We start from the raw sequence: 57,671 nt of genomic DNA on the forward strand, positions 1-57,671 counted from the left end.
ATGTACTTAAAGCACTTTTAAAAGATGAAGAAAATGTACAAAATTTACTTTCTTTTATGAAGGAAAATGAAATGCATATTGATAACATTCGCATTAGGGATGTTCACGTTGCTGCGGATCATTCTTTATTTGAAGTTGATATACGATTTTCTGCTTTATTTAAGACAGATACCATATCAATTTACCGCACTTTGCACACACTACCATATGTACAAAAAATCGAGCTCGAAAGCTTAGGTTAATGGAGGAAAATAATGGGAGGAATATTCAAATTATTAAAAGGTGGAAATAAACCATCACTCATCGCAGCATTGGTGAACTTATTTTTAGGAATTATCAAAGGCGCAGCCTATTTCTTCACAGGAAATGTTGCAATGTTTGCCGAAATGATGCATTCACTTGGTGATGCTGCTAACCAATTCTTCGTTTTTGTTGGATCAGCATTGTCGAAAAAGGCACCAACTGAAAGATTTCCAAATGGCTTTGGTCGAGTAGTCAACTTAGTCTGTTTAGGAGCCGTATTAATCGTTGGTATCTTATCTTATGAAACAGTTAAGGAAGGTTGGCACCACTTTAGACATCCTTCAGAAGAATCTGGAGGAGTACTAATTGCATTAGGGGTTTTACTAATTGGATTTATTTTAGAAACTTTTGTACTTCACAAAGCTGCAAAAGAAGTACTACATGAAGCTGGTAAAGAAAAAGCGGGCATTATGGCGATTCCAAATTCGATTGCCCATTTAAATCGCGCTAAACCAGCGACAAAGCTTGTATGGATGGAAGATTTAGTCGCTACGAGTGGTAACCTTCTAGCCTTCCTTGCCATTGTTATAGCCTATTTCACAGGTTTTAATGCACTTGAAGGTTTAGTCTCGATGCTTATCGGATTTATGATGTTCTATGTAGTAGGTCGAGTATTTCTTGATAATGCCCGTGGAGCAATTGGCGAAACAGATGAGGAAATGCATGTGCATATCGGGAATTTGGTTATGGAGGATCCTCACGTAACAGACATCAGAAGATTGGAAGTAGTGAAGGAAGGCGAATTTTTACACGTTGAGCTAGTTGCCGAAACAGATCCAAATCAATCACTAGCCTATTTAGATGACGTTCGAGATCACTTAATCGAACTCATTATGAGCCAAAAAAATGTAACCAAAGTGACTCTTTCCTTCGATGAAGAAGACGGCAAGACCGAGTGGAAACACCATTTAAAAGAAAATAAAATTCTTAATGATGAAGTGAATAAATCATAACTTTAAAAACCCTTGTGTATGCACAACACAAGGGTTCCTTTTAGTTATTATTAAAGAGACATTTCTAAAATTGTTCTTACATCTTCCGCTTGCAATGTTTTAAATCTTCCAAAAGGACCATTAACCATTGATTTTTCAACAAGAACATCTAATTTTGAATGATCGATATCATAGTCTGCTAATCGACTTGGAGCCCCAATGGATGACCAAAACTCCCTTAAGCGTTCGATTCCTTCTAAAGCAACTTCTTCTGTAGTTTTACCTTCCGGATTTACGTTAAATACACGAATTGCTAGTCCTGCGAATCGGCCAGGGTTTACAGATAAATTGTGCTTCATCCAATTCGGGAAGATAATAGCTAATCCTCCACCATGAGGGATATCATAAACAGCCGAAACTGAGTGTTCAATATTATGAGTCGCCCAATCACCACGTGAACCAATTGAAAGGAATCCATTTAAACCAACTGTCCCCGCTAGTAAAATCGTTTCGCGCAGCTCATAATTTTCTAAGTCATTAATCAAATTCGGCGCAGCATTGATAACCGTGCGTAATACTCCCTCACACATCTCATCTGTGATTGGCGTATTAGTTGCATCGTGGAAGTATTGCTCGAATACATGAGACATGATATCTACCATTCCATAAACAGTATGGTTTTTTGGAACAGTGAATGTATAAGTTGGATCTAAAATAGAGAATTTAGGAAATACAAGCGGATGTCCCCATCCATATTTCTCTTGCGTTTCGTCATTTGAAATAACAGAACCTGAATTCATTTCTGACCCTGTTGCCGCTAAAGTTAGGATTGTACCGAAAGGCAGAGCATCTACAACACTTGTTTTCTTAATCACAATATTCCAAGCATCTTCATCCACTTTTGCACCCGCCGCAATTAGTTTAGAGCAGTCGATTACCGAACCACCACCAATTGCCAATACAAAATCAATAGATTCTTTTTTACAAATTTCAATTCCTTTACGTGCTGTTTCTACGCGAGGATTGGGTTCTACACCACTTATTTCAAAAACATTCATGTTTAATTCTTTTAAAAGCGACATCGCCTCATCATAAAGACCGTTTTTCTTTATACTCCCTCCACCATATACAACTAAAATATTACGTCCATATTGAGGTAGCTCTTGTTTTAATTGGTCAATTTGACCTTTACCAAAGTGCAGACGAACCGGATTGTGAAACGTAAAATTATTCAAAAAGATGACTCCCCTTTATATAAGAAAATAAAAAAGCTATGCAAAGAATGTTCTTCACACAGCTCATTTTAGCAGATAAAAAATTATAATTCCTTTTATCTGCCCGGTTTGTCTTCAAGACAATAATCTAAACGGATTATACCCAACCACGGAAGCGAGAGGCTTCAGCAGTACGACGTACACCCACCATATATGCGGCTAAACGCATGTTAATGTTGCGTGTCGTCGCAGTAGTATATACATTTTCAAATGCATCTACCATTTTTCTATATAATTTTTCACGTACTTCTTCAGCAGTCCAATAATACCCTTGATTGTTTTGTACCCACTCGAAGTAAGAAACTGTTACCCCTCCAGCTGAAGCTAATACGTCAGGTACAAGTAAAATACCACGATCAGTTAAGATTTTAGTTGCTTCAGCTGTTGTAGGACCGTTTGCAGCTTCGACTACGATACTCGCTTTAATATCATATGCATTTTCTGCAGTAATTTGGTTTTCAATAGCCGCTGGGACCAAAATATCACAATCAAGTTCTAATAATTCCTGGTTTGTAATTGTATTTTCAAAAAGAGTTGTAACTGTTCCAAAGCTGTCACGACGGTCAAGTAGATAATCAATATCTAAACCGTTTGGATCTGTTAGGGCACCGTATGCATCAGATATACCAATAACCTTTGCACCTAAATCACTCATGAACTTAGCTAGGAAGCTACCTGCGTTACCAAAACCTTGAATAACAACACGTGCTCCTTTAATGTCAATGTTACGTTTTTTTGCTGCTTCTTGGATAACAATTGTAACACCTTCTGCTGTTGCTCGATCTCGACCTTGAGAACCACCAAGCACGATTGGCTTACCTGTAATGAATCCTGGTGAGTTAAATTCATCCATACGACTGTATTCATCCATCATCCATGCCATAATTTGAGCATTTGTAAATACATCTGGAGCTGGAATATCTTTTGTTGGGCCAACGATCTGTGAAATTGCACGAACATAGCCACGGCTCAAACGTTCAAGCTCACCCATCGACATTTGTCGAGGGTCACAAATAATACCACCTTTACCACCGCCATAAGGTAAATCAACAATTCCACATTTCAATGTCATCCACATTGAAAGCGCTTTAACTTCATCCTCACTAACCATTGGATGGAAACGAACTCCACCTTTAGTTGGTCCAACTGCATCATTATGTTGTGCACGGTAAGCAGTGAAAACTTTTGTTGTACCATCATCCATTTTTACTGGAATTCGAACGTGTAACATACGTAAAGGTTCTTTTAACAATTCATACATCGCTTCGTCGTAACCAAGTTTATTTAATGCGTCTTTGATAACATCTTGGGTTGACGTAAAAAGATTTAGATTTTCAGCCATTATTTTCGCCTCTTTAGAAATAGTAATAATTATTTATATCGCAAACATTGTAACATACTTTAAATCTTATTTGGTCAATAAAATTGCCACAATTCAGATTGAATCTATTTAATTAGATAATTGGAAAATATTATTAAAAAATTGTTATTTAATATAAAAATATGCTGCATGAAAGCTTGAATTTGCACTTTGTTAAAAAAAGCAGACGCAAATGAACGCCTGCTTTTTTCATGCTACGAATTAAAGAGCTTCAGATACTGATTTTGCTTGCATGTGAAGCCCTAAATAATCAGGACCGCCGGCTTTTGAATCTGTACCAGACATATTGAATCCACCGAATGGTTGGTAACCAACTGTAGCTGCAGTACATCCACGGTTAAAGTATAAGTTTCCAACATGGAATTCTTCACGAGCTTTTTCTAAGTGGAAACGATTTGTCGATAATACCGCACCAGTTAAACCGTATACAGTATTGTTAGCAATGTCGATCGCCTCATCGAAATCTTTTGCTTTTGTAAATGCAAGGACAGGTCCAAAAATTTCTTCTTGCATGATGCGAGCTTTTGGATCAACGTCTGCAAAGATTGTTGGGCTAATGAAGTACCCTTTAGAATCATCAGCAGTACCACCTGCAACCAGGCGCCCTTCACCTTTCCCGATTTCAATGTATTCAGTAATTTTCTTAAATGCGCCAGCATCATTAACAGGGCCAATGTATGTTTCTTCGTTTGTAGGATCACCAATCACTAATTCGTTAGTTAATTCAACAACCCGATTTAATACTGTTTGGTAAGCTTCGTCACCAACGACAACCGCGCGAGAACATGCAGAACATTTTTGGCCACTGAAACCAAATGCACTGGTTACGATAGATTGAGCAGCTAATTCAAGATCAGCATTGTCATCAACTACTATTGTATCTTTACCCCCCATTTCAGCGATTACACGTTTAATCCAAATTTGACCTTCATTTAAAACAGAGGCACGCTGGTTAATGCGTAAACCTACATCACGAGAACCTGTGAAGCTGATGAAGCGAGTACGTGGATGATCAACTAAGTAATCTCCAACTTCAGCGCCAGAACCAGGAATATAGTTAATTACTCCAGCTGGAAGACCCGCTTCTTCCATGATCTCCATAAATTTATAAGCAATTACTGGCGTTGTAGAAGCAGGTTTTAATAATACTGTGTTACCAGTAACAACCGCAGCTACAGTAGTTCCAAGCATGATTGCGAATGGGAAATTCCATGGAGAAATTACAACGCCAACACCTAATGGAATGTAAGAGTATTTATTAATTTGATTTTGATTTTGAGCTAATGGCTTGCCCTTAGCAAGCTCGATCATTTGACGACCGTAGAATTCTAAGAAGTCGATTCCTTCAGCTATATCAACATCTGCTTGTACCCAATTCTTACCTGCCTCTTTAGTTAACCACGCAGATAATTCAAACTTGCGACGTCGTACAATAGCTGCTGCTTTGAATAAAACCTCCGCACGTACAATAGGATTCACTTTTTTCCAGGTATTAAATGTGGAATCAGCAATTTGCATCGCCTTTTCAGCTAATTCTTGATTTGCTTTTGACACACTGCCAACTACATCAGATGTATTTGATGGGTTATAAGAAACGATTTTTTGTTCAGTTGCAACTCGTTCTCCACCGATAATTAAGGGATACTCTTTTCCAAGTTCACTTTCTACTTTTTTTAAAGCTTCTAAATAAGCTTGTCGATTTGCTTCAACTGTAAAATCAGTAAGTGGTTCACTTTTGTACGGAATCATCAATAATCCTCCTTAAAATAATTACGCTTATAGTGCGTGATTAGCCAGAAATTCATAAGTGCAAAAAATATTTGCACCATTTCCACATTTCTATATATAATAATGCAAAAGATTGTTGCGTTTTTCAAGCGATAATTGTTGTAAAAGTCAAAATTCTTTTGAGGTGAATCACATTGGAAGAAAAACTAAACCACATGATAAAATTTTTTGAATTCGCTATTGAACATGTATCCGTTGGAATTCATGCTATTGATCATAAAGGACACACAATCCTCTACAATAATAAAATAAAGGAAATTGAAGGATTTAATATTGAAGATGTGTCAGATCGTTCGATTTTAGAATTATTTTCCTTTAGGCAAAATGATAGTACATTATTACGTGTGCTTCAGACAGGTCATAAAGAAATGAATGTAAAACAAACCTATTGGAACAAGGATGGTCATGAAATCACTACCATTAATGATACCTATCCAATTATTGATAATGGAGCAATTATTGGTGCGATAGAATTTGCTCGCGATATCACTTCATTAGAGAAGCTAGTTTACCAGCCTTTGCGCCGTTACGGTGAACCATTAACATTTGACATCATTACAGCCCTATCAGAACAAATGCGATCAATCATTGATAATGCAAAAAAAGTATCCCATGCTAGGGTACCCGTTTTACTGATTGGTGAATCAGGAACAGGGAAAGATTTAATTGCTGAAAGTATTCATAATGAGTTAAAACCTGCCAATGATAAATTTATAACCATATTTAGTAGAAGAACAAATCAATCCATAATAGAAAAAATAAATAATTTATTGGAAAACAATAAAAACTACACTTTCTTCTTTGAACGAATTGAATTCTTATCTATTTCCATGCAACAGCAACTCCTTGAGATTTTAAACGAACTTTCATTAGAAAAGCATATGTTTATTGGAAGTATTGGCGATGATCCAATTGATTTAATAAGTAAAGGTCAACTTCTTAAGGATTTATATTATTATTTTGCATCAATGACTATTTATATACCTCCATTAAAGGATAGAAAAGAAGATATCTTGCCCTTTGTGAATGATTACTTTAACCGGCATCGTGAGAGGTTTGCTTCAAAAATAGAAGGATTGGCAGAGGAAGTGATTACTTTATTTTTGCAATATGACTGGCCAGGAAATTTAAAGGAAATGGAATTATTATTAGATGAGATTGCTTCTATGATTACAAACGAAAAATTTGTTACCTACGAAATGCTCCCGCTACACTTTCGATTCAAAGTGCAGCAGTTGGATGACACCACACGTAAGCCTGACTTTTTCCTCGTGCAATCAAGTAAAGAATTGTTACCTTTAGATGATTACTTGCGTGAAGCCGAGAAATATTATGTACAAAACGTGTTAAATATGTATGAAGGAAATATTACAAAAACAGCAAATGCATTAGGCATGAGTAGACAAAACCTACAATACCGCATTAGAAAATTTAAAAATACACAATTCGCTCCAAAAGGCTCAAGTTAATGTTCTTTATCTATATTCGGAATTTCAATAAAACTCAAATTAAAATCTGCATTAAATAGGGAGTTTTCAACAGAAAAGCACAGGAGCAAGTTTGAAGTTCACCTGCTCCTGCGCCTTTAATGTCCTGATTGTTCGATCCAATGCTGCAGCTTGTCTTTTAACGATTTAAAACCATCTGCATCACTCTCATCAACTCGATCTTGTAAGGTTTTTCTTGGTTGGTCCTTTTTCTTCTGGGGTGGTGCTTCCTGCAATGCACGAGTAGATAAGCTAATTTTGTCTGATTTCTCATCAATTTCTAAAATTTTTACTTGAATCTCTTCGCCCACCTTTAAAAAATCTGCCACATCCTTCACAAAGCCATAAGTAATTTCAGAGATATGCACGAGTCCTTGAGATTCTTCATCTAAAGCTACAAACGCCCCATATGGCTGTATGCCAGTTACCTTACCGGTTACAACTTCACCTACTTCGTATTTTTTTGTCATAAAACGGTTCCTACTTTCTATATCTACGTAAATGTCATGTTAAATTATAACATATGTGCTCTAGACGAACAAAGATTCACCCTAACGAACAGGAAATTAATTTCAAAACTATCCGAAAAATTCGTTTTCACAAAAAATCGTTCTTTCCGATTAAAAAATTCATATTTCAGACAAATTATTAGCATAAGTTATATATTAAAATATAATGTATAGAACTAGTAAGAATGTGAAAGGGCGTGTTTATGTTGAAACAGAAATTCAATGAACAACTTAAATTTTTGAGAGAAGAAAAAAATTGGTCCCTTGAAGAGTTATCGAAAAAAGTACAAGTTGGGGTTGAAAAATTAGCACAATATGAAAATGGTGAACTAATTCCGTCAGTACAAACAGTATTGAAGCTTTCAACTGTATTAGAGGTACCTGCCTCAAATTTAATGGATGGTATACAAGCATAAAGTAAAATGATGAAAACAAATCAAAACAAGATTTTATTGAAATCAAAAAGGATTTCCTTTAAGTGATGTGCCCGTAAATTGTAGAACTGGTATCTACAGTTTGGTCAAATCTTACACTTGAAGGAAATCCTTTTTCGCATTGCGTAGCCTTTGAAGCTTCAACAAATATTATACGATACACTTAGCTTCAAATTTTATAGCAATTAATTTATATGAAATTTCAACACATTTTTCAAAAGGAATCCATTGCTCAAATGAATGCTCGTAAACCTGCTGAATTACTTTCGCAAGATTACTAGGATCATCTATTCCCTGAAGTGCGGCCACTACGTCAGCTGTTTCAGTGTCATAGCTATCTTCACCGATATTAAATGGATCCCATTCTTCTAAAAGTTTAATTGCCGCTTTGTTCATTAATATATTGTCCAAAGTTTTCACCCTATTTTTACTATTATGTATGCTATTATATAATACAGAATTAAAAAAAGAAATGAGGGATACTTTTGTTTAATTTTGATGAGCTTTTTGATCGTAAAAATACGAGTAGTTTAAAATGGGACCAATTCAAAGAACGTCTAAAAATGCAATATAATGTTGAAGATGCTTCAGATATTCTTCCAATGTGGGTTGCCGATATGGATTTTGCTATACCGAGAGTTGTCTCAGACGCTATTAAAAATCGTCTTGATCATCCTATCTTTGGTTACTCCTTTGTAAGTGATGAATGTAAAAATGCTATTGTTGGCTGGTTTGAACGTCGCCATCAGTGGAAAATTGAACCAGATACATTAATGTTCCATCAAGGAGTTGTACCTGCTCTCGGAACAATTCTCGAAACATTCACACAACCTGGCGATAAAATTTGCATTTCTACTCCGGTATATCCAGCATTTTTCCATATACCAAATGCTCAAAAACGTGAGGTTGTGGAATGTGATTTAGTACTTACTGAGAATACTATGAAATTTGATTTTCCTGCTCTTGAGAATCAGTTTAAATCTGGTGTGAAGGTTTATGTTCTTTGTAGTCCACATAATCCTGGTGGTGTTGTCTGGACAAGAGAAGACCTCGAACAACTAGTTAAACTATGTATCCAATATGATGTATTGCTTATTTCAGATGAAATTCATGCTGACATCGTTTTTGACGGTTATAAACACATCCCTACTTTAACGGTTAAAGATGCGGATAAAGCGAAAATCATTACATGTATCGCTCCAACAAAAACATTTAATATTGCGGGTATCCACGCTGCAATCATGGTTGTTCCAGACAAAGAGCTTCGTGCAAAATTAAATGCCGATAAGCAAGCCCATGGTCGTGATGATTTAAACCTTTTAGCTGCTGCCGGTGTTCAAGCTGCCTATGAAAAGGGCGATGAATGGTTAGATGCAATGATTGCCTATGTATCTAATAATATGGATGTAGTTGTGCAAGAGTTAAATCAATTAGACGGGATCAAGGTATCAAAACCTCAATCTACATACCTTATCTGGATTGATTATCGTGAAACTGGACTCTCTGAAAGTGAAATGATGCATCGTCTTTTAGAAAAAGGCAAACTTGCTATTGAACCGGGTACAAAATACAGTGAAGCAGGCCGAGGCTTCTTACGCATGAACGTAGCATGCCCATTAGAAACCGTGAAAGATGGCGTTGAACGCTTTAAGAAAGCTTTATTATAATATAATTTCCTTTTACAAAATTTCAAGAAAATAAAAAAGGCTGACCCCAAAGGTAAATCTTTTGAGTCAGCCTTTTTCAATTTAACTAAGATTACGTTATTTTCTTAATTGTGATGATTATCTTTTGTGTTCTGCTGTTTGCTTAAAACATATTCTTCTAATGCTTTCGTTTTGTGTTCTTGTTTTTTAGACACACGTTTGACAAGCGTAAACACCAACACACACAAAATAAGAATTGCTAAAAACTCTAAAGCTGCTGGAATATATGATGACTTATCCTCGGGAAAATATAAAAATCCGGCATAAAGGATACTCATTTTTCACTCTTCTTTCTAATAGTTAGTCGATAATTGTAATCGATTCTATTTTAACATCTTCTACTGGTTTATCGCGCATATCTTTGTCAACGTTCGCAATTTTGTCAACAATGTCCATACCTTCAACAACATGTCCAAATACTGTGTGCTTAAAGTCTAACCAAGGCGTTCCACCGTTTTGCGCATATGCTTCAATAATTTCTGTTGGATATTTAGCTTGCTCCATTTGTGCAATCATATTATTTGGCGTGTGCTGCATTTGAACGATGAAAAATTGAGATCCGTTCGTGTTTGGACCTGCGTTCGCCATTGAAAGTGCTCCGCGTAGGTTAAATAAGCTCTCATTGAACTCATCTTCAAAAGAGTCGCCCCAGATCGATTGTCCACCCATACCAGTACCAGTTGGGTCTCCACCTTGAATCATAAAGTCTGTAATGACACGGTGGAAAATAATGCCGTTATAATAGCCAGATTTTGCATGTCCTAAAAAGTTTTCAACTGTTTTTGGTGCATGCTCAGGGAATAACTTGATTTTAACTGCACCTAATGTTGTATTCATTTCTACTAATACTTCACCTGGGTTTAATTCTTTTGTTAACTGTGGAAACATAATGATTCGCTCCTTATTAAAAATGTGATTTTTGGGTATATCTTTAGTTAGAAGATCACTATTTGACACCTCGTTACAGTTTAACATAGAACTTTTAAATTTTCCGCTAATATACTTTCAGGACTTCCTTCGGTTTACGAAATAAGTTATACTTGACAACAAAGAAAAAACAATATTGAAATTCCATCTCAATATTGGTAAACAATGTCTAGGAAGAATGTGATTGAAGTGAATAACCGAAAGCACAACTTTATTATTATTTTAGTTTCAAATTTCATCGTAGCAAGTTCCATGACGATGATTATGCCCTTTTTATCTCTTTATATTGAAACCTTCGGGGAATTTTCTGAAAGTTATGTTCAGAAATGGGCAGGTTTAATATTTGCTGCCACCTTTGTAACAGCATTTATCATGTCTCCAATATGGGGGCGCATTGCCGATAAATATGGCTATAAACCAATTATGATCATTAACTGTTTCGGCATTGCCCTCAGTATCTTTTTGATGGGACACGTGGAAGATGTCGGTCAATTTTTTGTCCTCCGTATATTTATGGGGATCGTTACTGGTTTTATCCCAACATCTATGGCCTTTATAAGTAAGCACACACCAAAAAATATAGCTGGCAAAACACTTGGAACGCTTCAAATCGGGAGTGTCGGCGGTTCACTATTCGGTCCTGTAATCGGAGGATCTTTAGCTGATGCCATTGGATTTAACTTTACGTTTATTTATACTTCCATTGCGATTACCATTGCGGCCATCATTATTATCTTCGGAATCCACGAGCCTGAAATCATTCGAAAAGAAAAAAGTATCCTTTATTCTCGAAAAAATATTCTTTGGGCCTTATTCCATCATCCACTTATTTTGAGCACAATGTTTGTAGCATCATTAATACAAATTGGAAACTTTAGTATTCAACCGCTACTATCTTTATATGTTTCTCATTTAACCACTTCTGAGCAAGTGGCAATGCTAGCTGGAGTCACCTTTAGTGCAGCAGGGGTCGGGAATATCTTAATTGGGCGATTTTTCGGGAGGCTCGGTGATAATATTGGCTATGAAAAGGTTTTAATGTCCTTATTATTTATCAGTGTTTTCTTTATCATCCCCCAAGCCTTTGTTACTTCACTTTGGCAGCTTATTGCCTTAAGATTTTTACTCGGTATTTTTTCAGGAGGGTTGATTCCCATCGTTACAGCTCTTATACGACGTGAAGCACCTGTAGAGATTCAAGGAGAAGTAATGGGCTATAATCAATCTTTTCGTTTTCTAGGGAACATCATCGGTCCTGTGCTAGGTGGATTTATTAGTGGATTTGCCGGTATTTCAGCTGTGTTCTATTCAACGGGCCTACTATTTTTAATAGCTGCCATTACTATTTTCACAATCCAGAAACTACCAAAAAAATATTTTGAAGATGTTTTAAAAAGTCATCTTTAAGTTCGATATAATGAGGAGGAGATCTACTAATTATTGTAGTCTCCTCCTTTTTTATTTTAAACAATGCTATTCTATTGTTTTGTTATGCGCGTTAGTTTGGAGGAATCTAAATGAGACAAATAATAGGGTTCTTGCTAATTCTTTGTTGCTTCCCTTTACTATTGTTATTTGGCAATGCAATTTTAGCCGAATTCAATTCTGCGAAAGAATATGAAGAAGCCATTCAACATAATATTCAACCGCCAGAACAGGTAAATCCACTCCCTGTTACAATGCTGGATCGGAATGGAAATGTATTTAGTGAGGAGTATGTAGAATGGAGACAGCAAATTCAATTAGAAGATGTACCCGAAATTATTAAACAAGTCTATTTATTAAGCGAAGATAAAGAGTTTTACACACATATTGGTTTTAATGTAAGTGCTCTTGCCCGTGCAGTAGTTGTAAATTCCCAAGGCTCCATTGAACAAGGAGGGAGTACAATTACACAGCAGTTGGTTCGGATGCGTTATCTTTCTGCCGAGCAAACCTACGCACGAAAATTAACCGAATTATTTTATGCTTATGAGCTTGAACAACTGTACAATAAAGAAGAAATTCTTGAAATGTATTTGAATGAAATCTATTTTAGCAATCAAGTTTATGGAATCAGTGCAGCTGCAACCTACTATTTCCAAAAACCATTAGCGGAACTATCACTAGCTCAGATGGCTTTTATTGCTGCCATTCCTAATAACCCATCTTTATATGACCCTTTAAAAAATTTTGATAATACCAAAGCAAGACAAGAACGGTTATTAGATATTTTAGCTGAGAACAAAATAATTACTCTCGAAGAAGCAACACTTTATAAGCAAGAGAATATCGTTTTGAATCTAAAGGTAAAAAAACAGCAGCAACCTGCCTATAGTACATTTGTGCTTTCAGAACTAAAAGAATTAGTTGCATCTGCTGATGGCTATAAGGAACAGCTAAATACTGCATCAACAGAAGAAGAAAAGCAAATCATCGAGGAAGAACTTGACTCTAAGGTACAACAACTACTTCATTCTGGTATTTCTATACATACTGCACTAGATCCTGAAAAACAAAAACAGGATGAACAATATATAGATGCAATTCTCGGTAACGGAAATTTGCAAAGCAGCTCAGTTGTGATCGAAAATTCTACGAGAGAAATAGTAAGTGTTTATGGTGGTAAAGCCTATAAAAAATACGACTTTCATCGGGCTTATCAGGCGGTCCGTCAACCGGGATCTGCTTTTAAACCGTTGATTGTTTATGGGCCACTTTTCGAAACAACTGATTATTCACCTAATTCCATAGTCAGCGGCGGTAGATTCTGTATAGACCGTTTCTGCCCACAAAATTATGGTGGTGGTATTTACGGTAATGTCTCCATTTCTACTGCCTTTAAACATAGCTATAATACATCAGCCCTTAGGTTACTAAATGAAGTAGGTCTTGATAGCGCCTTTCATTATATCGAGAAATTTAACTTTCAATCCCTTGTCCCACAGGATAAGACATTTGCAGCCGGATTAGGCGGGCTATCTTATGGGGTAACAACGCTTGAATTGGCAGATGCCTATACAAGCTTTATAGATGGAAATTATATGAAGGCAAGGAGTATTCGCAAAGTTACTGATGCTAGTGGAAATGTACTTTATAGCTGGCCAAGCACCAAGGAAACCATTTGGTCCCAGGAAACCGTAAAGTATATTCGTTCCCTACTAAATGATGTAGTAACTAGCGGGACTGGTCGAGGAATCAATTCTAATTCAGCCTATACTGGAGTAAAAACTGGAACAACGAATGATTACAAAGATTTTTGGGTTGCAGGGTTAACCAATGAATATACAACTGCTGTTTGGATTGGCTTTGATAATCCTTCTTCGTTGCAATCTCTTCAAAATGATAAAATTCATTTTAAAATCTTTAATACGATTATGAACTAGAAAAGAGGCGTGACTTTTAGAAGTCACTGCCTCTTTTCTAATTTGCAAAGGGTAAACTTGCTAATAGTCCATTATATAGCTTTAACACAACATAACAAATAAACGTAATAAAGATGGCCCAAAAAAGAATTTCGAAAAAAATAAGACCCACCGTTCCAGACATCGATAAAAACTGGCTCATCTTATATATGTTAAAAATAAAATAGCTGAAAATTGTTATAGCAAATATACCAAGTAGGATAAAAATTGATTGGATCCCAAATACTGATAGAAGTGCTCCCAAGAAAAAGATGAGGTAACCACCTCTTGCAACGCTAATCATTTCCCCGGTATTATGCTTTGAGAAAAATAGCATCCCTACTTCATGAATCGTTTCCCCTATCAATTTCAAGGCTGAAAATAACATAAAGAAACAAAGGGCAAATACACATAATAACAAAAGGCGTAATTCTATATCTGTCAAGAACTCACGCATGCCAGCATAAACGCCAATTGAAGTTAATAATATCAATGATTCTCCTACGAAATAAATTCCAAATGTTAAACTAAATAAAATGACAGAAAACAACGGCAGATAACCATACAAATATGGATTTTTCATGACAATTTCCTCAAAACTAATTTTTTTCTACCTATTTATAATAACGGTTAAATATTAATAATATCAAGTTCATAGTATTTTTACTCAAGTGAAAACAGGTATAATTAGTGATATAATTATGGATATTCGAGTAATTTTTTAAATATTTTATATTTTTAAGGGGGGAGATTATTTTTGTTTCAAGTACTTTGCATATTCATTCCATTACTAGCTGCTCTTTTCATGCCTTTCTTTTTTAAGAAAGTCAATTCGATACATACTGGATGGTTTGTTTTAGTCGTTCCAATCTTTCTTGTTATTTATTATGCTACCTTTGTACCGACTATCTCAAAAGGAGATGCAGTCATATCGCAGCTAGATTGGATACCATCACTTGGAATTTCATTCGTTTCCTATCTGGATGGGTTAAGCTTGTTATTCTCTTTACTTATCTCCGGGATAGGAGCACTTGTCGTTCTATACTCGATATACTACCTAGATCGAACAAGAGAGCAGCTGCATAACTTTTATATCTATTTATTAATGTTTATGTGTGCGATGCTCGGTGTCGTTCAATCAGACAACATGATGACGCTTTATTTATTTTGGGAATTAACTTCGATTTCCTCATTCTTATTAATTGGCTATTGGAACAATCGTGACAAGTCCCGCTTCGGTGCGCTGAAGTCAACGATGATTACAGTAGCAGGCGGTATGATGATGTTAGGGGGATTTGTCTTACTATCAATTATGGGAGACACATTCTCTATACGAGAACTTATTGCCCAGGCTCCTGAATTAGCAACAAGTGATCTATTTATTGTTGCCCTAGTTTTAATACTATTGGGGGCATTTACAAAATCTGCCCAATTCCCATTCTATATTTGGTTGCCGGATGCAATGGAAGCACCAACACCAGTTAGTGCCTATCTCCACTCAGCAACAATGGTTAAAGCAGGGATTTATTTAGTAGCGCGTTTTACTCCTATATTTGCACAATCAGAAATTTGGATTTGGTTGGTTACAGGTACCGGTTTACTAACATTATTCTGGGGCTCATTCTTCGCACTAAAACAATGGGATTTAAAAGGCATTCTGGCCTTCTCAACTGTCAGTCAGCTTGGGCTTATTATGTCTTTACTTGGAGTAGGAGCTATTGCCTATCATGTAGAGGGTGCACAAGAGACTGTTTTTAAATATGCAGCCTTTGCAGCGATCTTCCACCTTATCAATCATGCAACCTTTAAAGGAAGCTTGTTCATGATAGCAGGAATCGTGGACCATGAAACGGGTACACGCGACATTCGAAAACTAGGTGGCTTAATGAGCATCATGCCAGTAAGTTTTACTGTGGCTTTAATTGGAAGCTTCTCTATGGCAGGCTTACCACCTTTCAACGGCTTCTTAAGTAAGGAAATGTTCTTAACAGCAATGCTGTCCATCACTGAATTTGATTTATTTAATTTCTCGACTTGGGGCATTCTATTCCCTATCATTGCTTGGATTGCAAGTGTATTCACATTTATTTATAGTTTTTACTTTGTATTTAAAACATTTACAGGAAAAGGAAAAGTGGAAGAATTACCGCATAAACCACATGAAGCTCCGGTGGGTATGCTAGTTTCTCCAGTCATTTTAGGCGCATTGGTGATTATCCTATTCTTTATCCCTAATGTGATAGCAGATACTTTCATAAAACCGGCTGTAATGGCTATTCAGCCTTTCCTTTACAGTAGTCCAGAGCAAGTCGCTATAGATGTATCGGCATGGCATGGACATTTCACACCCGAATTAATGATGACAATCGGCATTATTGCTCTTGGACTTGTGTTATTCTTAACGCTTTCTAAATGGCAAAAGGTGTATCGTCTATTCCCTTCAAAATTAACTTTAAATAATTTATATGATTTTATAATTTATGAGTTATGCGATAAATGGATTGGACGCTTCTCAGCTCTGTATATGACCGGTTCCATCCGTCGATATTTAAGCTACATGCTTGGGTCGATTTCAATCATTGTCATTGCAACATTATTTATGCAAAATGCATTTAAAGTAACTTTCGACGGAGCATCACCAATTCGTGCATACCAAATCATTTTGATTATTGTTTTAGTAATTGGTACGATTGCAACTGTTTTTGCAAAATCAAGAATTACGTCAATTGTAGCTTTAGGGTTAGTGGGCTATACTGTCTCATTATTCTTTGTCATGTTTAACGCACCTGATTTAGCGCTTACACAATTAGTTATTGAAACCATTTCTGTTGCATTATTCTTACTTGCGTTTTATCACTTGCCTAAATATAAAAAGGAAGAAGAACGTACTCGTTTTAGATTTGGAAGAGCATTTGTTTCGATCGCAGTCGGTGCCATGGTGACTCTGGTGGCTCTTTCTGCCCATTCACAAAAATTGCTTCCTTCAATTTCTGAGTACTATAAAGAAACCGTCTATTCGTTAGCTGGTGGAGGAAATATTGTAAACGTTATTTTAGTAGATTACCGCGGATTTGATACATTGTTTGAAATTGCCGTATTATCCATTGCAGGGATTGCCATCTTTGGAATGATTAAACTTCGCTTGAGCAGAAAAGGAGAAAAACTATGAAAACAAATGATGTCATTATCCAGTTTACTGCGAAAATCGTCTTTTTCATGATTTTCTTCTATGCTGTTCATATTTTCTTTGCGGGTCATTACACACCAGGTGGAGGGTTTGTAGGTGGTTTAGTAACAGCGAGCGCAATTGTATTACTGATTGTGGCATTTGACTTGAAGACGGTTCAAACCATTCTTCCGATTAACTATATCTATATGGTAGCATGCGGTTTAATCCTTGCTTTAGGGACAGCTGCATTCTCGATGTTTACTGGTAAACCTTTTTTTACACATTTCTTTGATTATTTCAATTTACCTATTTTAGGAAAAACATCACTTCATACCGCAGCGTTATTTGATTTAGGTGTTTACTTGGTTGTTGTTGGTGTAACGATGACCATTATTCAAACAATTGGGGAGGATGAGTAATGGAAATAGTAATGGCATTTGTTTGCGGCTTTCTATTTATGGCTGCAATTTACTTAATTTTATCTCGTAGTCTTCTCCGAATAATTATTGGAACTGGTTTACTTAGTCACGGAGCACATTTGCTGATTTTAACAATGGGCAGCTTTAAAGGAAGTGCACCTCCTGTTTTAAGTGATGGTGTGACAGATTATGTCGATCCGCTGCCACAGGCTTTAATCTTAACGGCTATTGTTATTAGTTTTGGTGTAACAGCCTTCTTTTTAGTGCTTGCCTACCGTGCATACCATGAGCTAAGAACAGATGATATGACGTTAATGAAAGGAAGTGAGGAAAATGAATAACTTTCTTTTATTACCCATTATCATCCCCTTTTTCTTCGCAATGATTTTAATGTTTGGTCAGAAGAAAATTGCTTACCAGCGGATTACAACTCTTCTTGGGCTTGTAATTTCGATTATTTGTGCTGCAGGACTTGTTTTGAATGTATATGAAAATGGACCACAAATAGTTACTTTCGGAAATTGGCCAGTACCATTCGGGATTACAATGGTTTCTGATATGGTAGCGGCACTTCTCGTTCTGACAACATTAGTACTAACCTTCTTTATTGTATGGTATGGTTTTGGATCCATTGGGAAAGAACGTGAGCAATTTTTCTATTATCCTGGAGTTATGTTTATCATTACTGGGGTGAATGGAGCCTTTACAACGGGTGATATTTTCAACTTATTTGTATTCTTTGAAGTTTTATTAATGGCTTCTTACTTATTAATCGTACTGGGTGGTGAAAAAGCGCAATTACGTGAGTCGATTAAGTACATTTTAGTAAATGTCATATCTTCTGCTCTTTTTGTCATAACAGTAGCTTACCTATATTCAGTTGTTGGTACATTGAATATGGCAGATATATCATTAAGAATTGCAGAGATTAATCAGCCTGGAATTCTTACGGTAATTGCTGTACTATTCCTATTAGTATTTGGGATGAAAGCTGCGATTTTCCCAATCTATTTCTGGTTGCCTAGTGCTTACTCAGCACCACCAATACCTGTACTTGCCCTATTTGGTGCACTACTTACAAAAGTCGGTGTTTACGCTATTTCACGTACATACACGTTATTCTTTACACATGACTTATCCTTTACACATGAGTTATTACTTATCTTAGCTGTGATTACCATTGTAGCCGGATGTATTGGGGCGCTAGCTCACTTTGATGTAAAACAAATCATTATCTATAATATCGTGATTGCTGTGGGTGTTATTTTGTTTGGTGTAGCACAAATGAACGAAGTAGCATTAGAAGGAGCAATGTTTTATCTAATTCATGACATGATCATTAAAGCCGCATTATTTATGTTAATTGGAATTGTGATTTATGTAACAGGAACTACTAATTTGAGAAAGATGGGCGGCCTTATTCAAACCTATCCCGCACTATGTTGGTTCTTCTTAATTGCCGCTTTTGGTTTAGTAGGGGTTCCTCCATTAAGTGGATTTATAGGAAAGCTGCTAATTATTCAAGGTGGTTTTGAAGCTGGCAATACGTGGTCAAGTTTACTGGTACTGGCATCAAGTATTATTGTCCTGCTGTCAGTTATGCGTATCTTTATTTATGCTTTCTGGGGTGAAAAGGGACAACTATCCGAGAATGTACAAAAGAGCAAATACAATCGCATGTTTATTCCAACAGTACTTTTAGTTATCCTTTCCATTTTCTATGGAATTGGTACAGAGTGGCTTACACCATTTATGGGTGATGCAGCGAAAATTCTAATAGACCCATCTATCTATACTGATGCGGTTATGAAAGGAGGAGAATAAATGTCCTTTCAAATATTATTGAATCTATTTTTAGCCTTTTTATGGATGTTTTTGTCCTCTAATTATTCCGTATCTCGATTTATAATAGGCTACCTATTAGGGCTTGTGGTTATCATCGCATTACGAAAATTCTTTAAGTCCAGGCTTTATATAGATCGAGTTTGGGCAGTGATTAAACTATCGGTTCTCTTTATTAAAGAGTTAATTCTAGCAAATGTGTCTGTTTTAACCCTTGTAGTTAAACCTAAACTTGAATTACAACCAGCCTTTTTTAAATACGATACAAAACTGACAGAGGAATGGGAAATTACACTACTCTCGAGTCTAATTACCCTGACTCCTGGTACAGTGGTTGTCCATGTTTCGGACGATTCAAAATCATTATTTATCCATGTAATTGATAGCAATGATATTGAGGAAACAATAGATTCTATTAAAAATTCATTTGAAAAAGCGATACTGGAGGTGAGCCGTACATGACCTATTTTCTTTGGGTAGCCATTATCATTGTTGTTTTATCCATCGTTGCCCTTGTCTTTCGTCTTGTTAAGGGCCCGAATCCTTCTGATCGTGTTGTCGCGTTAGATACAATTGGCGTTGCTCTTATTTGTTTAGTAGGCTTGTTTTCAATGCTTATAGATACTAGTTTCTTTTTAGAGATTATTTTATTATTGGCGATACTATCTTTCATTGGTACAATTGCCTTCTCTAAATTTATAGAGAAAGGAGATATTATTACCCGTGACGATTCTCGCTAACATTTTAGTTATTTTCTTTATTGTAGCTGGGTTAGTATTTCTTGCTGTGGCGGCAATTGGCGTACTTCGTCTGCCCGATCTTTATACTCGAGCACATGCCGCTTCCAAAAGCTCTACATTAGGCGTTATGTGTATATTACTTGGTGTATTTTTTCACTTTTGGCTGAATGAGAACCATTTTAACCCGACGATTCTATTAGGGGTATTATTCCTGTTTATAACAGGTCCTGTTGGCGCTCATATCATGAGTCGTTCTTCGTATATAGCTGGTGTGAAACCATGGTCTGGTACAGTGCGGGACGATCTAAAACTAGAAATCGAACGCATGAAGAAAGAACAGAATATCAAGTAAATTAAAGTTTATAGAATGCAAAAAGAAGTGCGAATTAGTTAGTTCGCACTTCTTTTCTTTTTACCAGTATCTTCTGTAAGGACCGCGTCTGTGTGGGTATCTTGGGTATGAATAGTAGGGATAAGGCTGATAAGGATAAGGTCTGCCGTAACCATAACCTCTATCTGGTACGATTACGTTCCCAAGTAAACCGCCTAAAAAACCGCCGATAAATGGAGGACCAAAATTAGAATATCCACCGCCATATCCACCATAGCCACCATAATAATTTACCAATACCATCTACCTCCTTTTCATTAATAACTTATGTTAGAAATGAAAAGACAGGTATGCTATATGCCCACTAGAATTCAAGTTCTAAAAAGATAAGATTTTTAATTGTTTTGTTCGCCTAATCTTTCTACAAATGTTGCGAGAGTTCTTACCATAACACCTGTCGCTCCTTTAGGTCCTAAATCATGGGCGTTAGAAGCATTTGAAGTGCCTGCAATATCTAAATGAATCCAAGGGGTATCCTCTACAAACTCACCCACAAAGCCCCCACCAAAAATCATATGGCCATCACTACCAGGTGAATTATTTAAATCAGCGACATCTGATTTACGAATCCGTTTCTTATCTTTTTCTGTTAAAGGCATACCCCAAACAAACTCACCTGTTTCGATACTAGATTCAATGAATGCATCGAAGAATTCTTCATTATTTGTTAGAGAGCCTGTTTTGTCAAAGCCAAGTGCTGTAATAACACCACCAGTTAATGTAGCTACATCAATTAACGATGTTGCTCCTTGTTGCTTCGCATAAGTTACAGCATCAGCAAGTACAAGACGCCCTTCTGCATCGGTATTTAATACTTCAACCGTTTTTCCACTGTACATTGTAATAACATCATCCGGCTTAAAGGCTTCTCCTGATATCATGTTGTCAGTGGATCCGATAACAGCGACAACATTTTTGTTTGGGCGGACTTCACCGATGATTTTCATAGCTCCTAGTACAGCCGCTGCGCCACCCATATCGCCTTTCATACCTACCATACCAGTTTTCGTTTTAATCGAATAACCACCCGTATCGTAAGTTACTCCTTTACCAACTAGACCAATTACATCTTCCCAGTTGTCAGTTGCTTGGTATTTAATCGTAATTAATCGAGGTTCTTCAACAGATCCTTTGTTAACACTTAAAATCCCACCCATGCCTAGCTCCTCAAGCTCATTCTTCGTTAAGATTTCAATTTCAAAATCATATTGCTTCGCTAATTTTTCAGCATAATTAGCCAGTTCTGTTGCTGTTAATAAGTTTGGCGGCAAGTTTACTAGATTCCGTGCTTCATTTACCGAATTTGCATAAATTTTTCCCACTTCATAAGCTGCAGCTATTTCATCTATATCTGCATTTGTTACAAAATGTACAGCATCCATATAGACATCTATTTCATTTGATGTTGTTTTATAATTCGGTGTTTGATAGAATCCTAGTCCTGCTCCTTCCGCAAATAAAAAGGCAACTGTCTCTTCATCTATCGGGGCTGCTGTAAATGATTCTAACCAAATCGAAAATTCATTTACTTTTAAAGCTCTTAATTGCTTCCCGACTATACCAAATGTTTCTCTTAATTCATTTTCTGTTAAAGTTTTTGTATCTCCTAATCCAACGAATAACACACGTTTTAAATGTCCATTTTGTCCCGAATAAGGGATCTTCGTTAATTTCTTACGATTCGTATCAATATCGCAAGAACGAATCCACTCTTCAACACTTTCGCCATAGAAAGAAACAAAATCTTTCCATCCAATAATGTGGTCACAATTTTTTTGGACACCTACAATCAGTAATTCCGTATTAACTTGTTCAAAGGTTTTTGGTTCTTTTACAATTTTCATATTCAAAATCCCTCCATCGATTTAACCGCTTTTTATGTACTTGCACCCTAAATGGGCTATTCATTCTTGTCACTAGTATCTCGTGCCATTTTATTCGAATGAAGATACATACATTATAGTAAAGATATACCTATTTTTCGAATATTTCAAATTACGAATTGATTATAAATTGAATTCACCTTCTTCGGATATGCTATACTTTAGACAAAGCATAAGAAAGGTAGGGATTGTTCGTTTTGGCACTCCTTCAAAATACACCCATACTCTTATCCATTTTTTCAATTCTCTTTGCGCAATTTGTAAAAGTGCCGATTCATTTAATTGCGACAAAAAAATTAGATTGGTCATTGATGACCTCTACTGGTGGAATGCCAAGTTCTCATTCGGCGGCAGTGACAAGTCTTGCTACAGCAGTAGGATTTGAAACCGGGCTAGATTCCCCTATCTTTGCAGTTGCAGCAATGTTTGCGTGTATTGTGATGTATGATGCTACCGGCGTTCGCTACCAAGCTGGACAACATGCCGTAATTATCAATCGTATACGTAATGAGTTAACAGTATTTTTTAACGAAGTAAAGCATTGGCCAGAAAAAAATGAAGACGAAAAAATCAAGGAATTAAAAACATTATTAGGACATAAGCCAAGTGAAGTTTTCATGGGCGCAATAACAGGGATTTTAATAGCTGTACAATTTTATAATTTGTTCTAATAGATGAATTTGATCACTGATAGCACAAAAAAACTGACCCAAAACCGGGTCAGTTTTTTTACTAGAACATACGATATCCTGCTTTTCGAAGGTAAATCATCACAATACCAGCAACGATTGCACCTGCAAATCCACCTAAAAGAATCGAAATATCCACAACCTGTAATGCCTGTAGCTTGTCTAATAGTGCTGGAAAGGCAGTATTTGCTTTAAAAATATAATCTAGAAAACTTACTTCATCAATAATAAATATAACCACGATCGGGTAAACGATTGCCATTAACCAAGTCATACGCAGCAACATGTTTAATAAGAAACCGATTCCAAAAAACATGACGAAGAAAAGCACGACTGAGATGATTAACTGCACTAACGAAACTGAACCACTCATTTTATGTATAACCTCCGTTTTCCTCTCATTAGTTTACATGATAAAAGCCCTCCTTTCAAATATAAATGCGGTTGGTATGAGGTTAGATTAGAGCAACCACTCTATTTCGTAATCTTCTCTGAAACATCATATCCCTTTATTAAAGAATAATTTATAAGACGAATATTCAAAGACATCTCCTGGATTGATTCCCTCTTTTTTTAACAGCTGATGATGTATCAATTCATGACATGCCATTTCCTCTAGCATCACTGATGCTTCGCCACATTCAACGATTTCTTCTACTGTTAGCCAACGTGCTTCCGATATTTCCGCTTCTTGTATCTGTATCCTTTGCACTTCAATTGGCAATGTACAAAAGAATATCGCCATATTATCACTGATTTCTCCTCGGATGACGCCTGTACGGAAACCAATTAAGCCTGACACTTCACACTGAATTCCTGTCTCTTCCAGCACCTCTCTTACAACCGCTTCATCCGCTGTCTCACCAAATTGGACAAAACCGGCCGGCAATGACCATACCCCTTTTAGGCCACTATATTTCTTTTTCACTACAAGCCAATTTCCTTCAGAATTTATAACCACTCCTGCAACTCCCAGCCAAACCTTGCCACGATCCTTTTTCATACTTTTCCCCCTTGTTTGTAGCTAACTATGCTATTAACAGTATACTCTTTAATATTCTTTATAAGATAAAAAAAACCTTGTAAGGTTGGTTCCTCTTAAATAGGGAGTTTGTAATATTATTAATTTTATGCGGTAGTTTATATATAGCAATACTAGTTTCTTAGTGATAGAACGATAATTTCTTTTTTTATATAACAAAAAGGCTCATTAAATTTGTAAAGTTTCGTACAAATTAATGAGCTTTGTTTTTATACATTTGCGAGGATTTTATAACTACACACCTTCGTGTGGTTACATAAACCTATAATACTTTTATCTATTCACAAACTTCAGGCGTACCTTCAACTTTAGCCGTTCTGAATGAAGTACCGCACCCGCATGAAGCGATGGCATTTGGATTGTCGATGGTAAAACCGCCGCCCATTAAAGATTGTTTGTAGTCAATTTTCGTTCCCATTAAGATTGGTGCGTCTTCTCGGGAAACAAGAATTTTCAAACCGTGTTGTTCATCTATATAATCATCTTCACCTTGATGTTGGTCGAAATTCATGCCGTAAGAAAGACCACTGCAACCTCCGCCATGGATTGTTACACGCAAAAAAGAGCCTTCCTCTTCGTTGTGCCTTTGCATTTCTTTTACACGAACCGAAGCGCTTTCTGTTAAATCAATTACCTTCTTTTCACTTGTCATCCCATTCACCTTCCTTCTACCTATATAATATCAAGGTGCAAATCAAAAAGAAAGATATGTGCACTCTAAGCTACTTTATGCAATCCACTTTATTTCCGATACATAGACACTATAAAATTACTTTTCAAACGCATAAATAGGAAAAAATGTTCACTACTTTCGAATTTTCTAATGATATAATAGTCTTAAAAATACGTATTGGGAAGGGGTCTAATTATATGGAATTATCACCTTTCTATGAGAAAAAAGTTGAATGTATTAGCTGCAAAAAGTCATTTACAACTACGAAAATTCGTTCAAAACTAGTTAAAGTGGAGAGTACGGATACTGATTTTTGTCCAACTTACTCTGAATCGTCAGTGCCCGCCTATTACTATAATGTTTTTGTCTGCGAGCATTGTGGTTTTTCATTCACTGAGGATTTTTCAAAATATTTTGCTCCAGGGATAAAAGATCAAATTTTTAATCAGATTTCTACAAAATGGGTACAAAGAAGCTATCATTCCGAACGATCAATATCTCAAGCGTTAGAGACCTATAAATTGGCTTTTGTTAGTGGTTCTATCAAAAAAGAAAAATCTGTTACACTCGCAGGGCTTGCGTTACGAATTGCTTGGATTTATCGAAAACTTCAAAACAATAGCCAAGAACAACGATTTTTAAATTTGTCTCGTGATCTATATATTGAGTCATATTCTACCGAGGACTATGCATCAACCCAAATGTCCGATACTCGAGTAATTTATATGATTGCAGAGCTTTCAAGAAGAATTGGCGATATAGATTTGGCAACACGCTATTATTCCAAAATTATCGAAAATCAACGCGTTGGCGGTGAAGCAAAGGTAATTGAAATGGCTAAAGAACAATGGCAATTGGTTCGTGAAGAACGCGAAAAAGTAAGAGCGGCAACAGCAGTTTAAAAAAGAATGTCTTAAAAGTTATCATACAAACTTTTGAGACATTCTTTTTTGGATTTTTGCTGGAACTTTCTTATAGACTGCCTCTTTTCGACAGTTCGGTTGCTCTTCTTGCTTCAAACGTCGTATAGACTATCCCTATTCGACGATTCGATTGCTTCCCTTGCTACTAACTTCTTATAGACTATCCCTATTCGACGATTCGATTGCTTTCCTTACTACTAACGTCGTATAGACTGTTTCTATTCGACGATTCAGCGAGTTGCGTTACTCAACCTGTCTTATAATTTCCCTTGTTTGATTTTGTATATTATTTTTCCCACATGTCTCATATTTCCACCTACCTGTTTCGGTACAAGTTGCTTGCACATTCTACATTAATTGTCCTATTCCTCCAACCTCTAATCCAACCGAATCCTCAAACCAGAGAAACAAAAAAGCCCGATTCAGAAAACAATCGTTTTCCAAATCGAACTTTATTTTAGTTTTTATTAGAATACTTGCTCTACTTCAATAATACCTGGTACTTCTTCTAATAGAGCACGTTCAATACCTGCTTTTAAAGTAATTGTAGAACTTGGGCAGCTTCCGCATGCACCTAGTAGACGTAAACGAACAATACCATCTTCTATATCTACTAATTCACAGTCTCCACCATCGCGAAGTAAAAACGGACGTAATTTATCTAAAACTTCTTGTACTTGTTCTTTTTGTTCTAATTCTGTCATTTCCCTCGACTCCTTTCATTAAAATAATTATAATGTGAAGAAAGAAAAAAATCCATAATTTGAGTTCATGAAAGGTTGATTCTATGATAGAAAATAATCCCATTATCGAAGTTTTTGGTACCGAAGTGATTTGTGCAAGCTGTGTGAATGCACCATCCTCAAAAGATACATACGAATGGCTACAGGCTGCAATCAGTCGAAAATTCCCAAATGACTCTTTTTCTATTCGTTATGTCGATATTGAGCAACCTCTAGAGAACGAACGAGATAAAGAATGGGCAGAACAAATTCAAAATGATGAGTTCTTTTACCCACTGGTACTAATCAACGGTAACGTAATCGGTGAAGGCTATATTCAAATTCAACCGATTTTCTCTACACTAGAAAAACTTGGATTTGTTGCAACTGAATAAAATTATTTAAAATAAACAAAATCTCTATAATCTCGCTATACGAAAATCCAACAAGTTTATAGAGATTTTGTATTTTTTTATTATGCTTCAGTCAATTGAAAATTATTTGTTCTTATTGAGAATCATTTTGACGTTTGTACATCCAAAGAAGACCCGATTTCATTAAGCGTGCAATACGTCCTGTTACCGTTGTATCAGCTAAATGAACAAAGCCTTGCTTTTTCCCTAAAGAACCCATGAATCCTTTTAACTTGATTGGAGGCATTTTTTCAGGAAGTGGCTCGTTTCTCCAACGCTTGTTTAATACTTTTACGATGCGTTCAGCCTGTTCTTCTGCAAGCTGAGCACTTGCAGGTAAGTCTGAGGAAGCACAATCCCCAACTACAAAGACATTTTCATCATCTAGTAGGTGGAAATATTGGTTAACGATCGGACGACCTTTTCGATCCTTTTCTGCATCCATATCACGAACAATCTTTACTGGTTGTACTCCAGCTGTCCAAACAACAGCGTCAACCTCAATTACTTCTTCATGATTGTATAGTCTCGTTGGTTCTACTTTTGTAATGTTCGATTCGGCAATCACTTCAACATTATGTTTTACAAACCAATCTTTTACATAGTTACTTAATTTCTCAGGGAAATCACGTAAAATACGCGCTGAACGGTCGAACAATTTTATTTTTAAATCAGAACGACTTTCACGTAATTCACTTGCTAGCTCAATTCCACTTAATCCAGCGCCAACGATTCCGACAACCGAACCTGGTGGAAGACCGCAAAGCTTTTCGAATGTTGTACGTGATTTAGCAATAGTTTGAATGCTATAACTATTTTCTTCTGCTCCTGGGACATTATGGTAGTCATCTTCACAACCTAGACCAATTACTAGGTCATCATAAGAAACCGTTTGGCCATCTTCTAAATAAACCACTTTTTCTTTTCGATTAATTTCAGTAATTTCTCCATAAACTCTTTTTAGGCGCTCATGCTCCGGAAAGTTAACTCGAACATGCTTATCTGTAGTCGTACCAGCTGCCAGTGCATAGAATTCCGTTTTTAAGCTATGGTGTGGCGTTCTATCAACTAAAGTAATCATTGTGTCTTCTGGAAAGTTGTTTGGTAATAAGCGCAGCAAGATACGCATATTGCCGTAACCTCCACCTAGTAATACTAGTTTTCTCATATAATACTCCCCTATATCTATTGTCGATTGTGCTAGTTAAATATCGTTCACAATTTATCCATAAAGAGTATAACTTATTGTGAGATGTTTCACAATATCTTTATCTAATTTTTTGTGAAAAGTTTCACAAAAAAAAACTCATTCATTGACGAACGTATAAAAACAGAGTAGAGTGTCTAGTGAGGTGACAACGGCGTGAATCCATTAGTAGAGTTTTGCATTAGTAATCTAGCAAATGGTGCTCAAGAGACCTATGATATACTAGAAAATGATCCAGATATCGATGTTCTCGAATATGGGTGCTTGAGTTATTGTTCATTGTGCGACCAAAATTTATACGCACTTGTAAATGGTGATATCGTAGAAGCAGATACACCTGAAGAATTAACGAAAAAAATCTATCAATACATTGAAGAAAATCCCCTATTCTAATATGGGACAATCATATGAAAAAATTCCGCGCACAGTTTGTACGCGGAATTTTTATTTTACAATGATTCTAACTCTTCAACACAATAGGTAGGTTTTTGTGCCTTTTGTAAAACGATTTCTGTACTTACTACTCCCGTATTCACATGAACCGTATCACAGCCAAATTGAATCCCACATAAGATATCTGTGTCATAATTGTCACCAATCATCACCATTTCATGCTTTTGGAATCCATACTCTTGCTGAATGACCTCAAGCATCACAGGCGAAGGTTTCCCCACAAAAGTGGGCTCAACTTGCGCCACATTTGCTACAAGACGTACAAAAGAACCGTTCCCTGGAAGAAAACCTAGTTCGGTCGGAAATCGAATATCTTCATTTGTACCCACTAATTTTGCCCCAGCCTGCAAAGCGAGGGATGCCTTCACTAACTTCATATAGTCAACTGTTCGGTCAATTCCCATTACTACTACATCAGGACGCGCCTCATCTGTATCCACTAGATTAAGTCCTTGTGCTTCCAAAGCAGAACGAATACCGTCTGAACCAATCATAAAAATACTCGCATCTCGATAATGCTGCTCAACATATTTAGCAGTTGTTAAAGCACTGGAATAGATTCGATTAGTCGGTGTCTCAATTCCTATATCAGCTAAAACATTTTGCAATTGCTCTGGCGTTTTTGACGAATTATTCGTTACGAAAAAATAGTCCAATTGTTCATTTTGTAGTTGATGAATAAAACGGACAGCTGAATCAATTCCCTTTTTCCCGCGATAAACGGTTCCGTCTAAATCAAAACAATAGGCTTTATACTTCTTCATTCAGCATTCTCCGGTAAAAATGCCGAAACCGGACCAAGATCGTTTTCTAAATAGCTCGTTACAAGTGGTGAGAACTGTTTAATCGCCTCTAAATTGTTTGTAAGCACACTTTGGACAAGTTCGTTGTCTACCTGAACAAATTCTCTTACTAACATTTTACGCAAGCCTACAACCTCTTTAAAAGGCTTTTCCATCTCAGTAGTAATCACTTTTTCATCCAGTAGTATATCAATAATATCTTCATAGCTGCCTGGGTCACGCATAATAAACCCATCGATGATTAAGTTCCCAACATCCATCAAGGCTTCCATTGTATTGTGACCAATACGTTGTAAAGCTAGAGCTGTAATATCATTTTGTAACCAATTCTCTTCTTTTTCAAAAATTGAAATTAACTCGTCCAGATGTTTTAAAGTTACTGAAATTTTATTACGATCTACAAAATACATAAATGGTTCCCCCATTATTTAAAGTTGATAGTTATTTCTCTTATATAGTAACATATTCTATAGAATTGGAAGGAGTCCTATACAATATGGAGCGTTTTTTCTTATATGATGATGTAGAAGAGTCAAAAACAAGATTTGTCAGCTTTACTGGCAAAAAATTGCGATATGATTTAGCCATTATGCAATCCTCTCGTTTTTTTGGTAAAGTATTAGTTTTAGATATGCAAATGGGTCGCTTTGCCATCATTGGTCCTGATGATGTAGAAGAACCTGGCTACTTAGAGCATGTCTTCAATAAAACCGAAGAAGAAGCAGAGGATTTACGCGATTATTTAAACGAATTATTAGCATAGAAAAAGGACACTTGATGTAAATTCATCGAGTGTCCTTTTTTCTCCTATTCAGGTTCAGTAACTTTTTTTGCTTGCACAGTTTTTTTCAAAGGGGTACAAACTGTGATAAATAAAGCAATTACCGCCAAAATCGTCATGAAATAATATGCATCACTTGAAGCAAAAATGGAAGACAATGCATTAATTCCTTCAGTCGTACCTTGAGCAGTTAGATTTACTGCATAGTCTGTTTGTTTGGCTGTATAAATTGTTACAATAACTGCTGTACCAATCGCCCCTGCAATTTGGCGAACAGTATTATTTACTGCAGTACCATGTGTAACTAGCTCTTTCGGTAAAGCATTCAGTCCTGCCGTATTCAATGGCATTGTTATAAAGCTCAAACCGATACGCAAGAAAATCGTACGAATCATTAAGAATGTAAAGGTTGTTGTTTCACTTAAATCAGTGACAACCCACATTGAAGGTATGACAAAAAGTAAACCGATAATGAATAAGGGCTTTGCACCGTATCGGTCAAACAATTTCCCAGTAACTGGCGATAACAACGCGTTGATAATGGCCCCAGGTAGCAATAATAGACCCGCATCAAATGCAGTAAATCCTCGACCATTTTGCAAATAGATTGGCAATAAAATCATATCCGCATATAACATCATTGTTACAATAATGTTAATAAGGGACGTCATCGTAAAAATTTTATTTTGAAACACACGTACATCTAAGAATGGATCATTTGCTCGTAGCTGACGAATCGTAAAGAACATTAACACGATTACCCCACCGATGATTTCACTCAATACCCATGCATCGTCCCAACCATGACCACCTGCATTACTAAATCCATATAATACGAGCCCAAATCCTATTGTTGAAAGAATCACACTGAATACATCCAGTTCCGTTTTTGCTCCTTCAGTTACATTAACTAAAAACTTCACTGCTAGCAGAATGACAATGAAAACAAGAGGAATTATGCCAATGAATAACCAACGCCATGACACATATTCAATTATGAAACCCGATAATGTAGGTGCAATGGCTGGTGCAAAAATCATTGCGATCCCTATCAGTCCCATTGCACTTCCTCGTTTTTCAGCCGGGAAGATAACCATGACGATACTCATCATCAAAGGCATAATTATCCCTGCTCCAGCTGCTTGTATCATACGTCCCGTTAACAAAATTGAAAAATTAGGTGCAACAGCACAAAAAACTGATCCGATTAATAATAATAGCATCGAGCTAATAAATAACTGACGTGTTGAAAAACGCTTCATTAAAAAAGCCGTTACCGGAATTAATACCCCGTTAACGAGCATGAAACCTGTTGCCAACCATTGTACAGTTGTCCCATTAACGCTGAACACATCCATAAATTTACTTAGGGCAACGTTTAAAATGGTTTGATTTAAAATGGAGATAAAACCTCCAAGTAATAACACGAAAAGTAATACTTTCTTATTTATTTGTTGACTCATAGTTACCAATAGACCTCCCTTTACTTTATCAACACAGTGACGATAAAATGAATTTTAGCAACTTTTATATCAAGAAACCACCAACAGTTTTAAATAAACCGTCAACTATACAACACTTATTTAAAAATCGTTGATAAAGAACCGAGTTAATAGATAAAGGAAGGGTTTAAAATGTCATCAAAAAAAGAAGATCCACGTGCCATTCGTTCTAAACGTTTATTGAAAGAAGCCGTTATATCTATATTAATGGAAACACAGAGCCTACAGGAATTAACCGTTCAAAAAGTTACAGCAAGGGCTGAGTTAAATCGTGCCACATTCTACTTTCATTACTTAGATATGCGTGATTTGATGCGAAATGTTGTTTATGATATTTACGACGATCTGTCTATGAAATTATCACCATTGCTAGGTCTAGAGCGTGGAAATATGGAACACTTACTAACCTTTTTGGATTATTTTTATGAACATCGAAAATACCTTGCAGTGTTATTTGAAGAAAAAGCGTTCCAAAGAAAACTACACAATTTTATAATGGAATTCGTTCAAGCTCGTCGAGATGCACTAGCAATAGAGATGGATCGAGAAAACGTGTCAAAAGATATTATTGCTGCATCCATTCTTGGAATATTAATGTGGTGGATTCGTGATGGGAAAAATTATAGTTCTGAATACATTGCACAGCAAATGTCTGTATGGATTTTAAATAGGACATGACCTTCTCAACTGAAAGAAAACCACCGCGATCAGTTAATCGCGGTGGTTTTCTTTAGTTATCTCTGTATTTCAAAAAATACAATGAGTAGTTAACAAAATCAGTTTTCAACTTCCTCTGGAATATCTGGAACAGCTACTGCAACAGAATTAGATGACGACTCTAAATGTCTTGGCGCTTTTCCTGTTTTTCTTAAGATAAAGTAGGCACAGCCGAAGTTACAATACTCGTATAAATAATCTTCAAAAGTACTTATTCTCGTATCAAAGGTTGCTTTTTGATTTTTGTCTTCAAAAAAACCTTTTAAACGAAGCTGACCATATCCCCAATCGCCAACGATATAATCATATTTATTTAGGATATCAGAATATCTCGCTAAGAAAGCATCCTCTTTGAAACCCTCTCGGACATTTTCGATAATTTCATAAGTGTATCCTTCTGCTATAATCATCGAAATTCCCCCTATCTTTAAATCCTGTAAATTATTAGATTTATACTTCTTCTGCTTGTAATTGTCTTGCTTTAGTTGCCTCATTTACCTGCTCGTCCGCATGATAGCTACTACGAACTAATGGACCAGCTTGACAATGTTTGAAACCTTTTTCCATCGCAATATTACGAAGTTTTCCAAATTCTATTGGCGTATAGTATTTTTTAACAGGTAAATGTTTTTTCGATGGTTGTAGATATTGACCAATAGTCATGATATCCACATTGTTTGCTCTTAGATCATCCATAACTTCTATGATTTCATCCCATTCTTCACCTAAGCCAATCATAAGAGAAGATTTCGTTGGGATGTCTGGTTGCATTTCTTTTGCTCTTCTTAAGAATTCAAGTGAACGATCATATTTTGCACGCGCACGAACCCTTGGAGTTAGTCGACGAACCGTTTCGATATTATGGTTTAGAATATCTGGTCTTGCATCCATTAACAACTTTAAGTTTTCTTCCAATCCACCTAAATCAGAAGGAAGTACTTCGACAGAAGTTTGAGGTGTCTTACGTCGAATTGCTCGAACCGTTTCAGCTAATACGCCGGCTCCACCATCTTTCAGGTCATCACGAGCAACCATTGTTATGACAACATGTTTTAAGTTCATTATTTCAACAGAATCTGCAACACGTTCTGGCTCAGCTAAATCCAATTCATTTGGTAGACCTGTCTTAACCGCACAAAAACGACATGCACGGGTACAAACATCTCCAAGAATCATCATAGTCGCTGTTCTTCTTTCACCCCAGCATTCATGAATATTTGGACAACGTGCTTCCTCGCAAACTGTGTGCAAGTTCTTCTCACGCATTAGTTTCTTTAAGCCTTTATATTCATCGTTCGTATTGAGTTTTATTTTTAACCATTCGGGTTTTCGTAGGATTTGCTCTTTCTCGTTAGCAGGTTTACTTGTCATTACTATTCATCCCCTATCAATAATAGAAAGCTTTGCTTATCTAAAAGAACTATAGTGATAAGCCTTCGTTGCACTTTGCAAGACTAGGAAAGTTCTATACTTTCTAATCTGCTAAACAAAAATATACATACTGATGTCAATGTAACACATTATCTCAATCGAAAACAACTAACTTTCGCTAAGTTTAATGAGAAAAGACTTATCATGTGCAGTTTCCCGCTAATTTGAAGGGACTGGTACCTCAATGGAAGGCTGTGCTCCATCCCCACCATTTGTATAAATGTGAGGGACCTGGCCACGAACCAAGCCGATTGCAACTGGAATTGTTTGCTCTACTGTAGATTGTTGGCTGGCAAATGGAATAATAATTTGAACATTCACCTGCAGATCAATATTTACTTCCACTAGTGCATTATTTATCCCGAACTCTTTAAAGGATGTAGAAACGTTACTCGCAACATTTCCAATGATATGAAAACGAATTGGAATTCTAGGACCTAGATTTCCTAGTAGTGGGAGGTTAAGGGCTTGGGCAACCGGTACAAAAAAAACAATCCCATCCCCTTTTTGAATTTCACTTACATCATATTCCACATTTTCAAGATCTGGTAATTGGGATAAATCTCCCTGTTCCGCTAATTCTAAATGTTCCTTAACTAACGCGGTTGTTTCGGCTCGAACTTGATTGATAATTTCTGTATTAAATTTTGTCGTCACCATATAGTCTGACTCGGAAGGTAAGTCCTCTATTATTTCATTTACATCTAATACGCTTGATGTTCTCGAATTAATGGCTTTACTTACGACATGAGCTGCAATTTTATTCGTTTGTACTTCTGCATAATCAACATACGTTGGCATTAACCGAGCATTCAATATGTATAGGAATGCAAAAATCCCAATGGCAAAACTAACCGCGAACAGCACAAACCGATTGGACAATCTGCGCTTTTTAAAATTCTGTTTCTTCCCTACAGATAACATCATTCTCTTTGGTCGTCGAGAAAACAAAAAATCTCCTCCTGCTCCAATTTATGAACAGGAGAAGATAACTATTCAACTTCCAATATATATTCCGTTTCAACTTTTTCAATTGCTATATTGGGTTCTTCAATCAAATTAAGTTGATATGTAGTATTTAATAATTGATTATTTTCTTCAAAAATGCGCAAACAAGGTAACGCTGCATCATCATCGTTTTGCTTCGAAACAACTCCACGTCGCCCATCAGATAATAGTAAAATGCTTCCGTTTGGATAATGGACAACACTCTTTTTCAATGCGTCGACTACTTTGGCATCAAACATCGTCCCTCTCCCCGCCTCGATAATTTCGATTCCTTGAGAAGGAATCATTTTTTTTCGATATACTCGATTTGAAGTAACGGCGTCAAATACATCAGCAACTGCAATGACTTTCGCAAATGGATGGATTTCATAATCTACTAGTGCTCTCGGGTAGCCACTACCATCAATTCTTTCATGATGCTGGAATGCACAATGAGCAACGAGTAACGATACAGTATGTAAATTTCTTAAAATATCAAATCCTGATCGTGCATGCTGTTTCATCGTTTCAAATTCTTCGTTTGTTAAACGACCTGGTTTAAATAAAATCTCTGAAGGTGTCACCATTTTACCTACATCATGCAAGATGGCACCAATTCCGATTGTTCTTAAGTCACTCTCTGAATAGCCCATTTCTTTTGCGATCGCAAGTGAATAAAGTGTCACTTGAAATGAATGTTGGTAAATATAATCGTCGTACAGCAATGTGTCTGACAAGATCATTAAAATTTCTTCATTATTAAGAATGGAATCTAGTAAATTATCCACAAGATTTCCAATTTCTTTTGTTTGTTTTTCGATGACCAGCGATGCGGATTTTTGATCTAAACCCTTTATTTTATTGAAGGCGTTGGTAATTTGTTTGATAGCTTTTTTTCGAACAGCTATAGGGACTGTTTCTTCAATTTCAATCCCTTGCGATATTTTGTCTTCAATATACACATATTGAATGTCTAACTGTTTTAATCTACTAATAAGTCCATCTGTAACAACGACATCCTTTTGAATTAGAGGAAGCCCTGCCTCATTCAAAATTTGTCTACCGATTACCATTCCTGTTTTAAGCACATTGATTGATATTAAACGCATTCATTTTTACCTCAATTCCTGTGTTTGAAAGTACATTCTAACGATAATTATAATGAATTAAACTAACCTTTTACCATATTCAATTAAGATATCTCTTAAGAATAAAGGCAAAAAATATTTTTTCTTAGCATATTTAAAATTGGGAAAGAAATATCCAAAAGTAAACATATCCAACGTGGCTAGTTTATAATTTTTCTCTATATCTACAACTTCATTATTTACAAGAAGCTCTCTCTGTTTATTCATTGAAAATTCATAAGTGAGCATTTTACCGAAAATGGACCCTCTAAATCCTAGCCCCTTTAACTCTAATAGTGGCCATTTTTCATTTTGGGCTTGTAGATAAACTTCTTTTAATTCTTTTCCTGATAATTCAATAACACATATATTTATCGGATGAGGTAAGATTTTATGAATATCATAATTGGTAATTGTTCCTTTTTTAAGACAATCCAGAAAAATCCCTGCATTGAACATAGTACAGTCGGCTTTCGTAAAATCAAGTACAGCCTCAGCAAAAAACTTGGCTAGCTGTGAATAATGAAACCATTCTTTATTATAGTTTTTATTCGTTTGGAAAATTGGTGTTTGCAAGAGCTGCTTTCCTTGTTCAGTGAGTTTTGCCTGGAATAATGCTTCTCCTTCTGTTTCTGGTAGGATGGCATTTTCTATAACCTCTTCCTTTTTCTTTAGTAAAGTTCTAGTAGTATGATCAAATTGAAGGGTCAAATGACCTGTATACATCCCAAATTTGCCGCAACCTGTTAACAATACGTTATTAACTACTTTTCCTTCTTCCAACAAATGATGTGTATGTGATCCGAAAATGACATCTATACTGGGACACTCATCTGCTAGTAATTCATCTTCTGAGAGTCCTAGGTGGGACAAGCATACGAGTATATCTACCTGTTCTTTTAATAGATTTGCCGAGTGTACTAGTGCTTCACGTGGCTCAGTAATATGCCAGTTTAACTCTTTATAAAAGACATCAAAAAAAGCGGTTGCTCCAATAACTCCAATCTTTGTTCCATATTTAGTTTGTAAAATAGTATGAGGTTTTAGCCATTCGGGTCTACTTCCTGTCATGGGCTCGATATTTCCGACAACCACCTCGAAATTTGCCTCATTATAGAGCTCATGTAATTCTTCATAGGCTAAAGTAATTCCCTCATTATTGCCTATCGTAACTACATCATATTCGGCATCGTTTAATAATCGGACATTGCCTTTACCAAGAGTGGCTTCTGAATATATATTAGATCGGTCGAGATGATCGCCAATATCAAATAAAAAGCTTGGCTCCCCTGCTCTTGAAAATTCCAAACGTTGGGTTTTAATAAACTCCTGCATTCTTTGCCAATATTCGAAATGGCTATGTATATCATTGGTGTGGAAAATATGAATTGTCTCAAGCAAACAGATCACCTCCTAAAAAATACTATTATACGCTTTCCTAGTTAACCAAAATTCGCAGCAAGTTAAAGCAGTCCCTCTATGATGGAGCGGATACCTATTAAGAACATAACAATTTGTAATACTAGGACAATTGTTTTTGACTGCATTCGTTTATTTAAAGCTGCACCAACTTTTGCCCCAATGTATGCACCTACAATAACTGGGATGGTATAGATCCAAGGTACATTCCCTAAATATATATGGCTTGCAGAATTGACGATTGAGGATAAAAACACATTGAACATGGATGTTGCAACTGCGATATGCGGTGGAAACAAGAATAATAAGACCATTGCGGGTACAAGTAATGAACCTCCGCCAATGCCAAATAGCCCAGACACCATACCTACTACAAAGGTAAACAAAACTGCAAACCAAATTGGATAGCCATAAACAAACTCATTTCCCTCTTGATCGATAAATTGCGTATTCTTTCCATGTTCAACAAACCATTGAATCGGTCTTAATTTATCTCGAATAAATAATAATATTGATAAAAGCACTAGAAATATCCCAAAATATAAGTTAAATGAAGGCAAATCTAAGCCTTTGTTTAACCATGCACCTACCATAGTACCTGGGATACTGCCTATGAAAAAGATAAAGCCACTTTTAAAATCGACTTGTTTATTTTTCATATAGGAGAGTGTTGAAGAAAGTCCTATAAAGATCATCATCACAACAGATAATCCAACTACACTTTGTGGCGTTATCTCTGGAAAATAACCAAGATTAATGCCGACGAACAATGTCGCGGGGATTAAAATAACCCCACCGCCCAACCCTACAAGGGAACCTAATATACCTGATGCTAAGGCAATGATTGCCAGTAATACATACTCCATCAAAACTCTCCTTCAAAGAAATCGAGCTGCTTTGGGGAAAGTCCATCAAAGTCAAGGTCTAACATTCGTTGTAAGGCTTTCGCATTATCTGCTGCATGATGCCCCGAATTATTATTAAAAAGGACATATACCTCCTTACAAAGCTGCTCTAAATTTCGAATTTTATTTGCCATATCTGTTAGCTCTTCTTTGTTATAGTCATACAGAAATCGTACCTCTCTCCAATTTTCCGTAGATCCTGAATTACGCCATCCATATACGTTTCTACCATGTATTCTAACTAGAGACTTGTCATGTGTTGCTTCTGCGACAAAGGGGACCGAACCTACGCCGGCTTGAGGTTCATCACAAACAGTGTGTATGAATCCAAGGTCTCTTAGGAATTGAATGGTTTCATGCTTTCTTTCCTCGCTATACCAAGTTCTGTTTCGAAATTCAATTGCAATTGGAAAGTCTTCAAGCTGCTGTTTAACATAACGGATATAGTTTACATTTTTCACCGAGCAATCAAACCAAGGTGGAAACTGTACTAATATCATCGCCAATTTATTGGCATTTTGAAAAGCACGCGCACATTGTCGGAAGGCATCAAACATTTCACTGCGTGTTTCATAAGGATTGTCATCTCTTAAATGCCCTGTCATCCCTTGATAGGTTTTTACAATAAATCGAAAGGAATCCGGTGTTTCATTGACCCATTTTTCAATATTTTGCAGGGATGGAATGGCATAAAAAGATGTATCTAGCTCAACTATTGGAAAGTGGCTACTATAATCAAAAAGCTTATCGCGCCGAGTTGAATTTGTACGATAAATAGAAGGATGATCTCCCCATCCTGTTAAACCAATTTTTATCATATTCTATTCCTCTATTTTACCTTATTTTCATTTTCTTTATGTATTATCCATGTATTCTCTAATTAAAGTATAAACGATTTAACTTAGAAAATCACAGCTCAACCAATAGTGAAAAAAATCCTTTTGCTTATTGCGAAAGTTAAAAAATGTACCTTCTTTATAAAAAAAAGTTCGATTACGCGAAGGGGCGTTAACCGAACTTTTTTTAAAATTACCTATTTTAATTAGACCGGAATCTCATTTACTTAAACGTATTTTTTCACTTTTTTCGATTTGTACAACATTGTCATCATGAACCACAAGGGTAATGGAACCATAACTCATTGTTGTCAGCATTTTCTCTATATTTTTTAAAACTAATTGGACATTTTCATGTTTCTTACTCATTCACATCTTCCCTTCCCTGAAGTATATAACTTTATTGGCTCTTAATTACAGTATCCCTATTAAATTACTATGTTATTAAAAAATATAATGGGCTAATTAATCTGTTTTATTTTATAAGATTCAATTTTTTGTAATTCATTGTTTAAACGGTTTAGGACCACATCTTGAATCTTATACTCCCCGCTTCCTAATCTTTCTACCTGTTGATCGAGGACAAAGACAGTATTTAGTATTTCTGTAGCACCTAATACAGACAAAACGGGCTTCAGTGAATACTCAACTGCTAACAAATGTCCGATTGAACCTCCTATGGCTATTGGTACAATTGTTTTATTTTCTAGACCTTTTTGAGGGATTAAGTCTAAGTAGGTTTTCAGTATTCCGGTATAAGATGCTTTAAAGATAGGTGTAAGAATAAATACAATTTCTGCATCTGTCACTTTCTTATTTGCTATTGCAATTTCTTCACTTGAAAAATTAGCAGTTATTAAATCGTCTGCAGGCAATTCATGTATATAAATCGATTCTGCTGAAATTCCTGCTACTTCTAGATAGTTTTCAATATATTCATGAATACCTGTTAATCGTGATGCTCTCTTATTATTTCCATTTATTAATACTGCTTGAACCATTTGCAATCACTCCTTCAAATGAAATATTGAACTAAAAAACAAAAGACTACATCCTCTTTTTGGAAGATGTAGCCTTTAGTGGTCTAATCAGCTAATGAATATGCAGTTTTTTGATTTAGTTTATATTTAATACCTAAAAAATCAATAATTAAAACCGATAATTCTTATAAGAATAGTTTACTATTTAATAATAGGAAGTCAATATTTTTTTGTAATAATTGGAAGCTTCGAATAACAAACTAACACCAATCCTATTTCGCATATGGATTAAATTCATTAGTATATAAATCTTTTGCAGAAATCTTTCCTGCTTCAAGCTCTCCATTTTTTATAAGCCAATCAATCCATATACTATATTCTGATTCTTTTATAAGGCCGCCTTTTTCAGCAATACCTGAACTTTTCCAAAACCTCATATAGTCTGTTGTTTGGTTGCCCTCTCGCTTACTAATAATTTTCTCAAAACGTGCAATTACATCCTTTGCTGGTTTCATTTGTGCCCAGTCAATTGCCTTGGCAACCCCTTCAGTAAATGTCTTAACAGTCGTTGGGTTTTCTTTAATATATTTTACTGTGAAGAAATAATCTCCTGCTGTAAATTCTCCTCCAAATACATCTATATCTCTAAATAGTTCTGTAATCTCTCCACGTTCCAATGCCAAGTCCCTTCCTATACCGCTCAGCTGTACCGCATCAAGTTGATTATTCCTTAATGATTGCTCCGCATTCGAACTAGGAATTGTAACCAGCTGAACTTCGGCAATTTCTTCCTCAGTCAAATTATTTTGACGTAGAAAATCCTTGATAACAAACTCTGCGTGTGCTCCTAATGTATTGACTCCAATCTTTTTACCAATTAAGTCTTTCGCGGATTGTATGCCGGAATCTTCTAATACATAAACACCCATATAAGTATATTCATCACTACCATATGATCCAACGACAGACTTTAGCTTTGCCCCTTTCGAAACAGCCTTTACAATGGCTCCATTAAATGCTGAACCAAAATCTATTTCACCAGTTCCTGTTAATTGAATACTCTCTGGCCCCCCAGAACCGGTACCAATATCCTCTAAAGTAAGATCACCTAGATATCCTAAATCAGCAGCTAATTCAGGGTAACTTACAGTACTTGGAGTACCTTGATATTGCAATACTTTATCTTCTCCTTTTTGTGCAGAAGCTCCACCAGCCTTAGAAGAACAACCAACTAGAAGGCCACCAATTAGCATTGAAACTAAGATAAATAATGCCCTTTTTGTATTCTTTTCCATAGTTACTCTCCTCTTATTTATGCATTTTGAGATTGTTTTTTACTTGGATTTATTGGTACAGCTAGCCCTAGATTCTCACGCAAGGTAGTACCTTCATATTCTGTACGGAATAAACCTCGTTGTTGTAGTTCCGGGATAACTAAATTAACGATATCATTTAGTCCTTCTGGGAAAGTTGGTGGCATAATATTAAAACCATCTGCACCATCATTTAAAAACCATTCTTCAAGTTGATCTGCTATTTGTTTAGGCGTCCCAACAATTTCTCGATGCCCACGTGCGCCAGCAATATGTTCATATAGTTCGCGCAAAGTCTTTAAATTTTCACGTTCGGCAATAGCTCTAACTATATTTGCTCGAATTTGAGGATTCGTTTTATCTTCAATTTCTGTATTTTCTTGAGGGATTGGATCATTCGGGTTAGAACCTCTAACATCAATTCCTAAAAATGCGGACAAATAAGCCAATCCCGTTTCAGGTAATATAAAGCTATTTAATTGTTTGCGTTTTAAGATGGCTTCTTCTTCTGTTTTAGCCACCGTGATGAATACACCAGGCATAATTTTTAAATCCTCTTCCTGCCGACCGTATTTAGCAAGACGTCCTTTTACATCTCGATAGAATTTTTGTGCATCCTCTAATGTTTGCCATGCTGTAAAAATAACTTCAGCAGATTTAGCAGCTAATTCTTTTCCGGCTTCAGAAGAACCCGCCTGCACAATGACTGGATGTCCTTGCGGTGTTGATGGGGTATCCAATGTACCTTGTAATTTAAACCATTTGCCTTCATGATTCACTGGGCTAACCTTTTCAATGTTTAAGAATTGACCTTTTTCCTTGTCGACAACCAATGCCTCCCCATCAATCGAGAACCATAATTTTTTCACCACATCCAGAAATTCATCTGCACGTTCATATCTGTCAGCATGGGCTAAATGCTTCTCCTTTCCGAATAATAGGGATTCAAAATTATTGTTAGAAGTAACAACATTCCAGGCTGCCCTACCACCTGACAAATGATCAATTGCAGCAAATCTGCGGGCTACATGGAATGGTTCATTATAAGTTGTTGTTAATGTAGCCGTTAATCCTATTTTGTTGGTTACCGCTGCAAGTGCAGAAATAATAATCAAAGGATCCAGTTTAATACCAGATGGCGCATTTTCTGCAATAGGAGTGCCAAATACATCTGCGAAGAAAATCGTATCAAACTTCCCACGCTCTGCAATCCTGGCTAATTCAACCAAATAGTCTAATTCCAAAATACGTTCTGACTCTGTCCCTTCATAACGCCAACTCGCAACGTGCTGACCAGGTAAATTAATAAACGCTCCTAGTTTCATTTGTTTTTTTACCACAAATATCCCTCTTTTCTTATATATTTAGTAAGAATTATTCCATAGATAAATTAGCTCTAATTATTCATTAGGATTCGGCTTCCATCTTGAAAATCTCTTCTCTAATTTACCTAACCCAAAATTTACGAATAATCCTAATACTGAGATTGATAGTATGCCTGCGTACATTTCAGGAATCAAGAAATTATATTGAGCATACGTAATGAAATAACCTAATCCTTCTTTCGCACCAATCATTTCAGCTGCAATCAAAACTAGAATACATCCCGTTCCTGCCATTCGAATTCCGGTAAACATTGTTGGTACCGAAGCCGGTAAAATTACCTTTGTAAATAATTTAATCGATGATACATTCATCGAACTAGCAGACTTGATAAGTAATGGATCAACATTCTTTACAGCAGCAATCGTATTCAATAGAATCGGGAAAGTACAGGCATAAAAAACAATTGAAACTTTAGATATTTCGCCGATTCCAAGTAATAACATGAAAACCGGGAGTAATGCTAATGTCGCAGTATTACGAAAAACTTCAAACGCCGGGTTTAATAAATCTCTTGCCAGTGGATACCACCCTATTAGTAAGCCAAGCGGAATCGCGATTACTAAAGCTAGTATAAATCCGATAGTTGAACGTTTAATACTTGCAGAAAAATGATTCCATAATTCTCCAGAAGCAATCATCTCCCACCAAGCTCCGAACACCTCCGTAAGAGCCGGGAAAAATGCTCGATCAACTATCCCGATCCGAGGAGCAATCTCCCAAATCAGAGCTAAGACAATCAACACAATTGACTTCTTAATGAGTTTTTGTACTACGTAAAAACTCGTAATCTCTGATCTTTGTTTCGATTTTTTTGACTTTACTAAATGTTTCCCTATTGAAACCATCTCTTGCCCTCCGTGTTCAAATATTTGCACCGATAAATTCAGGTTCATGTAGTAAGCTCCATATTTCATGACGTGCTTTTACAAATTCGGATGTAGAATGTAGATCTGAATCTTCTAATCTATTTTTTAATGGAATCTCTACAATTTTTTTTACTGTTCCAGGATTAGGTGACAATACTACTACTCGTTGACCAAGATATACGGCTTCATCAATCCCGTGCGTGATAAAGATAATCGTCTTTCCTGTTTTTTCCCATATACGAAGCAATTCACTTTGTAAGGTTTCTCGAGTTTGTGCATCCAAAGCAGCAAAGGGTTCATCCATTAGCAATACATCTGGATTAAAAGCAAGACTTCTTGCAATGGCAACTCGTTGCTTCATCCCGCCGGATAACTCGTGGGGATAACGATCCGCAAACTTCTTTAATCCTACTAAATCTAAATAATAATCTGCTAGCTCCTTACGCTCGTTTTTGACCACCCCTTTTGCTTCTAATCCAAATTCAATATTGCCTCGAGCTGTCTTCCAGGGGAACAAGGCATATTGTTGAAAAACTGTTCCTCTATCCAAACCTGGGCCTGTAATTTCTTTGCCATCAATTAAGATTCGACCACGGGTAGGTGCCGTTAATCCACCAAGTAAGTCAAGTAAAGTAGATTTCCCACATCCACTGGGACCTACAAGGGTAATAAACTCTCCTTCGTTAACAACAAAATCTATTTCCTCTACTGCTGTAAATTCTTTTTTACCACGTTTACTTTTTTCATCACGGATAGTAAATATTTTTGAAACACGTTCAAAACGAATTTTTTCAATTGCTGGCATAACCCTCACTCCTTCACTCATTATCCTTTATCAGACTTTTCTTACTAGTTTAATGGGGTTAAAACATCTAAAAGATTAAATAAATTTATTTCCTCCCTTCATGTAGTGTAGTTATTAAAAAAACTCACACTGCAACGTTTTAGTTACGATGTGAGCTTCTGGTATGTCCAGTCAGCAAAAGAAAATTTTCTTGCCAATCATTGTAGTTTTCTTATTCATGTTGATAAAAAAAACCGCAGTTTTAATCATTCGATTAAAAGAGCGGCTTTTAGTTGACTAATCAGCACGTATTCACTTAAATACCTATTAAGTTTATAAGATTAATTATATATACCCAATATCAATTGTCAATAATTAATATTAATTCTTTTTTTTCCATTTATCTAATGGATTTGTATCCTTTCCATTGTTTGATTCCAATAATCTTCTAGTTTTTTTGATAATCCACCAGGTCCAAATTTTACGTCTGTCTCTTAAGAATTAGAAAACGACATAAACTGGATTATCATCATTCTTCAATCTAATATATTAATAATCCCATTATCGTAAAACCAACTATCAATTGTATTGAAAATTCCTTTATTAATAGAAAATTGCTGTTGGCAATATCGAGAAAATTCTAAATCTGGTAAGTTCAATAGTTGCATAAATCGATTCACAACGGTACCTCCCTACAGCCCCTTTTATTTAATAAGATTTTTTCGAGTAAAAAGTTCATCTGCTTGTAATTGAGAAATCAAATCCTGCAAATTTTTAAACTTTTTCTCATTACGAATCTCCAGGCAAATTTCGATGGTTAAATATTCATCATAAATGTATTCAGCAAAATCTAATATATGAACTTCATAAGTTTTATGTTGCCCATCCTTAAAAGTTGGACGGTACCCGACATTTAATATTCCTAAATACTTTTTTGTATTATGATAGACGTATACACCATATACACCATTTTCTATTGTAAAACCTGCTACTAAATTCAAATTTGCTGTTGGAAAACCTATTGTTCTTCCTAATTGTTTTCCTCTTTCAACCATACCCACAACCAAATTAAATCTATTTTGATTTAATGCGTTCATGCTAACCTCCATAATTAAATACATAGGTTTTGAGATACTAAGAAAAAACCGCATTTTCTTTCAAAAATTTAAAAGCTCATAAAACTCCAAATTGAAAGGAGCTTTATGAGCTTCTGGTCTGACCAGTCAGCAACTCGGTACATAAAAAAATTTCATAGTAATAATCTACCTACTTTTTATATCGAAAAATCCTCTGGAATAAACACTCTCAGCTGTTTTGGACGGATATAGACAGTGTCTCCATTTTTTATCTCCAATTCTTTATAATGTTCTTTGGGTATTTCGGCTTCTAAATATTCATCAACGTCTTCACGCTTTAATTCAATTTGTACAACCGGTCCTACCATATGCGTATGCACAATTTTCGCCGCAACGGTTTCATTATTTAACTGTTCTTTTTCAATTTGAATATCATGTGGACGAACATATCCTACAGCATCATCATGTGAATCTAAATAAGTTGGAACATCAATTTCAAATTGACCTTGAGTAAGCTTCCCTTTATGCAAACGTCCTCTAAATAAATTTACATTCCCTAAGAAATCATAGACAAAAGGACTATTCGGATGCTCATATACTTCCTCTGGTGTACCAACTTGTTCAATTTTCCCGTTATTCATAACGATAATTCGATTGGCAACATCAAGTGCCTCTTCCTGATCGTGTGTCACGAAAATACTTGTTACATGGAATTCATTGTGTAATTTACGCAGCCAGCGACGAAGCTCTTTTCGAACCTTTGCATCCAGGGCACCAAAGGGTTCATCCAATAACAAAACTTTTGGTTCTACTGCTAATGCTCGAGCAAGGGCAACACGCTGACGTTGACCACCAGATAGTTGAGAAGGATATCGATCTGCAAAATTATCTAGCTTCACCAGCGCCAAAAGATCCGTCACTTTCTTTTTAATCTCATCTTTAGTTGGTCGAGTTTTGCGCGGACGTACTTTTAGTCCATATGCCACATTATCAAACACCGTCATATGTCTAAACAAAGCATAATGCTGGAATACAAACCCCACTTTTCTTTCCTTCGGGCTTACATTGGTAATATTCTGTCCGTCGAACAAAATTGCCCCTTCATCTAGTCCTTCCAACCCTGCCAGTATTCGTAATAGGGTTGTTTTGCCCGAACCCGATGGACCTAAAAGTGCAATTAGTTCCCCCGATTCGATATCAATTGAAATATCCTGTAACGCCTGAAACGAACCGAAATCCTTTGAAACATTTTGAATTTGAATACTCATCTTTAAACCTCCCTATACGTCTTTTGCTTTCCACTCAATAAAATTTTTAATAATGATTGTAATAATTGCTAAAATGGACATGAGTGAAGCAACCGCAAATGCTGCAGTAAATTGATATTCGTTATATAAAATTTCGATATGCAATGGCATCGTATTTGTCATTCCACGAATATGGCCAGATACAACCGATACAGCGCCAAATTCTCCAATTGTCCGAGCATTACATAAAATCAAACCGTACAATAAACCCCATTTAATATTTGGCAGTGTCACTAAGAAAAACGTCTTCCATCCACTTGCCCCCAAGGAAATCGAAGCTTCTTCCTCCGTGATTCCCTGCATTTGCATCAATGGAATAAGCTCCCTTGCTACAAAAGGGAATGTAACGAAAATCGTTGCGATGACTATGCCTGGCAATGCAAAAACGATTTTTATATCATTTTGAAATAACCAATCACCTAAAAGACCTTGAGCACCGAATAATAAGATAAAAACTACCCCTGCTATGACCGGCGAAACTGCAAACGGTAAATCGATCAAAGTAATAAGTATGTTTTTACCCTTAAAAGAAAATTTCGTAATTGCCCATGCGGCAATGACTCCAAAAATCGCATTTAGAGGAACAACGATTAATACTACTGTCAAGGTTAGTTTAATAGCTGCTAGTGCATCTGGATCTGTAATGGAGGCTACATAAGTCGCCCAACCTTTTTCTAGGGCTGTGACAAAAATTGACACTAAGGGTAATATTAAAAAAAGTGCTAGAAAAACAAGTGAAATCGTGATTAACGACCATTTTACAAATGCTGATTCCTGTAGAGCGTAGGACTTCGTGGCTCCATGGCTGACTGTTAACTTAGTCTTTTGTTCAACTTCTAAATTTTTTGTCATGGCAATCCTCCTTAATGCAGATTAAATTTACGATTCGTATACCATTGAATGATGTTAATCAGCAGCAATAAGGCAAAGGATGTAACAAGCATTACAGTTGCAATTGCTGTAGCCCCAACATAATCGTACTGTTCTAGTTTCGTCATTATTATCAATGGCGTAATTTCTGTTTTCATCGGCATATTTCCCGCTATAAATACAACCGATCCATATTCGCCTAGAGAACGTGCAAATGCTAAAGAAAAGCCAGTAATAATAGCTGGCAGCAGCTCTGGGAAAATTACCTTCGAAAAGGTCTGAAGACGAGTGGCACCAAGACTTGCAGAAGCTTCTTCTATTTCACTGTTAAGATTTTGCAACACCGGCTGTACAGTTCTTACGACAAATGGCAAACCTATAAAAGTAAGAGCTATGATGATCCCAAGTGGTGTAAATGCAATTTTGAAATCAAAAAACTGTCCTACCCATCCATTTGGTGAATATAACGTGGCAAGAGCTATACCAGCAACTGCTGTTGGTAAAGCAAATGGAAGATCTACTAAACCATCTACTATTCTCTTCCCAGGAAACTGATAACGAACTAATACCCATGCAATTATCGTTCCAAAGATTACATTTACAAGACCAGCAACTAGTGCAGTACCAAAGCTTAGTTTATAGGATGCGACTGCACGAGGATGTGCGATTGTTTCCCAAAACTCACTCCAGCTCATTGATAAAGTATTAAAAAATACCATTGACAACGGAAGCAACACAATAATACTCAAATAGAGCATCGTGTACCCAAGTGTTAAGGTAAAGCCTGGTATAATTGTGTTCTTTTTACGTTTTTTTAATGTTAATTCCATATGTACCTCCTTTTAACCCAATGGATTCATTTCAAGTATGTGAAATGTAAGGAGATTTCCAAAATCGGAAGCCTCCTCGGATTTTCACTGGGGGGTTTCAACTTGAATGGTGGGATAGACCCACATTTTCCAAGCACTTCAGCTATTGATAAATTTCATCAAACGAACCACCATCTGAAAAATGTGTTTTTTGAGCTTCTTGCCACCCACCAAAGTCTTCAATTGTTATCAAATCTAAAGATTGGAATTGATCACTATATTTTTCCAGAATCTCTTCATTTCGTGGACGATAGTAATTCTTAGCGGCTATCTCCTGGCCCTCATCCGAATATAAGTATTCCAAATAGCCTTGTGCCACCTCCCGTGTCCCTTTCTTATCAACAACTTTGTCAACAATTGCAACAGGTGGTTCTGCTAAAATACTTATCGAAGGTGTTACAATTTCAAACTCATCCACACCTAATTCATTTATGGAAAGATAAGCTTCGTTTTCCCAAGCGATTAATACGTCACCAATTTCACGTTCAACAAATGTTGTTGTTGAACCCCTCGCACCGGAATCTAGAACTTCTACATTACCAAATAACTGTTTTATAAATTGCTTAATTTGTTTTTCATCACCATTAAACTTTTTATCTGCATAGCCCCATGCAGCCAGGTAATTCCATCTTGCCCCCCCACTTGTTTTTGGGTTTGGTGTAATAACCGACACATCATCTCGTACCAAGTCATCCCAGTCTTTAATTCCTTTAGGATTTCCTTTACGAACTAGGAATACCATTGTAGATGTATATGGAGAGGAATTATTCTCAAATTCCGTTTGCCAATCCTTGTTTAATAATTCGCGTTTTTGTGCAATCTCATCAATATCGTAAGCTAGTGCTAGAGTGACAACATCTGCCTCGAGCCCATCGATTACAGCTCGACCTTGTTTACCCGAACCGCCATGGGATTGTTTGAAAGTCACCTCTTCGCCGGTTTGTTCTTTCCAATGATTTGCAAATGCTTCATTGAATTCAGCATATAATTCACGTGTTGGATCATATGAAACATTTAATATCTCGACTTTCCCCTCGCTATTTGCCTGTTTGTCATCACCACATGCAGTTAAAAGCAAAGCTGCAGTAATTACACCAGCTAGTAATACAGATTTCTTATTTTTTCTCATCATTTCTCTCCCCCTTTAAAAAATAAAAAGGCTGCATACACTTCCTTTGAAAAGGAAATGGTGCAACCTTCAGTGTGTCTGATCGGTACATATTATTTGTGTATTTACGATTTGCTTGCTGTATTTGAAATATACATTAATCAAATTTTTCCGATAAGTCAACAAGGAATTTAAAGTTTTCTTAAAATTTTAATAACTGAAAATTTAATTTGACTATTTCTACAAAAATAGTATACTTTAAATCAAAGATCTATAGTCTTTGGAAATTTATTGGCATAGAATATAATACAATGCTGACTAGACAGACTAGAGGCGTTTTAATGTAACCTATTTTTTCTTTTGGGTTGTATTAAAACGCCTTATTTTATTTTAAGGAGGTACTTTATGCTAACTTACACTAGTTGGGACGAATCAACGTTTCAATTTGAAGTAGATGACGTCTATAAAGGTTCATTAAACGTTTTAGAATGGGCTTACTCTCACTACGGTGATGAAGTAGTGTATGCATGTAGCTTTGGTATTGAAGGTATCGTGTTAATCGATTTAATCTCTAAGGTAAAACCAAATGCGAAAATTATCTTTTTAGATACAGATGTTCATTTTAAGGAAACCTATGAAACAATTGAAAAAGTTAAACAAAATTATCCAAACCTGCAAATTGAACTAAAAAAACCTGCACTTACATTAGAGGAGCAAGCACAGCAATTTGGTCAGGAACTTTGGAAAACAAATCCAAACAAATGCTGTGAAATCCGAAAATTAACACCACTGCGAGAAACTTTAAGTGGTTCGAAGGCCTGGATTTCTGGATTACGCCGTGATCAATCAGATTCTCGTAAAAATACCGAGTTTATCAATAAAGATAATAAATTTGAATCAGTTAAAATTTGTCCTTTGATTCACTGGACTTGGAAAGATGTTTGGCGTTATGTTAGCAAACATAATTTAACGTACAATCCCCTTCATGACCAGGGATACCCAAGTATCGGCTGCTCACATTGTACAAAACCTGCCTTTACAATGGATGACTTGCGCTCCGGTAGATGGTCAGGTTCAAATAAAACAGAATGTGGTTTACACGATTAAAAGAAAAGCTGCAAGTGCTCGCACCTGCAGCTAGACATAGACTTAACTTTCAAATGCGTTAATCTCGTGTCGTAAAATTTTAAAAACTAGATTTGGAGGAATTAACAGATGAGCTTACAACCACACGGAGGAAAATTAGTACAAAATTATAGTCCAAATGTAACATACGAAAATTTAACAAAGGAAATTCAGCTTGATGCCATTGCATTAAGTGACCTTGAATTAATCGGAATTGGTGCCTACAGCCCTATCGATGGATTTTTGGCAAAAGAAGATTATGAAAATGTTGTACAAAATATGCGTCTAGCTTCTGGCATCGTTTGGAGTATTCCAATCGCTTTACCCGTTACTGAAGAGATTGCAGCAGCTTTAGAAATTGGTGAAAAAGTAAAGCTAACTTACAACGGTGAAGTATATGGACTAATCGAGGTTAATGATGTCTACACTCCTGACAAACAAATTGAAGCTCGTCTAGTTTATGGAACAGATGATTCAAACCATCCTGGTGTAAAGAAACTATTTGAACGACCATCAGTTTATGTTGGCGGTAAAACAACGTTAATTAAAAAATCAGAGAAGCAATTCCCTGCTTCTAGCTTTGAACCAAGTGAAACGAGAGCGATTTTTGCTGAAAAAGGCTGGAAAACAATCGTTGGATTCCAAACAAGAAATCCTGTTCACCGCGCCCATGAATATATCCAAAAAGTTGCATTAGAAACAGTGGACGGTCTATTTTTAAATCCATTAGTAGGAGAAACAAAATCCGATGATATTTCAGCGGAAATCAGAATGGAAAGCTATGAAGTATTACTAGATCAATATTATCCAAAAGAACGCGTACAGTTAGGCGTGTTCCTTGCCGCAATGCGTTATGCTGGACCAAGAGAAGCGATTTTCCACGCTCTTGTTCGGAAAAATTATGGATGCACACACTTTATTGTTGGTCGTGACCATGCAGGTGTTGGCGATTACTACGGCACATATGATGCTCAAATCATCTTTGAAAACTTTTCGCCAGAAGAAATTGGCATTACACCATTAAAATTTGAGCATAGCTTCTACTGCACAAGTTGTGAAGGTATGGCTACAACAAAAACTTGCCCTCACGATGCTTCCGCTCGCATCATTCTATCGGGTACAAAGGTTCGTGAAATGCTTAGAAACGGTGAAATCCCTCCTAGCACATTTAGTAGAAAAGAAGTTATTGAAGTATTAATTCGCGGTCTACGAAAAGAAGTTCATTCATAAAAAGAGGTGTGAAATTTGAGTTCAAATATTGTATGGCATGATGCCTCCATCAGTAAATCCGAAAGAAGAGAAAAAAATACCCACCATAGCTTCATACTATGGTTCACTGGATTATCCGCTTCAGGAAAATCCTCTATTGCAAACGCATTAGCAAGAGCGTTATTTGAAAGAGGAAATCAAACCTTCGTATTAGACGGCGATAATATTCGCCACGGGTTAAACAAAGACTTAGGATTTGATGAAGACTCCCGTAAAGAAAATATCCGAAGAATCGGTGAAGTATCCAAGCTTTTTGTTGAGAGCGGTCAAATTGTATTAACTGCCTTCATCTCGCCTTATCAAGAAGATCGCGATGTTGTTCGTGCGCTAGTAAAAGAGGGAGAATTTATCGAAGTTTTCGTAAAATGCTCTGTTGAAGAATGTGAACGCCGCGATCCAAAAGGCCTTTATAAAAAAGCTCGCAATGAAGAAATTAAAAACTTCACCGGCATTAGTGCACCTTATGAAGCCCCAGTCAATCCAGAAATCGTTGTCGATAGTGAGAATTTTTCTATTGAAGAATGTGCTCAACAATTGATTCAAATTTTAATTGAAAAAGAGTATATCAAGTAAATAAATAAGCTGTTCAACTGTCTATAGAAGACAATTGAACAGCTTTTGTTATTCAGCTTGTTGGTTACTCCCCCTATAACCTTGGATCAACCGGATCCGCCTCCATCGCAAGCGTTCCAAGAACACATTCATGAATTCTTTCGATGGCTTCACCATTTACAAGCCTTTGGATTCCTTCCACTCCAAGGGAAAATTCCTTTAAAGCAAGCTTTTGCTTCTTGCCGATATTACGTTCCTTTAATCTACTCAGGTTTTCTGGCTGTAAGTAATCCATACCATATATGATATTGAGATATTTTCTCCCTCTAACCTTAATAGCAGGTTGAATTAGCCTACCCTTATATTTTGAAATGAAGATCACTGGTTTGATCACAATGCCCTCATGGCCATCACTTGTAATATCCTCCCACCATTTGATAACCTCTTCTTCACTTGCTGTATCATCAATAACCATAAATTCGGTTTCAACAAAGAGATTATCCATCAAGGAAAATTCCTTGTTCATCTCCATGTGCCAAGTATGCGGCTTATCAAAGAAGGTTTCATTACTATGAGCGAGTACGTGGAATGGAGCGATTTGAATCTGGTCAATCTCATTTATCTCCCAGCAGTATTTTTGAAATACTTCCTTGAAAACCTGGGCATTCGTAAGCTTCTCCCCATATTCAGCAAGCCAAGTTTCTAGGTACTCATTATTCACCACAGCACATTCAATCTTTTCTTTTAGTAAGGCACGATCTAATATCGCATTTTCAGCAACGTGGGCATACTGACTGCTAATGAGCTCTTTCGCTTTAAGATTCCATGGCATAATTTCAGCATCTACAAGAAGAAATTCCGTATCATATTTATTAAAGTAATCATTTGTAGTTAAGCTGTTATTAATTCTAGTAAGTATTTTATCTTCTGTTTTATTATCAAAGAACTTTCTTCCTGTACGTGTGTAGATCACACCCAGAGTTTCTCGGCCAACATATTTTCACCCAGCCTCTTTATCTTTAAATAAATACAGAATCCCCCTGCTTCCCATATGCTTCTTCTCAGCAACCATCCGTTCAATCCCCAAACTTCGGTAGTAATCAATTGCTTCTTTTGGATGCTCTAGATAGTTTTCCAAAGAAGATGGGTTTGGTGTTGGACTCATCGTTGGTGGAATATACACCAATTCTTCAATCGGAACCGTAAAATGAGACACTGTATCGATAGAAGCAAGCGCATACTCTTTAGGAATTTTAATATTGCCTAATACATCAGTAAGAACCGAATAGCCATCCATAAATTTAGCGATGTTCGGAGGGTTCAACCTTTTCTTTTTTAATTCGGTTAGAGGATTATTTTTGCCCTTCGAGTAATCCTCTTTAGCTTTTACGGCCACAAACTCTTGCTCCGGATAACGAAATGCTGTCAATTCTCCCCCAAACACGACTCCTTGGTCGATATTAATTGTATTGTTTATCACAAGTGGCTTCTGCTTAGGGTCATGCCCCCAAACGATTATTGTGCTTGATTTATGATGAATTGTCCAATCCTTCCGTATAGGTTTTCCTCTTTCATCCAGTCCTTCATTATCTCCATAACGACAAAAATCACTGATGTCATAGGATTGCTTCCCAATGAATTCATCTTTTATCCCTGCATGAGTACATACCAGAGTTGGAATACCATTTTTCGTCAGAACATAATGAGAAGGGGCTTTAAGAAGAAATGTCTTTAGCTCTTGTTTCAGTTGATCGGACTTCTCGTTTTCTGCATTTCGATCAAACTCTTCTTGTACTAGCTCGTCGCCATGAGTTAAGGTAACATTTTTACCATCCAGCCAACGAGCAATTTTCCACCCATGGTTACTATCAATCATGTAAGCCAGATTTTCTTTAACATGACGCAAGAAAAACTCCATTGTTTTTAAAGATTCTGGACCTCGACTCATCACATCGCCAAGCGATAAAAATTTTCTTCCCTCAGGATGAACGTAATAATTTTGCTCATTTTTCTCATACCCCAACTTTTCAAGAAGCAGAATCATTTCATCATAACAGCCATGAATATCCCCAAAAATATCGATTCCATTACCAGTCTCTAGATACAATGGATTGTTCTTCCTTTTGATACCTTCAACTTCACTTACATCTGAGATAAAATAAGTCGCCAAATACCCTTCTTTTTTGATAAACCGCTTCTCTCTTTTAAAAACCTGATACTGCTGCTTGATTCGTTTACTTCCCCGCGGATTTTCCCGGATTTTATCACGTTCAAGTAAAACAGCTTGATCTACATCCATTACAAGTGACACAACAGGTACATGATGCTTTCTAGCAAGTTCTATATATCTTTTTCGATCATCTGGATATAAATGAGTGGCATCTACAAATGTAATTTTATTTAACCTACATCTTGCCTCGATGGATGCTTCCATTAAAGAAAAGGCTTCTGCAGAAATTCTTTGATATTCATCATATAAGCTTTCTGATACGTCCTTCCACCTATGATTCCAGTCGATAAATTCCGTATCACTGACGAGCACTCGATAGGCATCTGAGCTGATAATTTCAGAAGGCATTATTTGACCCTTGTCTACTAATTGATTTAGAAAGGTCGATTTACCACTATTTGATGGACCTACCAGTAAGACAATGCCAGCATAAGGCAGAACAATTTCCATGGTTTTTTACAGCCCCTTTCTCGTAAACATGCACATTTGGGTTGGGTATCCGTACATTTCATGTTCCTCGCCTATCCCATCAAATGTGATGTCGTATGCATTTTCACTGTTTTGCAATTGGCACCATGTTTGAAATTCTTCTCTTGTCCATTCAAATCGATGATCGTCGTGTCTAAAATCTTCATCCATACTATATACTTCGTTGTATTCTTGATTTGGCGTGGTGATGAGTAACACTCTTGGCTGGTAATTTTGCAGGATTGTCCCCATGATTTTAGGTAAACGATACTCATCAATATGCTCTTTCGCAAAGAATGATAATATCCTTGTTTTTTAAGCGTTCATCAAAGTAATAGAGGGAGCCGATAATCTGAGTTGGCATAACGAAATTCTCATTTTGTTCTACCTTTTCAAAACGTTTGAGAGCTTTAAGGATAGCAGCTTCAGATGGTTCAACAGCTAGAATTTCTCTAACGCCGCTGACGAAACCTAACTTTTCGGATAGCTTTCCTTCACCTGAACCGAAGTCCACTATGCTCTCTTTGTCGTCTAATTGATTTACTTTTTGGATTATCTTTTCGTAGCGAAGGTCGTTTAATCTTAGTTTGGGTTCTGATTCGTTATGAAAAGTTTGCTTGGTTTGTATTTCAAGTAATCGATACACTTCTTCAAAACGAAGTGCTTGTCGTAAGATGAACTCCCTGTGTGGATGCTCGTCCAGCCAGCCCTCACCATATCTTCTGATTTTATCGACTTCCTTTTCATCGATATAATAATGCTTATAATTATCTAAAACCGGGATCAACACAAAGAGTTGACGAAGACCCATTTGAAGAGTTGTTGAACCTTTAATAGTGATGTATCTTGCCGTACTCTTCTCTTTAAAATCCATATTATAATCGATTTCACCATAAGTAATGGAGACCTCAAAACCTAAAGGGTAAAATAGCTCCTGAATTTCTGAATCTGATAAATGAGAAGCTACTGGCCCAAAGGAAAATTCCAATGGAAATAGATGATTTACCCAGGGTTCATATTCCTCCTTTGGCTTTCCATTAATTGCCGTTCCTAGAGCCGTTCTCAAAAACGTACAAAAGATACTGCTTACTACGAATTCACGGTCATTGATATAGGAAGTGATATCGTAGGCTTTTGAATTATTCCTCGAAAGCTCAATTGAATCTGGCGTAACAAAAAAAGTAACTTCAACCTCTTCATCATTAAATTGGCTAAAAAACATTCTTACTAAATGGCCATTAACACTTCTTCATAAAGATTATTTGGATTCTTCGCCAGCAAATACGAAAGTATTTTCACATTTTGCCCCGTCCCTCGAATCGTTAACTGCATTTCACGTAACACCAACTTTCTAAGTAAAGTCATTCCAGTTTTATACAATATATCATACTTTTCCATAGAAATTCTCGCCAAAGAATGCTACATACCGCATATGAAGTTTTTATCAATAGAAATTATTCACCAAATAGTGCTTTAGCTTATTTATGGGGTACCTTCCAATAGAAAACTCCACCTGAAAGTTCTTCATCCTCCTTACGATATTTAGTAGAATGAATTTCATGGTTCATGTATATTAAGTAAAAGCCCAGGAATGGCGATAGATTTTATGTGAGGTGTTTCTAGATGACAAATAGTGATCCTAAAGTTGTTGAATTTTTAAGCAAACCTTCCAAGTGGAAAAAGGAGTATGAGAAGTTACGAAATATCATTGTGGAATGTGATGAGCTTACGGAGGAATTTAAGTGGATGCATCCTTGTTATACGCATGAAAATAAAAACATCGTGTTAATCCATGGATTCAAAGAATATTGTGCCCTTCTTTTTCACAAAGGTGCCTTGTTAAAGGATCCCCATGGAATTCTAATCCAACAAACCGAAAATGTACAAGCTGCTCGCCAAATTCGATTTACCAACATTGATCAAATAATTGAATTGGAGGCTGTCTTGAAAGAGTATATTCTTCAAGCAATTGAAGTTGAGAAATCAGGCATGGAAATTGAATTTAAAAAGACCACAGAATACACCATTCCTGAAGAATTTCAAATTAAATTAGATGAAATCCCAGAGTTAAAAGCCGCTTTTGAGGAATTAACACCGGGACGTCAAAGAGCATACCTTCTTCATTTTTCTACACCCAAACAGTCCAAAACCCGCGTGGCAAGGATTGATAAGTGTATACCTCAGATACTTGAGGGTAAGGGGCTAAATGATAGGTAGATGATTGTTGTAAAATCAGACCGTTAATAGTGTAAGAAACATCGTAAGAAAAA

The 57,671-nt window shown here is 36.3% G+C and carries 62 protein-coding genes and 1 pseudogene (1 of these 63 cut by a window edge); 24 read left to right on the forward strand and 39 right to left on the reverse strand.

Annotation, left to right across the window (positions count from 1 at the left end; translation table 11 throughout):
* Both C1N55_RS14790 and C1N55_RS14795 read left to right on the forward strand, forming a co-directional pair.
* A protein-coding gene (locus C1N55_RS14790) for an MgtC/SapB family protein (RefSeq protein ID WP_137729519.1) crosses the window boundary here: on the forward strand, nt 1-242 show its 3' end. Its footprint begins 484 nt before the window's first position; the window shows 242 of its 726 coding nt (coding positions 485-726); the start codon falls outside the window, past its left edge; it ends in the stop codon at nt 240-242.
* A gap of 12 nt (nt 243-254) precedes the next feature.
* Nucleotides 255-1,256 (forward strand): cation diffusion facilitator family transporter, encoded by a 1,002-nt coding sequence (locus tag C1N55_RS14795; RefSeq protein ID WP_137729520.1) that lies wholly within the window; start codon nt 255-257, stop codon nt 1,254-1,256.
* Between the two features lie 50 nt (nt 1,257-1,306).
* Here the strand turns inward: C1N55_RS14795 and C1N55_RS14800 are convergent, their stop codons facing one another.
* From C1N55_RS14800 to pruA, 3 genes are all read right to left on the reverse strand, one after another.
* Nucleotides 1,307-2,470 carry an iron-containing alcohol dehydrogenase gene (locus C1N55_RS14800; RefSeq protein WP_137729521.1) on the reverse strand — a complete coding sequence of 388 codons (1,164 nt, stop codon included), beginning with the start codon at nt 2,468-2,470 and terminating at the stop codon, nt 1,307-1,309.
* Between the two features lie 136 nt (nt 2,471-2,606).
* A complete protein-coding gene (locus C1N55_RS14805; RefSeq protein ID WP_137729522.1) occupies nt 2,607-3,851 on the reverse strand; it encodes a Glu/Leu/Phe/Val family dehydrogenase in 1,245 nt (414 codons plus the stop codon).
* A 240-nt stretch (nt 3,852-4,091) separates the two neighbouring features.
* Nucleotides 4,092-5,639: an L-glutamate gamma-semialdehyde dehydrogenase gene (pruA, locus tag C1N55_RS14810; RefSeq protein ID WP_137729523.1), complete on the reverse strand. Its 1,548-nt coding sequence runs from the start codon at nt 5,637-5,639 to the stop codon at nt 4,092-4,094.
* Between the two features lie 194 nt (nt 5,640-5,833).
* Between pruA and C1N55_RS14815 the strand changes: the two genes are divergently transcribed.
* Nucleotides 5,834-7,147 (forward strand): sigma 54-interacting transcriptional regulator, encoded by a 1,314-nt coding sequence (locus tag C1N55_RS14815; RefSeq protein WP_137729524.1) that lies wholly within the window; start codon nt 5,834-5,836, stop codon nt 7,145-7,147.
* Between the two features lie 116 nt (nt 7,148-7,263).
* Here the strand turns inward: C1N55_RS14815 and yugI are convergent, their stop codons facing one another.
* A complete protein-coding gene (gene yugI / locus C1N55_RS14820) occupies nt 7,264-7,635 on the reverse strand; it encodes a S1 domain-containing post-transcriptional regulator GSP13 (protein WP_137729525.1) in 372 nt (123 codons plus the stop codon).
* A 242-nt stretch (nt 7,636-7,877) separates the two neighbouring features.
* Here yugI and C1N55_RS14825 point away from each other — a divergent pair, with 242 nt between their 5' ends.
* Complete coding sequence (locus tag C1N55_RS14825) at nt 7,878-8,090, forward strand: helix-turn-helix domain-containing protein (protein ID WP_370452534.1); 213 nt, start codon at nt 7,878-7,880, stop codon at nt 8,088-8,090.
* A gap of 168 nt (nt 8,091-8,258) precedes the next feature.
* On the opposite strand, the gene C1N55_RS14830 is transcribed toward C1N55_RS14825, so the two are convergent.
* Nucleotides 8,259-8,519: a DUF1871 family protein gene (locus C1N55_RS14830; protein ID WP_205758480.1), complete on the reverse strand. Its 261-nt coding sequence runs from the start codon at nt 8,517-8,519 to the stop codon at nt 8,259-8,261.
* A 74-nt stretch (nt 8,520-8,593) separates the two neighbouring features.
* Between C1N55_RS14830 and C1N55_RS14835 the strand changes: the two genes are divergently transcribed.
* Nucleotides 8,594-9,775: a MalY/PatB family protein gene (locus C1N55_RS14835; protein ID WP_137729528.1), complete on the forward strand. Its 1,182-nt coding sequence runs from the start codon at nt 8,594-8,596 to the stop codon at nt 9,773-9,775.
* Between the two features lie 104 nt (nt 9,776-9,879).
* Here the strand turns inward: C1N55_RS14835 and C1N55_RS14840 are convergent, their stop codons facing one another.
* Both C1N55_RS14840 and C1N55_RS14845 read right to left on the reverse strand, forming a co-directional pair.
* Nucleotides 9,880-10,092, reverse strand: a complete 213-nt coding sequence (locus C1N55_RS14840) for a hypothetical protein (protein WP_137729529.1) — start codon at nt 10,090-10,092, stop codon at nt 9,880-9,882.
* A 22-nt stretch (nt 10,093-10,114) separates the two neighbouring features.
* On the reverse strand, nt 10,115-10,702 hold the full coding sequence (locus C1N55_RS14845) for a peptidylprolyl isomerase (RefSeq protein ID WP_137729530.1): 588 nt from the start codon (nt 10,700-10,702) through the stop codon (nt 10,115-10,117).
* A gap of 228 nt (nt 10,703-10,930) precedes the next feature.
* On the opposite strand from C1N55_RS14845, the gene C1N55_RS14850 reads away from it, so the two are divergent.
* On the forward strand, nt 10,931-12,148 hold the full coding sequence (locus C1N55_RS14850) for an MFS transporter (RefSeq protein WP_137730659.1): 1,218 nt from the start codon (nt 10,931-10,933) through the stop codon (nt 12,146-12,148).
* 110 nt (nt 12,149-12,258) lie between these two features.
* The gene (locus C1N55_RS14855; RefSeq protein ID WP_137729531.1) at nt 12,259-14,106 is read left to right on the forward strand and encodes a transglycosylase domain-containing protein; all 1,848 of its coding nucleotides are present in this window, start codon (nt 12,259-12,261) and stop codon (nt 14,104-14,106) included.
* Nucleotides 14,107-14,143: 37 nt separating this feature from the next.
* On the opposite strand, the gene C1N55_RS14860 is transcribed toward C1N55_RS14855, so the two are convergent.
* Nucleotides 14,144-14,707, reverse strand: coding sequence for a DUF5366 family protein (locus C1N55_RS14860; RefSeq protein WP_137729532.1), 564 nt, complete (start codon nt 14,705-14,707; stop codon nt 14,144-14,146).
* 174 nt (nt 14,708-14,881) lie between these two features.
* On the opposite strand from C1N55_RS14860, the gene C1N55_RS14865 reads away from it, so the two are divergent.
* From C1N55_RS14865 to mnhG, 7 genes are read left to right on the forward strand one after another with little or no spacing between them, the layout of a single operon-like run.
* The gene (locus C1N55_RS14865; protein ID WP_137729533.1) at nt 14,882-17,293 is read left to right on the forward strand and encodes a Na+/H+ antiporter subunit A; all 2,412 of its coding nucleotides are present in this window, start codon (nt 14,882-14,884) and stop codon (nt 17,291-17,293) included.
* Nucleotides 17,290-17,712 carry a Na(+)/H(+) antiporter subunit B gene (locus C1N55_RS14870; RefSeq protein ID WP_137729534.1) on the forward strand — a complete coding sequence of 141 codons (423 nt, stop codon included), beginning with the start codon at nt 17,290-17,292 and terminating at the stop codon, nt 17,710-17,712. The genes C1N55_RS14865 and C1N55_RS14870 overlap by 4 nt, the downstream gene beginning before the upstream one ends.
* Entirely contained in the window at nt 17,712-18,053 is a 342-nt protein-coding gene (locus C1N55_RS14875; RefSeq protein ID WP_137729535.1) for a Na(+)/H(+) antiporter subunit C, read from the forward strand. Before C1N55_RS14870 ends, C1N55_RS14875 begins: the two co-directional genes overlap by 1 nt.
* Nucleotides 18,046-19,536: a Na+/H+ antiporter subunit D gene (locus C1N55_RS14880; RefSeq protein WP_137729536.1), complete on the forward strand. Its 1,491-nt coding sequence runs from the start codon at nt 18,046-18,048 to the stop codon at nt 19,534-19,536. The genes C1N55_RS14875 and C1N55_RS14880 overlap by 8 nt, the downstream gene beginning before the upstream one ends.
* On the forward strand, nt 19,537-20,016 hold the full coding sequence (locus C1N55_RS14885; protein ID WP_137729537.1) for a Na+/H+ antiporter subunit E: 480 nt from the start codon (nt 19,537-19,539) through the stop codon (nt 20,014-20,016).
* Nucleotides 20,013-20,294, forward strand: a complete 282-nt coding sequence (locus C1N55_RS14890) for a Na(+)/H(+) antiporter subunit F1 (RefSeq protein WP_137729538.1) — start codon at nt 20,013-20,015, stop codon at nt 20,292-20,294. Before C1N55_RS14885 ends, C1N55_RS14890 begins: the two co-directional genes overlap by 4 nt.
* Nucleotides 20,278-20,646, forward strand: coding sequence for a monovalent cation/H(+) antiporter subunit G (gene mnhG / locus C1N55_RS14895; protein ID WP_137729539.1), 369 nt, complete (start codon nt 20,278-20,280; stop codon nt 20,644-20,646). The genes C1N55_RS14890 and mnhG overlap by 17 nt, the downstream gene beginning before the upstream one ends.
* 60 nt (nt 20,647-20,706) lie before the next feature.
* Here the strand turns inward: mnhG and C1N55_RS14900 are convergent, their stop codons facing one another.
* Together C1N55_RS14900 and C1N55_RS14905 are read right to left on the reverse strand one after the other, a co-directional pair.
* On the reverse strand, nt 20,707-20,922 hold the full coding sequence (locus tag C1N55_RS14900; RefSeq protein WP_370452535.1) for a hypothetical protein: 216 nt from the start codon (nt 20,920-20,922) through the stop codon (nt 20,707-20,709).
* Between the two features lie 98 nt (nt 20,923-21,020).
* Entirely contained in the window at nt 21,021-22,529 is a 1,509-nt protein-coding gene (locus tag C1N55_RS14905; RefSeq protein ID WP_137729541.1) for a leucyl aminopeptidase, read from the reverse strand.
* A 236-nt stretch (nt 22,530-22,765) separates the two neighbouring features.
* Between C1N55_RS14905 and C1N55_RS14910 the strand changes: the two genes are divergently transcribed.
* A complete protein-coding gene (locus C1N55_RS14910) occupies nt 22,766-23,239 on the forward strand; it encodes a divergent PAP2 family protein (RefSeq protein ID WP_137729542.1) in 474 nt (157 codons plus the stop codon).
* A gap of 61 nt (nt 23,240-23,300) precedes the next feature.
* Here C1N55_RS14910 and C1N55_RS14915 read toward each other — a convergent pair whose 3' ends face one another.
* The 3 genes from C1N55_RS14915 to C1N55_RS14925 form a co-directional block, all read right to left on the reverse strand.
* Complete coding sequence (locus C1N55_RS14915; RefSeq protein WP_137729543.1) at nt 23,301-23,630, reverse strand: YuiB family protein; 330 nt, start codon at nt 23,628-23,630, stop codon at nt 23,301-23,303.
* Between the two features lie 126 nt (nt 23,631-23,756).
* A complete protein-coding gene (locus C1N55_RS14920) occupies nt 23,757-24,260 on the reverse strand; it encodes an NUDIX domain-containing protein (RefSeq protein WP_137729544.1) in 504 nt (167 codons plus the stop codon).
* A gap of 316 nt (nt 24,261-24,576) precedes the next feature.
* Nucleotides 24,577-24,951, reverse strand: coding sequence for a HesB/IscA family protein (locus C1N55_RS14925; protein ID WP_137729545.1), 375 nt, complete (start codon nt 24,949-24,951; stop codon nt 24,577-24,579).
* 218 nt (nt 24,952-25,169) lie between these two features.
* On the opposite strand from C1N55_RS14925, the gene C1N55_RS14930 reads away from it, so the two are divergent.
* Entirely contained in the window at nt 25,170-25,874 is a 705-nt protein-coding gene (locus C1N55_RS14930; protein ID WP_137729546.1) for a DUF2225 domain-containing protein, read from the forward strand.
* A gap of 488 nt (nt 25,875-26,362) precedes the next feature.
* Here C1N55_RS14930 and C1N55_RS14935 read toward each other — a convergent pair whose 3' ends face one another.
* On the reverse strand, nt 26,363-26,599 hold the full coding sequence (locus C1N55_RS14935) for a NifU family protein (RefSeq protein WP_137729547.1): 237 nt from the start codon (nt 26,597-26,599) through the stop codon (nt 26,363-26,365).
* 83 nt (nt 26,600-26,682) lie between these two features.
* Between C1N55_RS14935 and C1N55_RS14940 the strand changes: the two genes are divergently transcribed.
* Nucleotides 26,683-27,012: a YuzD family protein gene (locus tag C1N55_RS14940; protein ID WP_137729548.1), complete on the forward strand. Its 330-nt coding sequence runs from the start codon at nt 26,683-26,685 to the stop codon at nt 27,010-27,012.
* Nucleotides 27,013-27,124: 112 nt separating this feature from the next.
* On the opposite strand, the gene C1N55_RS14945 is transcribed toward C1N55_RS14940, so the two are convergent.
* Nucleotides 27,125-28,198, reverse strand: coding sequence for an NAD(P)/FAD-dependent oxidoreductase (locus C1N55_RS14945; protein ID WP_137729549.1), 1,074 nt, complete (start codon nt 28,196-28,198; stop codon nt 27,125-27,127).
* Nucleotides 28,199-28,393: 195 nt separating this feature from the next.
* Here C1N55_RS14945 and C1N55_RS14950 point away from each other — a divergent pair, with 195 nt between their 5' ends.
* Nucleotides 28,394-28,630 (forward strand): YuzB family protein, encoded by a 237-nt coding sequence (locus C1N55_RS14950; protein WP_036201056.1) that lies wholly within the window; start codon nt 28,394-28,396, stop codon nt 28,628-28,630.
* A 56-nt stretch (nt 28,631-28,686) separates the two neighbouring features.
* On the opposite strand, the gene C1N55_RS14955 is transcribed toward C1N55_RS14950, so the two are convergent.
* Complete coding sequence (locus tag C1N55_RS14955; RefSeq protein ID WP_137729550.1) at nt 28,687-29,454, reverse strand: TIGR01457 family HAD-type hydrolase; 768 nt, start codon at nt 29,452-29,454, stop codon at nt 28,687-28,689.
* A complete protein-coding gene (locus C1N55_RS14960; RefSeq protein ID WP_137729551.1) occupies nt 29,451-29,903 on the reverse strand; it encodes a DUF86 domain-containing protein in 453 nt (150 codons plus the stop codon). The genes C1N55_RS14955 and C1N55_RS14960 overlap by 4 nt, the downstream gene beginning before the upstream one ends.
* An 86-nt stretch (nt 29,904-29,989) precedes the next feature.
* Between C1N55_RS14960 and C1N55_RS14965 the strand changes: the two genes are divergently transcribed.
* Entirely contained in the window at nt 29,990-30,256 is a 267-nt protein-coding gene (locus C1N55_RS14965; protein WP_036201062.1) for a DUF3055 domain-containing protein, read from the forward strand.
* Between the two features lie 44 nt (nt 30,257-30,300).
* Here C1N55_RS14965 and C1N55_RS14970 read toward each other — a convergent pair whose 3' ends face one another.
* Nucleotides 30,301-31,737: a DHA2 family efflux MFS transporter permease subunit gene (locus tag C1N55_RS14970; RefSeq protein WP_137729552.1), complete on the reverse strand. Its 1,437-nt coding sequence runs from the start codon at nt 31,735-31,737 to the stop codon at nt 30,301-30,303.
* Between the two features lie 171 nt (nt 31,738-31,908).
* Here C1N55_RS14970 and C1N55_RS14975 point away from each other — a divergent pair, with 171 nt between their 5' ends.
* A complete protein-coding gene (locus C1N55_RS14975) occupies nt 31,909-32,454 on the forward strand; it encodes a TetR/AcrR family transcriptional regulator (RefSeq protein ID WP_137729553.1) in 546 nt (181 codons plus the stop codon).
* A 98-nt stretch (nt 32,455-32,552) separates the two neighbouring features.
* On the opposite strand, the gene C1N55_RS14980 is transcribed toward C1N55_RS14975, so the two are convergent.
* The 18 genes from C1N55_RS14980 to C1N55_RS15065 all read right to left on the reverse strand — a co-directional run bounded on the left by C1N55_RS14980 (nt 32,553) and on the right by C1N55_RS15065 (nt 49,778).
* Nucleotides 32,553-32,903, reverse strand: coding sequence for a YutD family protein (locus C1N55_RS14980; RefSeq protein WP_137729554.1), 351 nt, complete (start codon nt 32,901-32,903; stop codon nt 32,553-32,555).
* 40 nt (nt 32,904-32,943) lie between these two features.
* Nucleotides 32,944-33,864 carry a lipoyl synthase gene (gene lipA / locus C1N55_RS14985; protein ID WP_137729555.1) on the reverse strand — a complete coding sequence of 307 codons (921 nt, stop codon included), beginning with the start codon at nt 33,862-33,864 and terminating at the stop codon, nt 32,944-32,946.
* A 219-nt stretch (nt 33,865-34,083) separates the two neighbouring features.
* Nucleotides 34,084-34,875, reverse strand: a complete 792-nt coding sequence (yunB, locus tag C1N55_RS14990) for a sporulation protein YunB (RefSeq protein WP_240758308.1) — start codon at nt 34,873-34,875, stop codon at nt 34,084-34,086.
* Between the two features lie 41 nt (nt 34,876-34,916).
* Entirely contained in the window at nt 34,917-36,020 is a 1,104-nt protein-coding gene (locus tag C1N55_RS14995) for an HD-GYP domain-containing protein (protein WP_137729556.1), read from the reverse strand.
* 57 nt (nt 36,021-36,077) lie between these two features.
* On the reverse strand, nt 36,078-37,439 hold the full coding sequence (locus C1N55_RS15000; RefSeq protein ID WP_137729557.1) for a bifunctional metallophosphatase/5'-nucleotidase: 1,362 nt from the start codon (nt 37,437-37,439) through the stop codon (nt 36,078-36,080).
* 62 nt (nt 37,440-37,501) lie between these two features.
* Nucleotides 37,502-38,323: a sulfite exporter TauE/SafE family protein gene (locus C1N55_RS15005; protein ID WP_137729558.1), complete on the reverse strand. Its 822-nt coding sequence runs from the start codon at nt 38,321-38,323 to the stop codon at nt 37,502-37,504.
* Entirely contained in the window at nt 38,323-39,180 is an 858-nt protein-coding gene (locus tag C1N55_RS15010) for a DUF72 domain-containing protein (protein WP_137729559.1), read from the reverse strand. Before C1N55_RS15010 ends, C1N55_RS15005 begins: the two co-directional genes overlap by 1 nt.
* A gap of 237 nt (nt 39,181-39,417) precedes the next feature.
* Nucleotides 39,418-39,567, reverse strand: a complete 150-nt coding sequence (locus C1N55_RS15015; RefSeq protein ID WP_137729560.1) for a YezD family protein — start codon at nt 39,565-39,567, stop codon at nt 39,418-39,420.
* Nucleotides 39,568-39,659: 92 nt separating this feature from the next.
* The gene (gene ssuE, locus C1N55_RS15020) at nt 39,660-40,199 is read right to left on the reverse strand and encodes an NADPH-dependent FMN reductase (RefSeq protein WP_137729561.1); all 540 of its coding nucleotides are present in this window, start codon (nt 40,197-40,199) and stop codon (nt 39,660-39,662) included.
* Nucleotides 40,200-40,450: 251 nt separating this feature from the next.
* Nucleotides 40,451-41,473, reverse strand: coding sequence for an ABC transporter substrate-binding protein (locus tag C1N55_RS15025; RefSeq protein ID WP_137729562.1), 1,023 nt, complete (start codon nt 41,471-41,473; stop codon nt 40,451-40,453).
* 17 nt (nt 41,474-41,490) lie between these two features.
* Complete coding sequence (locus C1N55_RS15030; protein WP_137729563.1) at nt 41,491-42,831, reverse strand: LLM class flavin-dependent oxidoreductase; 1,341 nt, start codon at nt 42,829-42,831, stop codon at nt 41,491-41,493.
* Nucleotides 42,832-42,891: 60 nt separating this feature from the next.
* Entirely contained in the window at nt 42,892-43,770 is an 879-nt protein-coding gene (locus tag C1N55_RS15035; protein WP_240758309.1) for an ABC transporter permease, read from the reverse strand.
* Complete coding sequence (locus tag C1N55_RS15040; protein WP_137729564.1) at nt 43,739-44,548, reverse strand: ABC transporter ATP-binding protein; 810 nt, start codon at nt 44,546-44,548, stop codon at nt 43,739-43,741. Before C1N55_RS15040 ends, C1N55_RS15035 begins: the two co-directional genes overlap by 32 nt.
* 683 nt (nt 44,549-45,231) lie before the next feature.
* Nucleotides 45,232-45,624 (reverse strand): riboflavin kinase, encoded by a 393-nt coding sequence (locus tag C1N55_RS15045; RefSeq protein WP_168193872.1) that lies wholly within the window; start codon nt 45,622-45,624, stop codon nt 45,232-45,234.
* A gap of 176 nt (nt 45,625-45,800) precedes the next feature.
* Nucleotides 45,801-46,871, reverse strand: coding sequence for a sulfate/molybdate ABC transporter ATP-binding protein (locus tag C1N55_RS15050; protein ID WP_137729566.1), 1,071 nt, complete (start codon nt 46,869-46,871; stop codon nt 45,801-45,803).
* Nucleotides 46,872-46,883: 12 nt separating this feature from the next.
* Nucleotides 46,884-47,762 carry a sulfate ABC transporter permease subunit CysW gene (gene cysW / locus C1N55_RS15055; protein WP_137729567.1) on the reverse strand — a complete coding sequence of 293 codons (879 nt, stop codon included), beginning with the start codon at nt 47,760-47,762 and terminating at the stop codon, nt 46,884-46,886.
* Between the two features lie 11 nt (nt 47,763-47,773).
* Nucleotides 47,774-48,610, reverse strand: a complete 837-nt coding sequence (gene cysT, locus C1N55_RS15060; RefSeq protein ID WP_137729568.1) for a sulfate ABC transporter permease subunit CysT — start codon at nt 48,608-48,610, stop codon at nt 47,774-47,776.
* 142 nt (nt 48,611-48,752) lie between these two features.
* Complete coding sequence (locus tag C1N55_RS15065; protein ID WP_137730662.1) at nt 48,753-49,778, reverse strand: sulfate ABC transporter substrate-binding protein; 1,026 nt, start codon at nt 49,776-49,778, stop codon at nt 48,753-48,755.
* Nucleotides 49,779-50,162: 384 nt separating this feature from the next.
* On the opposite strand from C1N55_RS15065, the gene C1N55_RS15070 reads away from it, so the two are divergent.
* The 3 genes from C1N55_RS15070 (at nt 50,163) to cysC (ending at nt 52,724) form a co-directional block, all read left to right on the forward strand.
* Nucleotides 50,163-50,864, forward strand: coding sequence for a phosphoadenylyl-sulfate reductase (locus C1N55_RS15070; RefSeq protein WP_137729569.1), 702 nt, complete (start codon nt 50,163-50,165; stop codon nt 50,862-50,864).
* Nucleotides 50,865-50,972: 108 nt separating this feature from the next.
* Nucleotides 50,973-52,112 carry a sulfate adenylyltransferase gene (sat, locus tag C1N55_RS15075; protein ID WP_137729570.1) on the forward strand — a complete coding sequence of 380 codons (1,140 nt, stop codon included), beginning with the start codon at nt 50,973-50,975 and terminating at the stop codon, nt 52,110-52,112.
* 15 nt (nt 52,113-52,127) lie between these two features.
* Nucleotides 52,128-52,724, forward strand: a complete 597-nt coding sequence (cysC, locus tag C1N55_RS15080; RefSeq protein WP_137729571.1) for an adenylyl-sulfate kinase — start codon at nt 52,128-52,130, stop codon at nt 52,722-52,724.
* 73 nt (nt 52,725-52,797) lie between these two features.
* Here the strand turns inward: cysC and C1N55_RS15085 are convergent.
* From C1N55_RS15085 to C1N55_RS20805, 3 genes and pseudogenes are all read right to left on the reverse strand, one after another.
* A pseudogene (locus tag C1N55_RS15085) lies at nt 52,798-55,383 on the reverse strand (polynucleotide kinase-phosphatase).
* A gap of 292 nt (nt 55,384-55,675) precedes the next feature.
* Nucleotides 55,676-56,623 carry a hypothetical protein gene (locus C1N55_RS15090; RefSeq protein ID WP_240758310.1) on the reverse strand — a complete coding sequence of 316 codons (948 nt, stop codon included), beginning with the start codon at nt 56,621-56,623 and terminating at the stop codon, nt 55,676-55,678.
* 5 nt (nt 56,624-56,628) lie between these two features.
* On the reverse strand, nt 56,629-56,799 hold the full coding sequence (locus tag C1N55_RS20805) for a hypothetical protein (RefSeq protein ID WP_240758311.1): 171 nt from the start codon (nt 56,797-56,799) through the stop codon (nt 56,629-56,631).
* A 225-nt stretch (nt 56,800-57,024) separates the two neighbouring features.
* Here C1N55_RS20805 and C1N55_RS15095 point away from each other — a divergent pair, with 225 nt between their 5' ends.
* Nucleotides 57,025-57,618 (forward strand): YdeI/OmpD-associated family protein, encoded by a 594-nt coding sequence (locus tag C1N55_RS15095; RefSeq protein WP_137729572.1) that lies wholly within the window; start codon nt 57,025-57,027, stop codon nt 57,616-57,618.
* Nucleotides 57,619-57,671 lie beyond the last annotated feature (53 nt).

Source organism: Lysinibacillus sp. SGAir0095, from assembly GCF_005491425.1.
In the GTDB taxonomy this organism is placed as follows: domain Bacteria; phylum Bacillota; class Bacilli; order Bacillales_A; family Planococcaceae; genus Ureibacillus.

Excerpts from the sequence above, each read along its gene's own strand:
- C1N55_RS14945 (WP_137729549.1), bottom strand. The coding sequence starts at position 28,198 with ATGAGAAAACTAGTATTACTAGGTGGAGGTTACGGCAATATGCGTATC.
- C1N55_RS14955 (WP_137729550.1), bottom strand. The coding sequence starts at position 29,454 with ATGAAGAAGTATAAAGCCTATTGTTTTGATTTAGACGGAACCGTTTAT.
- C1N55_RS14875 (WP_137729535.1), top strand. The coding sequence starts at position 17,712 with ATGGAAATAGTAATGGCATTTGTTTGCGGCTTTCTATTTATGGCTGCA.
- C1N55_RS14960 (WP_137729551.1), bottom strand. The coding sequence starts at position 29,903 with ATGTATTTTGTAGATCGTAATAAAATTTCAGTAACTTTAAAACATCTG.
- C1N55_RS14965 (WP_036201062.1), top strand. The coding sequence starts at position 29,990 with ATGGAGCGTTTTTTCTTATATGATGATGTAGAAGAGTCAAAAACAAGA.
- C1N55_RS14935 (WP_137729547.1), bottom strand. The coding sequence starts at position 26,599 with ATGACAGAATTAGAACAAAAAGAACAAGTACAAGAAGTTTTAGATAAA.
- pruA (WP_137729523.1), bottom strand. The coding sequence starts at position 5,639 with ATGATTCCGTACAAAAGTGAACCACTTACTGATTTTACAGTTGAAGCA.
- cysT (WP_137729568.1), bottom strand. The coding sequence starts at position 48,610 with ATGGAATTAACATTAAAAAAACGTAAAAAGAACACAATTATACCAGGC.
- C1N55_RS15025 (WP_137729562.1), bottom strand. The coding sequence starts at position 41,473 with ATGGAAAAGAATACAAAAAGGGCATTATTTATCTTAGTTTCAATGCTA.
- C1N55_RS20805 (WP_240758311.1), bottom strand. The coding sequence starts at position 56,799 with ATGGAAAAGTATGATATATTGTATAAAACTGGAATGACTTTACTTAGA.
- ssuE (WP_137729561.1), bottom strand. The coding sequence starts at position 40,199 with ATGGTTCAAGCAGTATTAATAAATGGAAATAATAAGAGAGCATCACGA.
- C1N55_RS14930 (WP_137729546.1), top strand. The coding sequence starts at position 25,170 with ATGGAATTATCACCTTTCTATGAGAAAAAAGTTGAATGTATTAGCTGC.
- C1N55_RS14970 (WP_137729552.1), bottom strand. The coding sequence starts at position 31,737 with ATGAGTCAACAAATAAATAAGAAAGTATTACTTTTCGTGTTATTACTT.
- C1N55_RS14855 (WP_137729531.1), top strand. The coding sequence starts at position 12,259 with ATGAGACAAATAATAGGGTTCTTGCTAATTCTTTGTTGCTTCCCTTTA.
- C1N55_RS14980 (WP_137729554.1), bottom strand. The coding sequence starts at position 32,903 with ATGATTATAGCAGAAGGATACACTTATGAAATTATCGAAAATGTCCGA.
- C1N55_RS14805 (WP_137729522.1), bottom strand. The coding sequence starts at position 3,851 with ATGGCTGAAAATCTAAATCTTTTTACGTCAACCCAAGATGTTATCAAA.
- C1N55_RS14915 (WP_137729543.1), bottom strand. The coding sequence starts at position 23,630 with ATGAGTGGTTCAGTTTCGTTAGTGCAGTTAATCATCTCAGTCGTGCTT.
- C1N55_RS14840 (WP_137729529.1), bottom strand. The coding sequence starts at position 10,092 with ATGAGTATCCTTTATGCCGGATTTTTATATTTTCCCGAGGATAAGTCA.
- C1N55_RS14825 (WP_370452534.1), top strand. The coding sequence starts at position 7,878 with ATGTTGAAACAGAAATTCAATGAACAACTTAAATTTTTGAGAGAAGAA.
- C1N55_RS14845 (WP_137729530.1), bottom strand. The coding sequence starts at position 10,702 with ATGTTTCCACAGTTAACAAAAGAATTAAACCCAGGTGAAGTATTAGTA.
- C1N55_RS14795 (WP_137729520.1), top strand. The coding sequence starts at position 255 with ATGGGAGGAATATTCAAATTATTAAAAGGTGGAAATAAACCATCACTC.
- C1N55_RS15040 (WP_137729564.1), bottom strand. The coding sequence starts at position 44,548 with ATGCCAGCAATTGAAAAAATTCGTTTTGAACGTGTTTCAAAAATATTT.
- C1N55_RS15015 (WP_137729560.1), bottom strand. The coding sequence starts at position 39,567 with ATGAGTAAGAAACATGAAAATGTCCAATTAGTTTTAAAAAATATAGAG.
- C1N55_RS15035 (WP_240758309.1), bottom strand. The coding sequence starts at position 43,770 with ATGAACCTGAATTTATCGGTGCAAATATTTGAACACGGAGGGCAAGAG.
- C1N55_RS14870 (WP_137729534.1), top strand. The coding sequence starts at position 17,290 with ATGAAAACAAATGATGTCATTATCCAGTTTACTGCGAAAATCGTCTTT.
- C1N55_RS15045 (WP_168193872.1), bottom strand. The coding sequence starts at position 45,624 with ATGAACGCATTAAATCAAAATAGATTTAATTTGGTTGTGGGTATGGTT.
- C1N55_RS14860 (WP_137729532.1), bottom strand. The coding sequence starts at position 14,707 with ATGAAAAATCCATATTTGTATGGTTATCTGCCGTTGTTTTCTGTCATT.
- C1N55_RS14920 (WP_137729544.1), bottom strand. The coding sequence starts at position 24,260 with ATGAAAAAGGATCGTGGCAAGGTTTGGCTGGGAGTTGCAGGAGTGGTT.
- C1N55_RS14940 (WP_137729548.1), top strand. The coding sequence starts at position 26,683 with ATGATAGAAAATAATCCCATTATCGAAGTTTTTGGTACCGAAGTGATT.
- C1N55_RS14905 (WP_137729541.1), bottom strand. The coding sequence starts at position 22,529 with ATGAAAATTGTAAAAGAACCAAAAACCTTTGAACAAGTTAATACGGAA.
- C1N55_RS15090 (WP_240758310.1), bottom strand. The coding sequence starts at position 56,623 with ATGTTTTTTAGCCAATTTAATGATGAAGAGGTTGAAGTTACTTTTTTT.
- C1N55_RS15065 (WP_137730662.1), bottom strand. The coding sequence starts at position 49,778 with ATGAGAAAAAATAAGAAATCTGTATTACTAGCTGGTGTAATTACTGCA.
- C1N55_RS14995 (WP_137729556.1), bottom strand. The coding sequence starts at position 36,020 with ATGCGTTTAATATCAATCAATGTGCTTAAAACAGGAATGGTAATCGGT.
- C1N55_RS14975 (WP_137729553.1), top strand. The coding sequence starts at position 31,909 with ATGTCATCAAAAAAAGAAGATCCACGTGCCATTCGTTCTAAACGTTTA.
- yugI (WP_137729525.1), bottom strand. The coding sequence starts at position 7,635 with ATGACAAAAAAATACGAAGTAGGTGAAGTTGTAACCGGTAAGGTAACT.
- C1N55_RS15010 (WP_137729559.1), bottom strand. The coding sequence starts at position 39,180 with ATGATAAAAATTGGTTTAACAGGATGGGGAGATCATCCTTCTATTTAT.
- C1N55_RS14885 (WP_137729537.1), top strand. The coding sequence starts at position 19,537 with ATGTCCTTTCAAATATTATTGAATCTATTTTTAGCCTTTTTATGGATG.
- sat (WP_137729570.1), top strand. The coding sequence starts at position 50,973 with ATGAGCTTACAACCACACGGAGGAAAATTAGTACAAAATTATAGTCCA.
- C1N55_RS14890 (WP_137729538.1), top strand. The coding sequence starts at position 20,013 with ATGACCTATTTTCTTTGGGTAGCCATTATCATTGTTGTTTTATCCATC.
- C1N55_RS14925 (WP_137729545.1), bottom strand. The coding sequence starts at position 24,951 with ATGACAAGTGAAAAGAAGGTAATTGATTTAACAGAAAGCGCTTCGGTT.
- C1N55_RS15005 (WP_137729558.1), bottom strand. The coding sequence starts at position 38,323 with ATGGAGTATGTATTACTGGCAATCATTGCCTTAGCATCAGGTATATTA.
- C1N55_RS14815 (WP_137729524.1), top strand. The coding sequence starts at position 5,834 with ATGATAAAATTTTTTGAATTCGCTATTGAACATGTATCCGTTGGAATT.
- C1N55_RS15070 (WP_137729569.1), top strand. The coding sequence starts at position 50,163 with ATGCTAACTTACACTAGTTGGGACGAATCAACGTTTCAATTTGAAGTA.
- C1N55_RS14880 (WP_137729536.1), top strand. The coding sequence starts at position 18,046 with ATGAATAACTTTCTTTTATTACCCATTATCATCCCCTTTTTCTTCGCA.
- cysW (WP_137729567.1), bottom strand. The coding sequence starts at position 47,762 with ATGACAAAAAATTTAGAAGTTGAACAAAAGACTAAGTTAACAGTCAGC.
- C1N55_RS15095 (WP_137729572.1), top strand. The coding sequence starts at position 57,025 with ATGACAAATAGTGATCCTAAAGTTGTTGAATTTTTAAGCAAACCTTCC.
- lipA (WP_137729555.1), bottom strand. The coding sequence starts at position 33,864 with ATGACAAGTAAACCTGCTAACGAGAAAGAGCAAATCCTACGAAAACCC.
- C1N55_RS15050 (WP_137729566.1), bottom strand. The coding sequence starts at position 46,871 with ATGAGTATTCAAATTCAAAATGTTTCAAAGGATTTCGGTTCGTTTCAG.